Below are 55,278 nucleotides of genomic sequence, written 5' to 3'. Positions count from 1 at the left end.
AGCTGCTGCGCCAGGAACAGAACTCGCTCGAGAGCTACGGCAAGCTGCTTGGAGAAACCGCTCAGCGGATCAACTCCAAGAGCAGTTTTTCCAACGACCTGCTGACCAGCGCGCTGGCGCTCTTGAGCGAGGCGACGGGCAGCACCATGGCGCATGGCGAAAAGACCGTCGGCGGCGTCGTCCAGCGCTCACAGGAAATGGACCAGGTCCGCCGCGAACTCGACGAATACAAGCGTATCGCCAACACCGATTCGCTGACCCGGATCGCCAACCGCCGGGCTTTCGACGAGCGCCTTGCGGCGACCTACGACAATACTGCCCTGCTGCCGGTCACCGCACTGGTGCTGGCCGATATCGACAACTTCAAGAAGATCAACGACAGCTACGGCCATCCGGTCGGCGACAAGATCCTCGCGACGGTTGCTTCCGTGATCCGCTCGAACGTCCGCAAGGATGTCTTCGTCGCCCGCTCCGGCGGCGAGGAATTCGCGATCATCGTCGAAGGCAACACGCCGGAAGAGGTGGTGATCATCTGCGAGCGGGTACGGCGCGCGCTGGAAACCCGCATCTTCCGCAATTCGCGCTCCGGCATCGACTACGGCCCGGTCACCATTTCGCTCGGCTTTGCGATGGCCTCGCAGGCGAGCGATCCTGGAGAACTCTACGCCAATGCCGATACGGCCCTCTACAACGCCAAGAACTCCGGCCGCAACCGCTCGGTCATCTTTGATGACAGCATGAAGAAGGACTATGTCGGCAAGAGCTGGCTGATCTACAGGAAGTAGATTTCCCTCAGTCGCAGGCCGAGACGCCTGCGGCGCCGGCGATGGCCAGCAGTTCCGGGCGGTATTCGAAATGCATGGTGTCGTAGTGATACCAGCGACCGCCCCAGATAAAGCCATGGCGCTCGAACGCCGCGACGATCTTCATCGGAAAGCGGTTTTTGTAGTTCGGCACGTTGCCGGGCTTGCCTCCCGACCAAAGCCAGTAATCGGCGTATTTCGTGTTGAGATCGATCGCCGCGCCAAAACTGTGGACGGAGAGATTGGCCTGTCCCGCAACCTTGCGCCAGTTGAAGACGCCGGCCGACGGCGTCAGGTAGGCTTTCAAGCCCGGGTCGGCGGCAAGCTCATCCCGGACGGCGGCAAGCGCCTTGTCGACCCCGTTACGGGTGGTGACGCGCAACGTCTCGCCGAACCATGCGACCGGCACGAGGCTCGACTGCACGGCATTGGCGCTCGCGCCATAAAGGCGCTTCATCAATTCGTCGCTGCGGATGCGGCCCGGATCGGAATCGACCGGCGGGCGGTATTCGCACGAGCCGGGCCGATATGCCTGAGACAGGCTGTCCTCGACGTCGCCCTCGGCCAGCATTTGCGCATGGTTGCGCCTGATCCCGTCGTCGATCGGAACCGGCGCCCCCTCCTTCATGATCAGCCTGCCGTCGCGGCTGGCCACGATCATGTCGGGATAGGCCTTCACCAGGGCCGCGATCTTCTCCTCCAGGCGCAATTCGCGCGCCTCGCCCGGGCCGCAGACGAGAACCGACAGCATCACGGCTGCGGCTCGGAGGAACGGGCTGTCAGTAGACCAGGACATTGACGTAATCGCCCCGGGGCCCTCGAAAGATCTGCACGTTGATCATGACATTCCCGCGAACGACGGCGTTGCGGGCAGCCCGATCGATGGTGCCTCGGCTGATCATGCGCTCGACGAGTTCCCGATTGCCGGCATCGTCGAAGAAGCTGTCGCTCTGGTCGCCGCGCTGCGAGACGCCGAAGCGATGAAAATTTGCGCGATCCTGGCGGACAATCTGCCAGGGCTCCTGCAGGCGCACATTGTTGGAATTGTACAGGTCGTCCTCGCCGATGAAGGCCGTATATTCCTCGATCAACTGGTCGGCCCGCGCCGCTTGAGCGCCGAACATCGTCGCAGCCAGGATCACCGCCGCAAAGCCGGTTCCAAACTTCATAAAATCCCCCGTGCCCGTCCCCTATGGCGGGTCGATTCGATTGTCGCCTTGGGCGCTGGAAATGTCCATGAGGACGGCGACTGGGCATGTCTTCTTCACGAAGAAAACGCCGGTGCGGCGTCTACCACATGGTCTTGGCGGCGCGCTCCGGCCATTCCCGGTCGTAGGTCTCCTTGTCGAAGTCGGCCTTGGCCGCCTTCAGCAGCGTTCCGGGCGTCGGCAGGTTCTTCGGATCGACGAAATGCTCCGGGTTCCAGAGTTCGGCGCGTATCAGGGCGCGGGCGCACTGGAAATAGACCTCGTTCACGGTGATCACCGTGACGCTGCGCGGATTCCGGCCGTCCATCTCGAAGCTTTCGAGCAGCGCGGGCTCCACCGAGATCACGGCGCGGCCGTTGATGCGCATCGTCGTGTTCGAGCCGGGTATCAGAAACATCAAAGCCACGCGCGGGTCGCGCACGATATTGATCAGCGAATCGATACGGTTGTTGCCGCGCCAGTCGGGCAGAAGCAGCGTCGAATCGTCCTGGATACGCACCGCCCCGCCAAGATCGCCGCGCGGCGAGCAGTCGAGCCCTTCCGGTCCCACGGTCGCGAATGCGAGGAAAGGCGAGGCCTCGATCATCTGCCGGTATTCCGCGGTCAGCGTCGTCGTCACCTTGGCGAGCGAGGCTTCCGAGACGCCGTCATAGATCGCCTTCAGTTCCTCGACGGATGTGATGATGGTCATGGCTCGCCCCTCTGGTATCGGCGGGCCTTAGCCCGCGCGGGCGACACTATGATGACGTCCCCTGTGGATCAAGCAGCGGCGTCGTTGCCGGGCTTTGCGACGATGGAGGTTTCGCGCAGCGGCCGGCCATCGCTCGTCAGGAAGGCGGCAATGGTCTCGATCACGCCGCGGTCGCTGACGATGCGGCGATGCCCGAGCCCGTTCGCCCATTCGAGCCGTGCCGTGGCAAGCCCCTCGAAACGGCGGGCGTGGTCGGCGGCGACCTCCTTGTCTTCCTGCGCATGGACAACGAGCAGGGGCGTTCCGAGCCGCGCGGCGCTCGCCACCGTGTCGAAGTCGTCGAGCGAGGCGCCGGCCACCTTCTCCGCCCGCCGGATCAGCAGCGCCTTGACGCGCAGCGGCAGGCCGACCATCCGCGAAAAATCGTCGAACAGCCAATGGATATGGCTCGGCGCGCCGATAACCACCAATTTCGAGGGAGAGATCGAGCCGACTTGCCTCATCACCCCGCCGGCGGCGAGCATCATGCTCGCACCGCCGAACGAATGACCGACCGCCGCATCGAAATGACCGAACCGGTTCTCCGCCGCAACGATCGCTTCTACCGCCTGGCGCATGTTGAGGCTGCGGCCGCTGGAAAGCCCATGGCCGGGAAAATCGAGCACCACGACCTCGGCGCCGGTTTCGGCCAAGCCCGCCGGCAGCGCGGCGATATAGGCGGCACTGGAGCCCCAGCCGTGCACGACCAGGTAACGGGGCCGGCCGGGCTTGCCGTCGCCGTTGAAGCGATAGGCCATCACCGTCGAGCGTCCGACGGTGAGCGGGATCTTCTGGGCGGCCGAGAGCCGCTCCCGCCCCTCATTCTCCATCGCCCTCGCCTTGCCGCCCTTGGGACAGCGCGAGGGCGTCAGGCAGAAGAGCCGAAAGGCGAGCCCGGCTGCTGTACTGGGGAAAGGCCGCCCCATGGCGGCAAATCCGAAACGGATGACCTTGAGTGCAAAGGATGGCATAGTGAGAAAACCCAATAATGTTCAATGCTGAACAATAAAGTACAATGATGAACAAAAATCAATCCCTCCCTTGGGATCATCCGCGTTTTCGCAGTTGGATTGCCGTCGCCCGCGCCTGCCAGTTGATGCAAACCGTGCTGACCCGCGAGCTCACCGAACTCGACATCAAGCCGCCGCATCTCGACATCCTGATCAATCTCTACCGTTTCGAGGGGATCTCCCAGCAGGAGCTTGCCCACAAACTGCTGGTGGGGCGTTCCAACATGAGCATGGCGCTGCCGCTGATGGAAAAGCGCGGGCTGATCGAGCGGCGCGGCGATACGAAGGACAAGCGCGTGCTGCGCCTCTACCTGACCCGGGAAGGCCGCTCGGTGACGGAAAAGGCGATGGCGATCCAGACGGCGCTGATCGAGCGGACGCTCTCCTCCGAGCCGCTGGATCAATGCATGGCGATGGCGGAGTCCATGGAGCGGCTGATCGTCACCCTGCAGTCGGAGATCCGGGAGGACAGCCGCGAGCCGGCCTGACCACCGCTTGACGCCTACCGCGTTCTCTGCGGTGGATCGCGGGAGAGGCCCTTCTCAGTGAGATCGCGCTCATAGTCGGCAAACAGCTCGGCTCCGCGCTCGCCGAGTTCGCGTAGGTAAGGCCAGGTGAAGATGCCGCTGTCGTGGCCGTCGTCGAAGCGGATTCGCACCGCGTAGTTGCCGGCCGGCGTGATCGCCGCAATGCCGACATTGCGCTTGCCGGGCACGGTGACCTTCTGGCCGGGACCATGCCCCTGCACTTCCGCCGAAGGTGACAGCACGCGCATCGTTTCGGCCGGCAATGGAAACGCCGCGCCGTCGCTGAAGGTAACGTTCAGCGTGTGGCGGTCCTTGGAGACCCTAAGTTCCGTCGGCCAGATGTCGCTCATGCTTTTCAGGCTCCCGATTGTCATATGCCTGGCGGAGGATTATGAGCTACGGCGTTTCGCCGCAAGCGGTTTTGCTTCCGTCGCTGTACTATCTGGATCGATGTCATACACTTGACGCGACGGCTCGAAACCCCCACTTTCCGGGTAAGGGAGATTATCACGTGAACAGTTTCGCAGGACCGGTCGGAGGAGCAGCGCCGATCATCGCCGACCAGGCGCCGATGATCGATCCGTTCGGCCGTGCGGTCACCTATCTACGTGTCTCGGTCACCGACCGCTGCGATTTCCGCTGCACCTATTGCATGGCGGAAAACATGACCTTCCTGCCGAAAAAGGACCTGCTGACGCTGGAAGAGCTCAACCGGCTCTGTTCCGCCTTCATTTCCAAGGGCGTTCGCAAGATCCGCCTGACCGGCGGCGAGCCGCTGGTGCGCAAGAACATCATGTTTCTGGTGCGCGAGCTCGGCCAGCACGTCAAGGCCGGCGCTCTCGACGAACTGACGCTGACGACCAACGGGTCGCAGCTCGCAAAATATGCCGACGAGCTCTATGACAGCGGCGTCCGCCGCATCAATGTCTCGCTCGACACGCTGAACCCCGAAAAATTCAAGGCGATCACCCGCTGGGGGGATTACCACAAGGTGATGGAAGGCATCGACGCCGCCCAGAAGGCCGGGCTGAAGATCAAGCTGAATGCCGTGGCGCTGAAGGAATTCAACGAGTTCGAGATCGCCGACATGCTGCGTTTCGCGCATGGCCGCGGCATGGACATGACGGTGATCGAGACCATGCCGATGGGTGAGATCGATGAGGACCGTACCGACCAGTATCTGCCGCTCTCCAAGCTGCGCGCCGATCTCGAAGAGCAGTTCACGCTGACCGAGATCCCCTACAAGACCGGCGGCCCCGCCCGCTATGTGGAAGTGAAGGAAACCGGCGGCCGCTTGGGCTTCATCACACCGATGACCCATAATTTCTGCGAGAGCTGCAACCGGGTGCGTCTCACCTGCACCGGGACGCTCTACATGTGCCTCGGCCAGAACGACGCGGCCGACCTGCGCACGGCGCTACGCGCCTCCGAAAACGACGGCTACCTGTCGGCCGCTATCGACGAAGCGATCACCCGCAAACCCAAGGGCCACGATTTCATCATCGATCGCACCCACAAACGCCCCGCCGTCGCCCGCCACATGAGCGTCACCGGCGGGTGATATCCGCGCCGGCGACCGCTGCTGCCGCCTGGATTATCGCGAAATATCGACATGATGCACTCCGTGCGGCAAGGGCACCCGCCCGATCCGTCGCAGCGACGGTGCATCGCCCCTGATCACCTTGAAGACTTCAAGCCCCGCCCCGGTCTCGGGGCCTGCGCCCTCGAAAACGGTTGCGAGAAAGTGATCACCCGTCAGGTCGAAGGTTCCGCCTTCGGGTAAAACGCCCTCGAACGTGTAGTCGCCAACCTTGCGCAGCCTGCCCGCGCCCGGATCGAACGTCAGAAGCGATACGGCCGCCTCGCGGCCATGACGCGCAGACCCGGGCGGAAAGGATGTGCCGCGCATGTTGATCGTCGCGACAAGCCGGCCATCCGGGCTCACCGCCATTCCTTCGGCCGAAACGCCGGTATCGACCGTCATCAACCGCTCGTGCCGGGCTTCGGACGCCTCGGGATCCGCCAGCCGAACCACGGTCATGGTGGAGGACGCATTGGGGATACGGCCATCGAGGCTGGTCGCCGTGAAATCGCGCCCCCAGTTCGATGTCAGATAGTGGCGGCCATCCGGCGTGAAGCGGCCGACAAAGGGATCCCTGCCCACCTCCACGCTGTTGCCCCAGGCCTGCAAGGCAGGCTCCTGATCGCTATCGGAAAATTCGAAGAACGCGACACGGTTCTGCGTGTTGATATTGGCCGCCAGGAACCGCCCGGACGGATGCCACTGAACATTGGTCGCCGTCACGCCGCCTCGCGGAGCGTTCAGCGATCCGGAAATGCCGAGTTCAGCCAGGTCGAAGCGGGCGACTTCGCCGAATCGGCCATCGGCAAATTCGACGATCTGAAGCAGGGCCGCATCGGCGGTATTGGAAACGACCGCCACCCGCTGCCCGTCCGGGCTGACGGCTAATGCCTCCGGATTGATGCCGATCTCCACCGTATCGGCAAGCGTCGGCATCGATGGGTCGGAGAGATCGACGGCAAACAGTCGTCTGCCGGGCGGCAGGTCCCTGACCGTTCCGCCGCCATCCGGCCGCTCGCCCAATCGTTCGGTCACGAATGCCGTGCGCCCGTCCGGCGTCAGTTCCAGGATTTCGGGCGCAGCCGTCACCGAGTTCGAGATGGGAAGCGAGCCGCTCGTCACGCGGCCATTGGCGATCGAAAGAATGGTGAGCACGTCCCTGTGCCCGGCCTCCTTCGGAGCCAATACGAAATCGGCATAGGTGCGCGCCAGATAGTCGCCGTCGGAGATGACGGCGACGCGGCCGGCCGATATCGCGCCGAGGATATCCGCCGATTGTGCGGCAGCAGTACCGTGCGCCACGGTCGCCAACGAAAGGGCCGTGCCCGCGAGAAAAGCCAATGCCTTCATGATCCATTCTCCTTCCGAGAAGCGGCGTCATCTGCCGCCTATTGCCTGAAGGGAGGATAGGGTCCACTCTGATAGAGTTCCAATCGGAATTCCATCATCTGTGATAGGCAAAATACATCAGGAATGTCGATGGATATACGCTCCATGGCCTGCTTCGTGGCGGTCGCCGAAGAATTGCATTTCCGCCGGGCGGCCGAGAGGATGCACCTCACCCAACCCTCGCTCAGCCAGCGCATCCGCGCCCTCGAACTGGAGATCGGCACGGACCTCTTCGCGCGCGATCGCCGCAGCGTCGCACTGACGCCGGCTGGCCAGGCGTTCCTCGAACCCGCCCGGCGGGCGATCGAAAATGCCGAAGTCGCCCGGCAGCAGGCGTTACGGGCGTTTCGCGGCGAAGTCGGTCGGCTGCGGCTGGGTTTCACGGTCATCGCCTTCTACGGCATTCTGCCGGAAGCGGTGCAGGCGTTCCGGAAGCGTTATCCGCAGGTCGAGATAGAGCTTGTCGAGCTCAATTCCCCGTCGCTCGAAACCGCACTGATGACGGGAACGATCGATCTGGCGGTCCTGCATCCACCGCTCGCCAATCCTGAACTGGCGACCCATGATCTGCCGGCCGAGCCTCTCGTCCTGGCATTGCCGGAAAGCCATCCGCTCGCGATGAAAACCGAGATCCGGCTCTCCGAGCTCGCCGACGAACCCTTCCTCCTCGCACCCCGCTCCATCGGACCGAGCATCTACGACAGGGTCATCGCTCTCTTCCGGGACCAGGGCATCAGCCCGCGCATCGTGCAGGAGGTTACGCCCATGACCACACTTGCAGGCCTGGTGGCGGCGGGGGTCGGAATGGGGTTCGTCACGGGCGGCCTGTCCCGCCTGCCGCGTCCCGGCGTCGTTTTCCGGCCAGTCACGCCGACGCCGCCATCGTTGCCGATGGCGGCGTCCTGGTTGAAACCGCAGCTTTCCGCAATCGGGCAGCGCTTCCTCGAAACGGTCTCGGCGCTTGCCTGACTGTCCAGGCCTCAGGCAGCGTCGCTGCGACGGAAGCCCGAGCGGCGTTCGTTGGCGCCGGCATGGAAGTTGATGTTCGGATCGCGCGTCTTGAAGCGCTCGATCTTCTCGGACAGCGTCTCCACACGTTGGCGCAGACCGTGGATCTCGGCGTTGTTTTCCTCGACCATGGCCGCGTTGCGCTGGGTGATCAGCTCGACCTCCTGCACCGCCTTGGTGACTTCGTTGATGCCGGTCGACTGCTCGCCGGTGGCCGCCGAAATCTGGGACACCAGTTTGCGAACGTCGGTGATGTGCGTGATGATCTCGGTGAGTGCCGTACCCGTCTCCTCGACGAGATGTACGCCGTTGCTGACCTGGGTCGAGCTTGCCGAAATAAGGCCCTTGATCTCGCGGGCAGCACCGGCGCAGCGCTGCGCCAGTTCGCGGACTTCCTGGGCGACGACCGCAAAGCCGCGGCCTGCCTCGCCGGCACGGGCCGCCTCGACGCCGGCATTCAGCGCCAGCAGATTGGTCTGGAAGGCGATCTCGTCGATAACACCGATGATGGTCGCGATCTTTTCGGAAGAACGGCTGATCTCACCCATGGCGTCGACGGCGCGGGATACGACCTCGCCGGAGCGGACCGCGAAATCTTCCGTCTCGTTGACCGAGACGGACGTCTGCTTGGCGCTTTCAGCCGTCGAGCGGACGATCTCGCTCAGATGGCGCAGGGCGCGCGAACTCTGTTCGAGCGCTGCCGCCTGCTGTTCCGTGCGGCGGGCAAGATCGTCCGCCGAAGCGGCGAGATTGCCGGTGCCGCCGTCGATTTCTTCCGCGGTCGAGCGCACGTCGGCGAGCGTGGCCCGGAGCGCCTCGACAGCCTGGTTGTAGGTGCGCGCCATCTCGATGAAGTCTTCCGGCAGGTTCTCGTCCATGCTGCGCTCAAGGTCGCCCTCGGCAAGTTTGCCGAGCATGTCGTTGAGCGCGGTCAGCGCCTGGCGTTGTTCGCCGGCAATGCGGGCACGCTCTGAGGCGCGGCGCTCGGACTCGGCGGTCGAGAGCTCGCGGGCTGCGGCGGCGTCCTGCTCGAGACGGACATTTTCGACCGCGGCATCGCGGAAGACGGTGACCGAGCGAACCATGTCGCCGATTTCGTCGCCACGTTCGCGGCCTTCGATCTTGACCTCGAGATCGCCGTCAGCGAGCCGCTTCATCACTTCGGTGACGCGGCGCAGCGGGCCGCGCAGCGTTTCCACCAGCATCAGGCCGCCGGCAATGGCAAGCAGCGTGCCGACCACCATGGCGATCAGCGACAGCTGGGCGGACCGTTCGCTGTCTTCCTTGCCGACCTCCTGGGCCTGGGCCACGAAATTCTTGAGGCCAGCCATGCCGCCCGTCAGAGTTTCGCCGGCGGCGGCGCGCGCCTTTTTCCAGTCTGCGGCGATGGACAGAAGCTTGGCGGTATCCTCCTCGATCGATTTCAGGCGGGGCTGAAGCGTCGTCGAGAACTCGCGCATTGCCGGATTTCTGGCAAGTTCGGAAACTTCCGCACTGGCAGCCTTCAGCTTTGCCATGACGTCGAGGACGACCTTGCGCGCCTCCTCCGTCTGGTTGGCGCGCAGCCGCTCGACGTAGAGCTGCATGGCGTCGATCAGGCGCAGCGATTCGGCACTACGGTCGAGAAGCGTGCGCAGGCTGGCGACCTCGCCCTCGATGCTGGCGAAACGGCTGGCCGCGTTGCCGGCCTTGCTGGTGACTTCCGCCTCCATTTTCGCCTGCAATTTTTCCATGCCGGCAACGGTGTCACGGACCGCCTTCGCCTTTTCCGGAACCTCCTGATTGCCCTTGATGGTGGCGGCAAGCGCGCTGATCGCGTCATTGATCGGCTTCAGCTGTTTGATGCCGTTCGGGGTAAGGAAGGCCTGAACCTCCTGGAACGTCTTGTCCAGAATGCCGAGATACATGTCGGCGGTGCTGATCGCGCCGTCGTCCGTGCCGGTCTCCTTGACGGAATTGCGAAGCTCGCCGATCTGTTCGGCGATCGCCTTGTAGGCATAGGCTTCCAGAACCATGCCCTTGGCGAACTTTTCCTTGCCCTCGAACTGCTTGCGGACGTTGGCAACCTGATCCGAGACCCCTGTCGCGACGGTGCGGACATTGTCGATGCTGTCGTCGAGCGCTGCGGCGTTTTCGTCTCGCCTCTGCTTTATCTTCCAGAGTACGTCCGTATCGGCGCGCATCTTGGGCGCAAGCCCGGTCACCACGGCGATGCGCTCGCGGTCCCCGGCCGTCACGAGCAGCCCGCCGAGCACGTTGACGCCGCTCTCCTGCTTGTCGATAGCAGCCTTCAAGGCCGCAAGCGATGCATTGTCGGGCTTGCTGTTGAATTCCTGGAGGACCGCCTGGAGATTTTCAAAGTCGCCGATGTTTTCGATCGTCGCACGCGTCACGGTCATATGGCCGTTCAGCATGCTGGCCGTGTAGTAGCCGGCAAGACCGACGCCGGCGATCAAGAGCACCAGCGGGATGACGAAAAGTAGGACCTTGGTGACGATCCTGCGGCTCTGAAGAAGACGATCGATGAAAGACATTTTTCCCCCAACTGCAAACCAGATGCGACTTTCGCGTCTGCGGCATCGCGAAACGGCAACGGCACGATCCCAGCCTCATGCGGGAATGAATGGGTTCACAATGGTCAAATTCGGTTGAACAACGGTTAATTCGGGACCCTTACATTTCGTTTTATTACACTGTATCGGATATCGGAATTTCCCGCCGCTACCCAAAAGAGTACCGCCCGGGAGGCAATCGGGCTGGCGACGCGTAAGCCGTTGCTTTAAGAGACCGATACCGGAGGAATCTCACAGATGGCATGGTCTGAAAATTCGCGGGGCGCACTGTTCATGTCGCTCGCCATGGCGGCTTTCACCTGCAACGATGCGCTGGTCAAGTCGGTCACCCCGGAGCTCAGCATCCCCCAGATCATGGCCGTGCGCGGCGTCATGGCGACACTGCTGATCTACTGTGTCGCACGCTACATGGGCGTGACCCTGTCGGCCAAGGCGGTCATGCATCCGCTGGTGCTGCTGCGCACTTTCTTCGAGCTCGGCGCCACCCTGACCTTCCTCTCCGCGCTTGCCCACATCGAATTTGCCGCCATTTCGTCGATCATGCAGGCCTTGCCACTTGCCGTGACGTTGGGAGCGGCCCTTTTCCTGAGCGAGCCCGTCGGCTGGCGGCGCTGGACGGCGATCGGCATCGGCTTCCTCGGCGTGCTCATCATCATCCGCCCGGGCCCGGAAGGTTTCACGCCGGCAGCCCTGCTCGCCGTCGTCGCCTGCTGTTTTACGGCATGCCGCGACCTCACCACCAAGCGCATCCAGGCGGACATCCCTTCGTTGACGGTGACGCTCTTCACGTCCCTCGCCAACACGGTTCTCGGGGCAATCCTGATCGTCCCGATGGGCGGATGGCAGCCAGTCAGCACCTATGCGCTGGGACATCTGGCAATTGCTTCCGTGCTGGTCTTCGCAGGTTACCAGGCGGTCATCCAGTCGATGCGGACGGGCGAGATCTCCTTCATCGCGCCCTTCCGCTATACCGGCCTGCTCTGGGCTCTGGTCATTGGCATTTTCGCCTTCGGCGAACGTCCGGACGCCTATATGCTCGTGGGCGCGGCAGTCGTTATCGGTTCCGGCCTTTATACTTTCTATCGCGAGCGCAAGCGGCAGGGCATTGCCACCGGCAAGGTAGCCGCCGTCCCGCCGGCCTGAGGAAGAGCCGGATTGAAAGGGCCGAAAGGCAGGCGTGAAAGGACGAGACGACGTGCAGCAAAGCCGATTTCTGGATAGACGAACCCCGCCCCATATCCTGACGCTCGTCGTCTGCGCCGGACTTGGCGCCCTCTCGCTCAATGTCTTCCTGCCGTCGCTTTCCGCCATGGCCATCCATTTCGGCACCGACTATGCCGTCATGCAGCTTGCCGTCTCCGGTTATATCGCCGGCACCGCCTTGCTGCAGCTGGTACTCGGTCCGCTTTCCGACCTTTTTGGCCGCCGCCGCGTGATGATCGGCAGCATCCTGATCATGCTGGTCGGCACGGTGATCTGCCTGATGGCCGCAAACGTCACCGTCTTCATGATCGGAAGGCTGCTGCAGACCGCGGTGGTCGCCGGTTTCGTCCTGCCGCGCGCGATCATCCGCGATACGGTGCCGATGGAGAGCGCTGCCTCGATGATCGCCTATGTGACTATGGGCATGTCGCTGGTGCCGATGATCAGTCCGACGATCGGCGGCGTGCTCAACGACATGTTCGGCTGGGAGGCGAATTTCGCCTTGATGCTCGGCCTCGGCCTGTTGACCCTGACGCTCGTCTTTACCGACCTGGGCGAGACGAATCACGCGCCGGCCGCCAGCTTCACCGCCCAATTCCTCAGCTGGCCGGACCTTTTCCGCTCGCGGCGCTTCTGGGGCTATACGTTTACTTCGACCTTTTCGTCGGGCGTGTTCTTCTCGTTCCTCGGCGGAGCGCCCTTCGTCGGCACGGCGATCTATCATCTGTCGCCGACCATGCTCGGCGTGCAGTTCTTCCTGATCGCGGCCGGCTACATGATCGGCAACTTCATTTCGGGCCGCTATACCCGCCAATTCGGCACGATGACCATGATGATCTCAGGCAGCCTGGTCAGCCTTGTCGGGGTTCTCATCACCGCCGGGTTCCTCGTCGCGGAAGCGCCCTGGCCGTTCGCCTTCTTCGCGCCCCTGGCGCTGACCGGCGTCGGCAACGGCCTCACCCTGCCGAGTTCGAATGCCGGCATCGTCAGCGTGCGGCCGCACCTCGCCGGCTCCGCTTCCGGCCTCGGCGGCGCGATCACCGTCGGCGGCGGCGCCGCGCTGTCGACCCTTGCCGCGGCGTTACTCAAGGAAGAGAGTGGCGCCATGCCGCTTCTCGTCGTCATGGGCGTCACGACCATCCTGGCGCTCGTCGCAACCGCCTATGTCCGGCAGATCGACCGCCGCGAGGGCGCCATCCCGACAAAGGATGAGGACTAATGACGCCCGCCGCTCCTCCCATCCGGCCTCCGGGCCTGGTCCTTGCCGGTGGCAAATCGAGCCGCATGGGCACCGACAAGGCTTTTCTCACCATCGGCGGCGACACGATCCTCGGCCATGTGGTGCGGCGGCTCCTGCCCCAGGTCTCGGAAATCACCCTCAACGCGCCGATAGGTTTCCCCAATCCGCTCGGTTTGCGCCTGCTGCCGGACCTGGTTCCCGGCCAGATCGGCCCGCTTGCCGGCGTGCTCGCCGGCCTCCAAGACATCCAGGCGCGCGGCGTTCAAGCAACGCATCTCCTCACCGTCCCCTCCGACAGCCCCTTCGTACCCGCCGATCTCGCGCGCCGGCTGGGGGCTGAGGCGGGCGATCCAAACGCGATCGTCATCGCCTCCTCGGACGGCCGCGATCATCCGGTCTTCGGGCTCTGGCCGGTTTCCATCACCAGTGATCTGGAGACCTGGCTTTCCGATCCCGACAACCGGCGGATCAAGGCGCTCCTCGACCGTCACCATACGGTGACTGTCGAATTCCCGGTGATCGAGACGCCGCAGGGGGCGCTCGATCCCTTCTTCAACATCAACACGCCCGAGGATCTTCAAGAGGCGCTTGGTTTCGCCGAGGAGCTTTCATGACCCCTCCCCGCGTCTTCGGCATTTCCGGCTGGAAAAATTCCGGCAAGACGGGCCTGGCAGTGCGGCTGGTGGCGGAATTCACCCGCCGCGGCTATGCAATCTCGACGATCAAGCACGCGCACCACGATTTCGACATAGACAAGGTGGGGGCCGATTCCTTCCGCCACCGGCAGGCCGGTGCCCACGAAGTGGCGATCGTTTCCGGCACCCGCTTTGCGATCATGCACGAGTTGCGCGGTGCGCCGGAGCCGAGCTTCGAGGAAATACTCTCCCGCCTCGCCCCCTGCGACCTGGTGCTGATCGAGGGCTACAAACGCGAGCCCGTCCCGAAGATCGAAGCCCGCCGCCTCAAGGCGAGCAACCGCGAACCGCTGGCGCCGAGCGATCCCCACATCGTCGCGATTGCCGCCGACCACCCGGTCCCGGATGCCACCATCCCCGTCTTCGACCTCGACGATACGAACGCGATCGCCGATTTCATCGCACAGGTGACGGGGCTTCCCCACAAATAAAAAAGCCGCCGGATCGCTTCGGCGGCTTTGGTTCGAGGTGCCTGAACCTTACTGGTTCGAAGCGACCGGTTTGACCAGCGGGGTGATGCGGCGCACGGTCACGCGGCGGTTTTCCTGTTCGGGTCCGTCGGTGCGGACCTTGAGGTAACGTTCGCCGTAGCCCTGCGTCGCCAAGTTTTCCGGCGGGATGCCGAATGCGTCCGTCAGCACCCGGGCAACGCTTTCAGCGCGTTCGTCGGAGAGGACGAGGTTGCTGTCGTCGGCACCGACGGCATCCGTATGACCTTCGATCAGGAAGGTTTCGGAAGGATCCCGCTTCAGGACCTTGCTGATCGCGTCGGCGACCTTGCGCAGCGAGCTCGCCTGGTTCATCGGGATTTCGGCACTACCGGTCGCAAACGTGATCGTATCCAGGTCGATACGCGGCACCTTATCGCGGATGCGGGCGGAGTAACGCACTTCGTCCATCGAATAGACCCGCTCGACCCGCTCGACCGGCGGCTGTTCCAGGAACTCGTAATAATCCCGGTCCGGCTCGGTCGAGGTGTCGATGATGTAGTTGTCGAGCGGCACGCTCAGCCGCATCGGCGGCAGGTCGTCGCCCGGATCGCGCCAGACGTAGTCGCGACCACGGCGGTTATCCATCAGCTCCGGCGAATAATAGAGAACGTATTCCTCGCCGCCCCTGACGATACGCGAGCGCTGGACGATCTCGCCATAGCTGTTACGGACGGTGACAATCCGCGTGCCGTCGTCGCGCACGATAACTTCGCGCACCCGGCCGTCGCGGAGCTGCTCGTATTGCGGCGCCCGATCGCGATCGTTGTAGAAACGACGGCTGTCGTCATGGCGAACCACGGTCTGGTTGTCGATCGAGATGATCACGCGGCCGCCATCCCGGTCGCGACCGCCGTTACGGTCACGGCTGCCGCCGAGGCCCGCTGCATCGCGGAAATCCCAGCCGCGGGGCCGTTCGAACTGCGGGCGCTGGTCGAGGCGCTGGCCGCGCTCTTCGGACAGCTGACGAAATTCCTGCAGCTGCTCGCGGGTGGCACGCGTGCTGCCCTGAGCCTCTGCATCGGTTTTCGGCGGTGCAAGCTGCTGCTGGTCGGCCTGCTGCGGAGCTTGACGGCGCGGACGCTCTCCATCCCGCGGCGGACGTGCAGAGGGCGCCTCCTTGGCGCTGTCGAGCACGGCTGCCCCGTTCTGAACGGGCAGTACGACCTGCTCGCCGCTCTTGGCCGCAGCCGGATCCTTTGCAAGCTCCTTGGCGCGTTCGACCTGCTGAGGCGTGGTCGCCGTCTGGGGCGCGGTCGGCTGGGTGCCCGGCTGGGCTCCGGTCGCCTGCTGACCTTGCAGCTGGCCCGGCACCTGCTGGCCCTGAGGCACCACTGGCTGTCCTTCGGTGGTCTGACGGCGAGGCGTTTCGCCGGCAGGCGGCTGACCCGGCGCGGCCTGGCCATTTGCCGGCGGCTGCTGGTTGCGCCTGTCCTGCGCGGTTCCGGTGCCCGGAGCCTGTCCAGGGACCTGAGCCGGCGCCTGACCGGTGGCGTTGCCGCTGGCCGGCTTTTCAGGCGCTGCTCCCGGAGCCGTGGCGCGATCGGTAGCCGGCGGCTGTGTCGGCTTTGGTGTTTCGGCCTGCTTTTCAGCGGGAGCTGCCTTGGGCTGCTGGGCAGTGCCGCTGGCCGGCTTTTCAGGTGTCGCTTCCGGCGTCGCAGCGCGATTGGTGGCAGGCGGCTGCGGCTTGGGGGTTTCGGCCTGCTTCTCGGTCGGGGCTGCCTTCGGCTGCTGGGCGTCGCGGCGCACGGGAGCCTCAGGTGCTGCTTCCGGGGTTGCGGCGCGATTGGTCGCCGGCCGTTCCGGCTTCGGCGTTTCGGCCTGCTTTTCTGCAGGAGCGGCCTTTGGCTGCTGGGCTTCCCTTGCGGCCGGCGGCTCGGTGCGGGGTGTCGCCTGCTCGCGCTGGCGGCGCGGCTGGGCGTCGTTTCCGCCTTGACCCTGCCCGGTCTCCTGCTGCTGACGGCGCGGACGCTCCTGCGCGGGCGCCTCGGCTGCCGGACGCTCGGCCTGCGGAGCCTGGCGGGGTGCTGCTTCGCGTGGGGCAGCCTCACGCGGGGCGGCTTCCGGCTCGGCCTTGCGCTGGCGCTGCGGCTGTTCCTGCTGCTGGGCCTGGGGCGGGGCCTGCGGCCGTTCGGCCGGGGCCTGCTGCTGCTCCTTCTGCTGCGGCTTGCGGCGCGGACGCCCCTCGCCTTCCTGCCCTTCCGGAGGGACGATGATCTGCTGCTGGACTTCGACGACGCCCGGCATCTGGGCGGCCTCAACGGCGGGTCTCGTCTCCATAGCGGGTTTCAAGGGGACAGCACCGGCCGGCTGAAGCATCAGCGGCAGCGACACGAAAGGTGCTGCGACACTGGCGAACAGTCTGAATTTTTTCGACATGGACATTTCCTCTTCTAGGGTGTCATCCCTTTCATGCGCGTCCTTTATTGCCTTTTTCGGCGGACTTACGCGGCGGCTCAACTGTATTGCACCAAAATGGTTCCGTTGCAGCCTGTTGCGGATGGCCTGAACCTCGCATGAATGTGTTGTTCATCAGCTGGTGGCAACTAGACGTGCACGTAAAATGCCGTTGCAATTTTTCCCGAGCAGGTATCTAAAAATCCACTCGGAGCCCGCCTGCATGCGTGCCCCGTCTCCCTGCGGCCGAAAAAGACCAACACCGCAGGTTGCCAACAGAGAGGATCAAAATGAACATCTCCACCCGATTCCTTGCTGCCGCCTCGATCGCCGCCCTGTCGCTTTTCGCTGGTTCGGCGATGGCTCAGGAGAAACTCGTGATCGGCACCGAAGGCGCCTACCCGCCCTTCAACAACCTGGAAGCCAACGGTCAGCTCACCGGTTTCGACGTCGATATCGCCAAGGCGCTCTGCGACGAGATGAAGGTCACCTGCACCTTCGTCACCAATGACTGGGACGGCATCATTCCGGCGCTGCAGTCGAAGAAATTCGATGCGATCATTGCTTCCATGTCGATCACCCCCGAGCGGAAGGAGCAGGTCACCTTCTCGAAGAAATACTACAACACGCCGCCGGCCATCGCCGTCCCGAAGGACTCGCCGATCAAGGAAGCGACCGCCGCCGGCCTCAAGGGCAAGACGATGGGCGCGCAGGGCTCCACCACCCATTCGAACTATGCCGAAAAGCATATGCCGGACTCGGAGCTGAAACTTTATCCGACCGCCGACGAATACAAGCTCGACATCACCAACGGCCGCATCGATGCCGTCATCGACGATGTCGTCGTGCTGTCGGAATGGGTCAAGTCGGATGCCGGCAAATGCTGCAAGATCCTCGGTACCCTGCCGATCGACGTCGAGATCAACGGCGAAGGTGCGGGCATTGCGGTCCGCAAGGGCGAAACGGCGCTTGCCGACAAGTTCTCGGCCGCCATCGTCGCGATCCGCGCCAACGGCAAGTACAAGGCCGTCAACGACAAGTATTTCGATTTCGACGCCTACGGCAAGTAATCGACCGGAGAACCCGGTTACCGCGCGGCGGGAGGCTTGCCCTCCGCCGTTTTTCTTTTTAATGGCGTAACACAAGACAAAAGCGGCACACAAAAAGGCCGCAGGGGAAAACGACCTTATGAGCGGATTCTTTTCCGCCCTCTTTTCGGCGCTGGATCCGCTTTGCGGGCCTGTCGGGCTTTTTTCACTCTTCGGTTCCGGTAGCATCGTTGCCTGCGGCGAGGCCGGCTGGGGCGACGAGATCGCCTTCGGCGTCAAGGTGACGATCACGCTCGCCCTCGCCACCCTGCCCGTCGGGCTGGTCATCGGCTTCCTGATCGCGCTGGCCGCACAGTCCGAGGACAAGCTGCTGAGGCTTGCCGCCGGCATCTACACGACGATCTTCCGCGGCCTGCCGGAACTGCTGACCCTGTTCATCGTCTATTACGGCCTGCAGATCCTCATCCAGGCTGTGCTCGCCTCCTTTGGATATGCCGGGCGCGTCGAGATCAACGCCTTCATTGCCGGCATGGCGGCGCTCGCCGTCGTCTTCTCCTCCTATTCCTCCGAGGTCATGCTGTCGGCCTTCAGGGCGATCCCGCGTGGCCAGTACGAGGCAGGCGATGCGCTCGGTCTCCACCGTTCGCGCACCATGCTTCTCGTCATCCTGCCGCAGCTCATCCGCATCGCACTGCCAGGCCTTACCAATCTCTGGCTGATCCTGCTCAAGGACACGTCCTATGTGTCGGTGATCGGGCTTGCCGATATTCTGCGCCAGACCGGCATTGCGGCGCGGGTCAGCAAGGAAGCCTTCTTCTTCTACGGCATCGCCTGCCTGCTCTATCTGATCCTCGCGATGATCTCGTCCGTCGGCCTCGGCTTCGTCGAGCGCTGGGCAAAACGTTCGGAGGGGCATCGATGAGCTACGTCAGGGAACTGATCCCGCCCCGCGCGCCTCCGGCCCTGATCGACAAACCGCTGGCGCCGGCGCGCATTGCCGGCATCGTCGTGCTGGTGGTGTGGGCGGCCCTTGCGATCGCGCTTGCCTTCATGATGATCAATGGCTGGAACGAGGACAAATTCCTGCGCTACGGCCCGCGCTACCTCCACGGCCTCTGGACCACCATCTCGCTGGTCGGTCTCGCCGTCGTCCTCGGTGCGGTCCTGTCGGCGCCGATCGCCTTTGCGCGGATGTCGAGTAACAAGGCGCTGAACGCCATCGCCTACGCCTATGTCTACGTGTTTCGAAGCACGCCGCTGCTCGCCCAGCTTTTCCTGATCTATTACGGGCTCGGCAGTTTCCGCCCGCAGCTCGAATCCGTCGGCCTCTGGTGGTTCTTTCGCGAGGCCTGGTATTGCGGTCTTTTTTCGCTGACGCTCAACACCGCCGCCTATCAGGCGGAGATCCTGCGCGGCGCGATCGAAAGCGTGCCGCGCGGCCAGCACGAGGGTGCGGCCGCACTCGGCCTTTCGAAACGCAACGCCTTCCGCAAGGTCATCCTGCCCCAGGCGCTGATCGTCGCACTGCGCCCCTACGGCAACGAGATCGTGCTTCTGATCAAGGGATCGGCCGTCGTCGCGATCGTCACCGTCTACGACCTGATGGGCGAGACGCGCTATGCCTTCTCCCGCACGTTCGACTACCAGAGCTATCTGTGGGCGGCGATCTTCTATCTCGCCATCGTCGAAGCGCTGCGGCACCTCTGGGCCTTCATCGAGGCGCGCCTGACGCGCCATCTGAAGCGTTAGCAGCACTCGGAAATCATAGCTGCTAACATACTGAAAATTATCACAAATGTGCTCTTAAGGCGCAATTGTAAAGCTTCGGTTAAACATGGCATGTTCTCCTATCGAATGACGCAACGACGTCGGTTCGAAACAACAAACGGGAACTGCTTGCATGTCTGATATGGAAATGATGCTGAAAGGCTACGGGCTGACGACCGCCCAGATCTTCTACCACCTGCCGGACCATCCGGCCCTGCTGCAAAGCTATGTCTGGCAGAACTACGACCTCGCCCCGGACTTCCCGGAGATGAACGGGTTTCTCAAATTCTGGCAGGAGAAGCTCGACGGGCCGCTGCATTCCGTCCGCTATGTCCATCGCAAGCTGATCTCGGCCAGCGAGTGGCGGGCCGTAAAGGGCGAGATCATCCTGCACTAGGAAACAGCGGCCTCGCGTTTCAGACGTGGACTTCGCCATGGGCGAATTCGCCGTCGTCCGGCTCGCGATGCAGGGCTGAGAAAATCACGGCGGCATAAAGGACCGCGACGAGCGCAATCACGCTCCATCCCGGCAACGGACCGAGCGCAGCGTTGTTGACCGCCTCCGACCATGAAAAGACGACATCCGCCTGCGTATCGTTGGGCAGGAGCTTTGGGGTCGAGATCTTCAGAAGCCACGCCATCAGCAGGATGGCATACATCCAGACGTAGTTGCGCCTCACCCGGCGAAACAGCGCCTCGCGATAACTGATCAGGAAACAGGGATTGCGCAGACTCGTGGCGATCGCCTGCGCCCAGTCGGGCTTGAGGTCCGCCTGCGGATAAAGCGCCTGCGCGAAATAATGGCGTTCCAGCTTGCGGACCCTTGCGCGGTAGACGTCGAAGAAGCGGTAGCGCCGCGCTTCGATCAGGAGAAGCAGCGAGATCAGCAGCATCGCAAACAGAACCACGCCGTGATGCGACGTCGGCGTCGACAGCGAGACCGACAGCAGCGCCGCCACCACCGTGATCGACCAGTTCGAGGTGCGGTCGATGCGGTCGCGCCAGCTGGTCATCCGCCCGAGTTCACCGCGGTAATAGTGGATGATCACATTGGCCTTTTCGGCGGAGGTCATCGGCAGCGACGGCGCGCGCCGCTCGACATTCTGCTCCAGCACGCTCTTGCCCTCATCGGCTGGCATGACCTTCTCCCGGAGTGGTTCTCAAAAAAGCCGTTCTGCTTTGACTTTTCAACGAATGAGCACCCGCCGCGTTCCCCTTGATGGACAAATGCCGGCCAGCGGCTTAAAGCCGCTTGCAAAAAGAAGGACGCTAGCCATGAAGAAGATCGACGAGGAAGCCCTGGCAGAGGCCTATAACCGCGCGCTGGCGCTGGAAAAGGCGGGCGATATCGACGCCGCCGTCAAGGCCTACGAGCAGGTGCTCGAACTCGATCCCGAGGACCACGGCGGTGCCGCGGTGCGCATCGCAGCCATGGGCCGCGGCGAGACGCCTCCCAAGGCGCCGGACGCCTATGTGGAAACCCTGTTCGACCAGCACGCCGAAAGCTTCGAGGACATTCTCGTCGAGCAGCTTGGCTATGCCGTGCCGGTGATCGTGCGCCAGCGCCTGCAGGAGCTGAAGCTCGGGCCGTTCAAGCGGATGCTCGATCTCGGCTGCGGCACGGGGCTGACCGGCGGCACGCTGCGCGACATGGTCGACGACATCACCGGCATCGACATTTCCGAGAACATGGTTGAAATCGCACACGAAAAGGATCTCTACGAGACGCTTTACGTGGCCGAAGTCGAGGATTTCCTCGAAGACAACGACGACGAGCCCTTTGACTTAGTAACCGCCACCGACGTGCTGCCCTATCTCGGCGCGCTGGAACCGCTGTTCTTCGGCGCGGCAGAAAACATGGCTCCCGGCGGCCTGTTCGTCTTCTCCTCCGAGACCCTGCCCGACGAGAGCTTTGCCGGCCGGCCCTACATCGTCGGCCCGCACCAACGTTTCGCCCATTCGGAAACCTATGTCCGAGAACGCCTCGCCGCCACCGGCTTCGAGCTTCTCGAAATCTCCGACATCAACGTGCGGATGCAGGACGGCAATCCGACGCCGGGCCATCTGGTGATCGCGCGGCTGATTGTAAAGTCGTGATCGCAGGTTGAGAGCGCAATGGCAATTCTCGGCGCCGTCACAGGTCGTGACAGGCGCCGACAGCGACCAAGTGAAATCATCCTAGTGTTCGCGAGCCATCTTCTCATCGTCCCTCTTCATCGATAGTTTGCCTCCGCAACGGAGGGATTCGGATGACGCCGCAGCGCTATCTTCTTGCCCAGGCCTATAACAACGCTTGGGCCAACCACCGGCTGCTGAAAGCCTGCGGAGAGCTTTCGCGCGAAGAGCTGGATGCGCCGCGGGTCAGCTTCTTCCCATCGATCATCCATACGCTCAACCATATCCTGACCGTCGACTGGCTCTATATCAGCGCGCTCGAAGGCGATTGCCTCGGTCCCGCCGCCTTCGACCCGGAGATTCCCTGTCCGCTCTTCGCCGATCTCGATCGCGAACAACGTGCCGCCGATCGCCGCCTCATCGATCACTGTCGAAGCTTGGATGAGAAAACGATCGCCGAGGACATCCACATTCCCCGGCGCACCTTCGTGCAGGTCGAACCTGCCGATCGGCTGCTGATGCATCTCTTCCAGCACCAGATCCATCATCGCGGCCAGGTTCACGCCATGCTGTCGGGAACCAGCGTTCAACCGCCGCAGCTCGACGAGTTCTTCTGCATGGGCGAAGACCAATTGAGACAACAGGATTTTGCCGAATTGGGCTTCACCGAAGCCATGATCTGGAGTTGACCATGCTGTATTTCGTTATCAAGGCCCTGCACATTCTTTCCGACTTCCTGCTGATCGGCGGCATGCTGATCAACGCTTTCGTCATCGGCATGGTGCCGCCGACCATCCGCACCGGCGTCATCTCGGCGCTCAGGAAATACGACCGCACCGTCACCACGGCCGCACTCGGCGGCGCCTGGCTTTTCGGCCTGTGGCTCGCCTTCGGCTACGGCTTCTATACTTCCGGCTGGTTCGGCTTCAAATTCCTGATCGTCCTCATGCTGTCGGCGCTGCACGGCATGCAGGGCGCCTGGATGCGCCGCATGGAGGCCGATCCGCATCTCGATCCTCCGGCCTTCGTGCGCGCCGGTCTGCCGATCGTCCTCGGCTCGGTCGTCGTCATTGTCGCGCTCGCGGTCATCAAGCCGTTCTGAGCCAATCCTTGGCAATTTTCAGTGTCCGGCCAACGGAACCGCCGATCGAAATCTGCGCTTTTCACCGAACTGCGCTTTTCCGAAGGTCCGCTTTGCTCTAATCCTCTGGCGACAAAATTCTGGAGGTTCAGCATGGCGAAAGTGGCATTCATCGGTCTCGGAGTGATGGGTTATCCCATGGCCGGGCATCTCAAGGTCAAGGGCGGCCATGACGTCACCGTCTATAACCGCACGGCTGCCAAGGCCGAGGACTGGGCGAAGAAGTTCGGCGGCAAGGCCGCCGCCACGCCTGCCGAAGCGGCCAGGGATGCCGATTTCGTGTTCGTCTGCGTCGGCAACGACGACGATCTCCGCTCGGTGACAATCACCGAGACCGGCGTTCTCGCCGGCATGAAAGCGGGCGCCATCCTGATCGACAATACGACCGCCAGCGCCGAAGTCGCCCGCGAGCTCGATGCCGCGGCCCGAGAAAAGGGCGTCGGCTTCATCGACGCACCGGTCTCCGGCGGCCAGGCGGGTGCCGAAAACGGCGTGCTCACCGTCATGTGCGGCGGTGACGAGGCGGTGTTCGAAAAGGCCAGGCCGGTGATCGACGCCTATGCCCGAATGGTCGGCCTCATGGGTCCGGCGGGCGCCGGCCAGCTCACCAAGATGATGAACCAGATCTGCATCGCCGGCCTCGTCCAGGGGCTGGCCGAATCGATCCATTTCGGCAATCAGGCCGGCCTCGACATCGAAAAGGTCATCGAGGTGATTTCCAAGGGTGCTGCCGGCTCCTGGCAGATGGAGAACCGCTACAAGACCATGAATGCCGGCAAATACGATTTCGGCTTTGCGGTCGACTGGATGCGCAAGGATCTCGATATCGTGCTGACCGAAGCCCGCCGCAACGGCGCCAAGCTGCCGGTCACGGCCCTCGTCGACCAATTCTACGGCGACGTGCAGGCGATGGGCGGCAAGCGCTGGGATACGTCCTCGCTGCTCGCACGGCTCGAAAAGAAATAGGCCGGCCATGATCGGCCCCTCCTCCGACGTCGCCGGGATCATCGCGCATCTCGAAACGCTGCGGTCGGAGGAGAACATCCTGGGGATGGCCCGTTTCGGCATTGTCACCGACAAGGCCATCGGCATTTCGAATCCCGACATGCAGAAGATCGCGCGGACGATCAAGCGCGACCACGGCCGGGCGCTGGACCTCTGGCGCACCAGCATCCGCGAAGCCCGCATGCTGGCGATCTATACCGCCGACCCCGCCGCGCTGACCCCGGCTGAGGCGCGCGGATGGGCGGAGGACTTTGCCTCCTGGGAAATCGTCGATACCGCAGCCGACCTTTTGACCGAGACGCCGTTCTGGCAGCAACTCGTTGCGGATTTCGCGGAGGACGACCGGGAGTTCGTCCGCCGCACCGCGTTCGCGATGATCGCCGGCGCCGCCGTGCACCGCAAACAGGAGCCGGACGATACCTTCGTCGCCTATCTGCCGCTGATCGAGGCGCATTGCGCCGATCCGCGCAATTTCGTCAGGAAGGCGGTGAACTGGGCACTCCGCAATATCGGCAAGCGCAACCGAACCTGCCACGCCCCCGCGCTGGCACTCGCCGAAAAGCTCGCCGCCTCGCCGGACAAGACCGCCCGCTGGATCGGCAAGGATGCCGCGAAGGAATTGTCGGGCGAGAAGCTTCTGGCGCGACTGAAGGCTTAGCCGGCTTTACCCATCCGGTATTGCCGCGGCGTCGCACCCGCAAAGGTCCGAAACACCTTGATGAAGGAACTCGTGCTTTCGAACCCGCAGGCGAGGCCGATTTCCGTGATCGGCTCCCGGCCGGCGAGCAGCATCTCCTTTGCCCTCACCATCCGTGCCCGATGCCGGAAATCGCGAAAACTCATGCCGAGCTCCGCATCGAATTTTCGTGCCAACGTCCGTTCCGAAAAACGGGCAGCCTCCGCAAGGGAACCAAAATCAAGATCCCGGTCGAGATGTTCCAGCATCCGCTCGACGGCGACCGCCATGCCCGGCGACTGCGGTTTCGGCAACCACGTCTCGTCCTCCTCCGCGGCCAGATCCCCCGCGACGGATGCGAGCGCCTTGAAAAAGGCATTCGCGGTTTCGTCGCGTGAGGGGCGCCCGGCATCCCAACGCGTGACATGCAGGATCATCTGCCGCGCCAGATCGGAAAGGCCGAAGACCCGGCAGACCGGCAGCGGCGCATCGAATTCGCTATCGCCGAACAGGACAGAGGACGCCGTGGCCAGCCCCTTGCTGCGCACCGCGATTACCGTTCCCCTTGCGATCAGCGCCGCCCTTTGCGGTGGCAGCATCCAGCGGCGGTCGCCGATATCGAGAATGAAGGTGCCGGTCGAGGCGTAAAGCAGGTAATCGGCATCGAAGGCCCGTTCGATTTCGAACGGCTCGTCGAACACCCGATGATAGGCATGAGAAATCGTCGCCATCGCTGCCGGACTTGCCCTATGCCGCCTGCTGTCCCTGCATCTGCTTTAGCAGTTCGGCGGTGTCGAGCAATGCGGAATGATGGACGATCTTGCCGTCCTTCAGGACGAAGCTCCGGTAGGCGCGCACGCGGATGGGATTGCCGGAGGGTTCCACGCCCTTGAAAGCCGCCTGGTGCGTGCCGCGCAATGTCAGCTCGCACATGACGCCATCGTCCTCGGCGGCCATCCGCTCGATCGTCCAGACAGCATCCGGCATGATCCGCTTCTGCACCGCCACCATGGCGCAATGCCCTTCCGAACTGGCCGGCGAATAGGCGGCCTCTTGATAATCGGCCGCGAAAAAATTCCCGAAGCGCCCGATCAGGCCACGGTTCCAGATCTCTTCGATATATCCGCGGATGATCGCCTTATTGGCCTTGGCCTGGTCTTGCATGTCGAGCTCCGTCTGTTTCGATGAAGCCCAGATAATACAAAACGGGCCGTATCAACTCGGCCCGCCCTGCCAGAAAATGATCCCGATCCGCCAATCAGCCGATCACTCCTCGCCTGATTTCTGGTTGTCCAGCGTCATGTAGTCGAGCGGCAGTTCGGTCGTGTACTTGATCTGCTCCATCGCAAAGACCGACGAAACGTCGCGGATTTCGATCTTGGCGATCAGGCGCTTGTAGAAGGCGTCATAGGCGCCGATGTCCGGCACGACGACGCGCAGCAGGTAATCGACGTCGCCGCTCATGCGGTAGAATTCGACCACTTCCGGGAAATCGACGACGACTTCCGAGAACCGCTTCAGCCATTCGATCGAGTGGCTGGCAGTGCGGATCGAGACGAACACCGTGACCTTGGTATTGACCTTGACCGGATCGAGTAGCGCCACGCGGCGACGGATGACGCCATCCTCTTCCATCTTCTGGATGCGGCGCCAGCAAGGCGTGGTCGACAGGCCGACCTTCTTCGCGAGGTCCGCGACGGCGAGAGTGGAATCTTCCTGTAGAATGCGCAGTATCTTACGGTCGAGGCGGTCCATCAGAGTCCTTTCGAAATGATTTTTCGTTATACACCGAATTCGCGGCAGTTAACCGAAATTTGTTTCTCGTATCAAGCTATCCACATGCTGTCGCAGCACCGGCAGCAGATCCGCCTCGAACCACGGATTCTTTTTGAGCCAGCCGGTATTGCGCCAGCTCGGATGCGGCAGCGGCAGGATCCTCGGCCCCTGGTTGGCGAACACATAGTCTCGCCAGTTCTCTACCGTTTCCGTCATGCCCTTGCGTCGCCGGTTCCCCAGATGCCAGCCTTGAGCATAGCCGCCGACGGCTAGAACCAGTTCGATCTGCGGCATGGCGGCGATTACCCTGGCGCGCCAGAACGGCGCGCATTCGAGCCGCGGCGGCAGGTCGCTGCCCTTGGCATCATAGCCAGGAAAACAGAAGCCCATCGGCACGATCGCAAACTTCTGCGAATCGTAAAACTCTTCACGGGTCACCGCCATCCAGTCGCGCAGGCGGTTGCCGGAAGCGTCGTTGAACGGCAGCCCGCTCTCGTGCACCCGAAGCCCAGGCGCCTGGCCGGCGATCAGCACCCTCGCGGTCTTCGACAGCACGGCGACCGGCCGCGGCTCATGCGGCAGCCGATTGCCCTCGCCTTTCGCGGGCGCGTCGCGACAGATGCGACAGGCAGCGATTGCGCCGGTCAGACCGCCGATATCCTCCTCGCCGTCGGCGATGTCATCCCTGTTCATTGCCAGCCTGTCACCCGTTTCATCCAATCCCAAAATGCCTCCAACAGGCTGAAATCGTCCATCATGCCGCGGCTGGCGCGCCAGTTGCGCGGGCTTTCGAACGGGCCGGCCCACAGCCCCAGCCGTTCGCGCCGCGCTGCCACCTGTTCCCGTGCATAACGCCCGGAGGCGACCGCGAGGCCTTGCCGCACCAGCGTGCCGTTGACGCTCGTGGCGCCCGAACGGCAGCGCACCAGGAGCCGGCGATATTTGTCGCGCTCGCGACCGAGGCACTCCGTCTCACCGCCTGCGACGAGCCGTATCAGCAGCCGTCTCGCCTCTTCCCCGCAGGGCCATTGCCGGCCGCGGCCGTCTTCGCAGGTCTGGTCGAGCTCCGGCGCATCCATGCCCTGCAGCCGCAGGCGCTCGCCGCCCACCGCCAGCGTGTCGCCGTCGATCACATGGAACGGGCCGTGCACGGTGCTGTCGGCTGCCTCGTCCAGCTTGGCGGCGATCAGCACCAGAAGGATGAAGAAGGCCGCGAGAACCGCGCCATCGCGAAAAACCCTGAACGTTCGAGCCACAATCCAGCCTTATTGGAAAACGGAAGCTTCAGGAAAATGGCAAACAAAACCTTTCCCGGCAGTACTCTCTTAAGGATTTGGCCATACTCTCTCAACACCCGGGGTATCAGTTCAGTGGCCATGAGTAGCGGCGTCAGCACATCGACCGACAAGAACATCGTTGATCGCTCGCGCGGCCACCGTAACAAGGCTGTGTCGAAAGCCGTTCGCGCCACCCGGGAACGCCTGCAATCCAGCTCGCAGGGCAATCAGGTCTTCGACCGCGACATGATCGCCATGCACGTCAATGCCGTGCTGCAGAGCGCATCGGTCATGCCGATCTTCATCGTCGTGGTGACGGCGATCGGCATCTACCTCAATCCGAACGCCAATCTCTTTGCCTGGGCGCTGCTGATGTTCAGCGTCCATGCGATCAACGTGCTGCTCGCCCGCCGTGCGAGCCGCGCGGACATCGCCTCGACCGAGGTCCAGAAATGGCGCCGCAGGCTGCTCGCAGCACAGGTGATCGTCGGCGCCGGCTGGGCACTGTTTGCGCTTCAGAACTGCAATGCCTGTTCCGGCGACAGCTATTATTTCTACAAGGGCGCCGTCCTCCTCTTTGCGATCTCGATCACCGCGATGAGCAGTTTCATGCTGCGGCTCGGCGTGCTATTCGGTTTCCTGCCGATGATCCTGGCGCTGCTCGCCACCGCCATCCTGTCGCGCAATGTGCTCGATATCGGCATGACGGCGATTTGCGCCACCGCGGTCGTCTTCTTCCACTATATCGCCGACCGGCTCTATCGCTCCAACCTGACGCTGATGTCCTATCAGTCCGAAAAGGACGACCTGATCGCAGAGCTGGAAGTGGCCAAATCCATGTCGGACGAGGCCCGCCGCCGGGCCGAGGAAGCGAACCTCGCCAAGTCCCGGTTCCTCGCCTCCATGTCGCACGAGCTGCGCACGCCCCTCAACGCCATCCTCGGCTTCTCCGAAGTCATGAGCTCGGAGGTCCTGGGGCCGCTCGCCAATCCGACCTACAAGGAATATGCCGGCGACATCCACCGTTCCGGCCAGCATCTCCTCAACCTGATCAACGAGATCCTCGATCTGTCGCGCATCGAGGCTGGCCGTTACGACCTTGCCGAAGAATCACTGTCGCTGCTGGAAATCGCCGAGGATTGCATCGGCATGGTGCAGCTGCGCGCGAGCGCCAAGAACATCTCGATCAGCCAGCAGTTCGAACCCCATCTGCCGCAGGTCTGGGTGGATGAAAAATCGATGCGCCAGGTTCTCCTGAACCTGCTTTCGAACGCCGTCAAATTCACGCCCCAGGGTGGCGAGGTTACCGTCAAGGTCGGCTGGACCGCAGGCGGCGGCCAGTATGTGGCGATCAAGGACAACGGACCCGGCATTCCGGAAGAGGAAATCCCGGTCGTGCTGTCGGCCTTCGGCCAGGGCTCGATTGCCATCAAGAGCGCCGAACAGGGCACAGGCCTCGGCCTGCCGATCGTCCAGGCGATCCTTGCCAAGCACGACGGCCAGTTCATCCTGCGCTCCAAGCTGCGCGAAGGCACCGAAGCGATCGCCATCCTGCCCGCGACGCGCGTCCTGCAGAGCGTGCCGGCCGTCGCCGACGCACAGACGGTTGCCCGCCGCCGCAAGAGCTTCGCCTGAGGCGAGCAGGCTCTTTTGCACCGTCTGGTTTCAGTGCATAATGCGACCATGACCAAACTTCTCGACCGCGCCATTGAAGCAGCTAAGGAGCTCCCTGCCGAAATGCAGGATGAGATCGCCGCGATTCTTCTGAGCTTCATGGGCGAAGATGACGGAGAGGCCTATCAGCTTACGCCGGAGGAAGAGGCCGACCTGGAAGAGGCTGACCGGGAGATTGAGCGCGGAGAGATCGCGACGGAAGAGGAAGTCCGCGCGATGTGGGCCAAATACCGCCTGTGAAGCTTCGTTATACGACCAGAGCGCTCCGCGAAGTCGACGAGGCGATCTCCTATATCGGCAACCATTCTCCACAAGGTGCAGACAACGTCGCGGCGCGTATCCGCGAAGCATTGACGTTCTTGAGCGAGCAGCCGTTCGCGGGCAGCGTCACCTCGCGAAAAAACACCCGCCGCTTTTTTCTCAAACCCTATCCTTACACGGTCTATTACCGGGTTGGTGCTGATGAAATCATCATTCAGCGCTTCCGCCACACATCTCGCAAAAGTTAGTAATGGCTAATCGTCACCGCGCTAAACACGTAGAGCGTGGCCCGCCGTTGCCGACCGTCGCCCGCCGCCGCAAGAGCCTCGCCTGAAGCGAGCGGCCTCTTTTGCACCGGCTGGTTTCGGTGCATTATGCGGCCATGACCGAACTCCTCGACCGCGCCATCGAAGCAGCCAAGGAACTCCCTGCCGAAATGCAGGATGAGATCGCCCGTATCATGCTTAGGCTCGTGGGCAAAGACGAGCCGGTGCATCAGCTCACTCCCGAGGAGGAAGCCAGTTTCGCCAAATCACTGGACCAGGCCGCTCGGCGTGAATTTGCGCCAACCGAGCGAGTTCAGGCCATCTGGTCGAAATACGCGCAGTGACGATCCGCTTCACCCCTGAAGCCGCCGTCGAACTTGAGGATGTCCTCAGCTATCTAGCCGCTCATTCACCGGAAGGCGCCTGCAATGTGGGCGCGCGGATTCAGCAGGTTTTGAGCAATCTCTCGGAGTATCCGCTGACCGGTATGCGCACCAGCCTTGAACCGATGCGGCGGGTGGCAGTGACGCCTTACCCATATCTCATATTTTATCTGCCCGGCGATGATGAGATCATTGTGGTCGGCATACGCCACGCGGCACGCGATCCATCCTCGATGCCGGATCAACTGTAACGGGCGGTTATCCCCACAAGCTCCCGGCCACCACATAAACCACGAAAAACCCGTTGGCGCAGAGCAGGCAGAACACCGCGAACGAGCCGAGATCCTTGGCGTGGCGGCCGACGGTGGAGATTTCCGGGGAGATGCGGTCGACCAGTTCCTCGATCGCGGTGTTCAGCGATTCGACCGCAAACAGCACCAGCATCAGGATGGCCAGGACGAAATAGTCGAGAGCGCCGGCGCCGACGATCGCAAACACCACGATGGCCGCCGCGCTGGCGACCACCTCGTGGCGAAAGGCTTCCTCCTGCCACAGGCGCACCAGCCCCTGCATCGAATAACGGAAGGCCGCGATCACCCGGCGGATGCCGGTCGCCCTTTCGATATTGCTGTCGAGCGGTGTCTTTTCCATCAGGGCTCAGTGGCTCTTGTTGCTGACGCCGGCCTGCTCGAATGTCGCCATGCCGGAATGGCAGGCGGCGGCGGCTTTGACGATGCCGGCCGCAAGTGCCGCGCCGGTGCCCTCGCCGAGCCGCATACCGAGCGCCAGGAGCGGCGTCTTGCCAAGCCTTTCGATCGCACGCAGATGTCCCGGTTCGCCGGAGACGTGGCCGATCAGGCAATGGTCGAGTGCCGCCGGATTAGCAGCCTTGAGGATCGATGCCGCTGCCGTCACCACGTAACCGTCGAGCAGGACCGGGATCTTCTCGACGCGCGCGGCCAGGATGGCGCCGGCGATGGCAGCGATCTCGCGGCCGCCGAGGCGGCGCAGGATTTCCAGCGGATCGCTCAGGTGGTCCTTGTGGAATTCGACGGCAGCTTTCACCGCCGCGATCTTGCGTTCCATGAATTCGCCATGCGAACCGGTGCCGGGACCGACCCAGTCCTCCGCCTCGCCGCCATAAAGCGCGAGGTTGATGGCGGCAGCGATCGTCGTATTGCCGATGCCCATTTCGCCGATGCAGAGAAGGTCGGTGCCGCCAGCGATCGCCTCCATGCCGAAGGCCATGGTCGCGGCGCAGTCGCGCTCGGACAGGGCTGCCTCGCTGGTGATGTCGCCGGTCGGGTAGTCGAGCGCCAGATCGAAGATTTTCAGGCCGAGGTCATGGGTGACGCAGATCTGGTTGATCGCCGCGCCGCCAGCTGCGAAATTCTCGACCATCTGCTGAGTGACGGATGACGGGAACGGTGTCACGCCGTGGCGGGTAACGCCGTGATTGCCGGCAAAGATCGCCACAAGCGGCCGATTGACGGCCGGTGCTCGGCCCGTCCAGGCGGCAAGCCAGAAGGCGATTTCCTCAAGCCGGCCGAGTGCGCCCGGCGGCTTGGTGAGCTGCGCGTCGCGCTCGCGCGCGGCAACCAGCGCCCGCGGGTCCGGCCCGGGGAGGTTCTGCAGCAGGACACGGAAATCATCGAAAGGCAGGCCGCTCACGCTCATGAAAGTCTCTCTTGTATCTCGGTCTCGCATATCGGCGGGAAAACTTGTCTTTTCCCGCAAATCGCGCTTGTGTGCGCAAACTCATAGTCGGGTCGAGACGGAGGAACAACTGCCAAACGCAACGGAATTCATCGCGGATCTCGCCCGATCGGTCGGGTTCCTCAGCCGTGTGCCGGTCCCGGATCGGTTCTTCCGCGGCCATGACGGCACGATTTCGCGGGCCGTGCGGGCCTTTCCCGTCGCCGGGCTGATCGTCGCGGCCCTGCCCGCGCTCGTTCTCCTCCTCCTGCAGTCCGGCGATCCGCTGCTCGTCAGCCTGCTTTCGCTTGCCGCGCTGACGGTTCTGACCGGCGCGCTCCACGAGGACGGTCTTGCGGATGCGGCGGATGGTCTCGGCGGCGGGCGCGACAAGGACCACGCGCTTCTGATCATGAAGGACAGCCGCATCGGCGCTTATGGCGTCGTGGCGCTGGTGCTGTCTTTTGCCCTGCGAGCCTCGGCGCTTGCCGCACTGTTCCGCTTGGATGCGGTCACGGCGGCGCTCGCCGTGCTTGCCGTTGCCGCCGTCAGCCGCGCGGTGATGGTCGCCCATTGGCGCGCGTTGCCGTCGGCGCGGGAAAACGGCGTCGCTGCCGGTGCCGGCTTTCCGGAGGATGGCGCCCGCAATATCGCGCTGTTTACCGGTGCCGCCATCGCGCTCGTCCTTCTCGTCCCGGTTCTCGGCCTGCCGAAGGCTCTACTGTCGCTGATCGTTGCGGCACTCGCGGGGTTCGGCTTCACCCGTTTCGTGCGCCGCAAACTCGGCGGCCATACGGGCGATACGATCGGCGCTACTCAACAATTGAGCGAGATCGCCATGCTCGCCACTCTTGCTCTTGCCGCCTGAAACCCCGATATACTGACGCATGATTTCGCCCTGTACCCTTGTCTGCTCGATCGACCTCAAGACCGGCTATTGCTTCGGCTGCGGACGGACCCGCGACGAGATCGCCGCCTGGATGGACTATACGGATATCGAGCGCCGTGCGCTGATGGAAGCCTTGCCCGCACGGCTCGAAACCGTGGAGCGAAAGCCAAGGCGGGAGACGCGCCGGCAGCTTTTGGCGCAGCGGAAAACCAAGGAACGCGATACGGCATGAACGCGCTGACCGGCATCCTCATCGTCCTCGGCATCGGCCTGGCGTTCCTGATCCTCAACCACGATGCCGGGCAGACCTTCGGCATCGACAACAGCGATTTCGGCCAGATCCTCTACCTCCTGCCGATCGCCGGCCTGCTCGCCGCGGGGATTCTCGCCGGCCGGCGCGGCAATGCCGGCGAGGTGCTGCGCAACATCGCCCTCTGGCTGCTGATCATCCTCGCGCTGGTCACCGCCTATCTCTACCGCGCCGACGCCCGCAATATTGCCGCCCGGGTGACCGCGAGCCTGCTGCCCGGAACGGCCGTGATTTCGACGACGAGCGAAGGTCTCAACGAAGTCATCATTCACAAGACCCGGGGCAGCCATTTCCAGACCAATGTCAGGGTCCAGGGCAAGGTCCTGCCGATGCTGGTCGATACCGGCGCCAGCACCGTCGTGCTTTCCTACGACGATGCCCGCGCCATCGGCCTCAATCCGCAGAGCCTCGATTTTTCAGTGAGCGTGATGACCGCCAACGGCCGGGCCATGGCAGCGCCCGTCCGCCTCAACGAGATCTCCATCGGCCCGATCGTGCGCAAAAACGTCCGGGCGATGGTGGCGGAAGACGGACGGCTCGGCGAAAGCCTGCTCGGCATGAGCTTCCTCTCCACCCTCGGCTCCCTGCAGATGCAGACCGACGAGCTCAGGCTCCGGGACTGACGTCAGCCGAAATCCCGGATGCCCCCGCCCTCGCCGCCATTCTTCCGGAAGTGACTCGGCGGCGTGCCGATGATGCGTTTGAAGGCGCGGCTGAAGGAGGCCTCGGCATCGTAGCCGAGCCGTTCCGCGACCGTCGCAACGCGTTCGCCGTCGCGCAGCCATTGCCGCGCCTGGTGCATGCGCACCCGCGCCACGTAGCGTGCCGGCGTTTCGCCGACCACGCGCAGAAACCGTTCGGCGAAACCCGACCGGGAAGCGCCCATCAGCCGGGCAAGCGAGGCTATGTTCCAGTCGCGGTCGGGCTGAAGATGAATGGCGGCCAGCACCCGGCCGACCTCGGGATTGCGCACCGCGGCAATCCAGCCGGTCGTGTCGCCGCAGCCATGTTCGACCCAGGTGCGGATCAGCGTCGCGGTCAGCACGTCGGCGAGCCGTGCGAGAATGCCGCCGGCGCCGACGCGGTCCATGTCCACCTCGCGCGCCATGGCGTCGAGAAGATGCGGGATCGACGGCTCATTCCTGGCGAGATCGCTGGTCAGCATTGTCTCGGGCATCAGTTGCAGCAGCGGATGCAGCTTGTCGATGTTGAAGCGCATCGAGGCGGTCAGCGCCACGGTGCCGCCGCAGGCATCGGCGCATTGCACGTCGAACACTCCCTGGCAGACTTCCTTGCGCCCGAACCGGTCGAAGGGCAGCGGCGTCAGGCCCGGGAGGCTTGCGATCACATGTGCATCGCCGCGCGGCAGCAGGGCCGCATCGCCAGGCCGCAGTTGCAGCCATTCTCCCGACGGCGTCTGCAGCCATGCGTTGCCGGACGAAATGAAATGGAACCGTGCCGCCTCCTGCGCCGGGAAGGAGGTCGCCCAGGGTTCGGCGAGCCGGCAGCGCCCGTATTCGACGCCGTCGAGCCTTAACCCGCGCAACATCTCGGTGAGCGGATCGGAGACGTCTAATGGCGTTTCTTTGGACGAACGGTCAAGCATATCGGATTTTCTAGCATGGAAAGTACAGGCTGTCACGCCTAAGTCTGGTCCATCCTCCCGGTGCGGTCTTCCGTGCCACCTCCCAAGACAGGACATGACCATGACTGACAGCACTTTCGAAGAGGACGATGTCGTGCGCGATACATCGTCCCCGAACACATCGGCCAAGGCCCGGTGGGACGCGGTCATCGCACTCACCCTCGGCGTCTTCGGCCTCGTGACGGCAGAGTTCCTGCCGGCGAGCCTGCTCACGCCCATCTCCGCAGATCTCGGCATCAGTCCCGGCGTCGCCGGCCAGACGGTGACGGTGACCGCCGTCGTCGCAGCATTCGCCGGCCCCGCTGTCGTGATCGGCACCCGCAGCTTCAACCGGCGCTGGACGCTGTTCGGGCTGACCGCCCTTCTCATCCTCTCCTGCGCACTGGCGGCCCTTGCCAACGGCCTGACCGTACTGCTCGTGTCGCGCGTCCTGCTCGGCGTCGGGCTCGGCGGCTTCTGGGCCATGGCCGGGGCGCTTGCCATGCGGCTCGTGCCGATGAACCACCTGCCGCGCGCCATGGCGATGATCTTCACCGGCGTTTCGGTGGCCACCGTCATGGCGGCACCGCTCGGCGCCTATATCGGCTCCACCCTCGGCTGGCGGGCGGCCTTCGTGCTCGCCGGCGCGGTCGGCGTGCTGGCGCTGCTGGCGCAGGCCGTTACCGTCCCTTCGCTGCCGCCTGCCGGCCATGCCGGGCTCGGCACGCTGGCAGAGGTCCTCAAGCGGCCGAAGATCCGGGTCGGGCTCATCGCGACGCTGCTCATCGTCGCCGGCCATTTCGCGGGCTTCACCTATATCCGCCCCTATCTGGAGGACGTTCCGCGGCTTGACGTTGAGATGGTCTCGCTCGTCCTGCTCGCCTATGGCATCGGCGGTTTCTTCGGCAATATCGCCGGGGGCATGATCACCGAACGCAGTTCCACGCTTGGGGTCGTCTTCGCCTCCGGCCTGATTGCCGTGTCCGCCGTGTTCCTCGTTACCCTCGGGGCCTCGACGGCGGCAGCAGCGGTTGCCATCACGCTCTGGGGTTTTGCCTTCGGCGCCCTGCCGGTCAGCATACAGAGCTACATCACCCGGGCCGCACCCGACGAAGCGGAAAGCGCCGGCGCCCTGCTGCTGACGACCTTCCAGATCGCCATATCCAGCGGTGCCGTGCTCGGCGGCCTGCTGATCGACGCGCAGGGACCGCTCGGCGTCATGACCTTCCTCGGCATCGCATCCATCCTCGGTGCATCGGTGATGGTCATGCGCGGAGGACGCCAGGTCCAGCTCAGCCAGGGCTGAGCCCGCTTCAAACCGTTATCGGCTGCGGTCAGTTGCGCAGCCGATAACCCGTCTTGAAGATCCAGCCGAGGATCGACAGGCAGATCACCAGGAACAGGCCGATCATGCCGAGGCTGATCATCGGATTGACGTCGGCGATCTCGTAGAAACTCCAGCGGAAGCCCGAGACGAGATAGAGGACCGGATTGAAATGGCTGACCGTCTGCCAGAAGGGCGGCAGCATGTTGATCGAATAGAAGCTGCCGCCGAGGAATGTCAGCGGCGGCACGACCAGCATCGGGATGATGTTGAGCTGTTCGAAATTCTTCGCCCATATGCCGATGATGAAGCCGAACATGCTGAAGGTGATCGCCGTCAGCACCAGGAAAAGCACCATCATGAACGGATGTGCGATCCGGATTTCGACGAAGAAGGAGGCGGTGGCGAGGATGATCGCGCCGATGATCAGCCCCTTGGTCGCGGCCGCACCGACATAACCGATGATGATCTCGGTCATCGCCACGGGTGCGGAGAGAATCTCGTAGATCGTGCCGGTGAATTTCGGGAAATAGATGCCGATCGACCCGTTGCTGATGCATTGCGTCAAAAGCGTCAGCATGATCAGGCCGGGCGTGATGAACGACCCGTAAGAGACCCCCTCGACCGTCTGGATGCGCGAACCGATCGCGGTGCCGAAGACGATGAAATAGAGCGAGGTGGTGATGACCGGCGAGATGACGCTCTGCAGCAGGGTGCGCTGCAATCGAGCCATCTCGAAGACATAGATCGACTTGATCGCTTCGAAATTCATGCGTCTTCTCCGACTTTCTGTCCCACCAGCGCCACGAAAATGTCCTCGAGCGAGCTCTGCCGCGTGGAAAGATCCCGGAAATGGATGTCTTGCGCGGCAAGCGTCGACAGCAGCGAGGCGATCGTGCCCTGCCCTTCCTCGCCCTGGTATTCGTGGACCAGTGCCGTTCCGTCTTCCGAAAGCGTCAGGTTGTAGGCGCTCAGGCTTTCAGGCAGCGCCTTCAGAGGCTCCGACAGTTCGAGCCGGAGTTGCTTGCGGCCGAGCTTCTTCATCAGCGCCGCTTTTTCTTCGATCAGCAGCAGCTTGCCGCCGTTGATGACGCCCACCCGGTCGGCGATTTCTTCCGCCTCCTCGATATAGTGGGTGGTCAAGATGATGGTGACGCCGCTTGCGCGCAGCTTCTCGACAAGCTGCCACATCTCCCGGCGCAGGTTGACGTCGACGCCAGCGGTCGGCTCGTCGAGGAAAAGGATTTTCGGCTCATGGGCGAGCGCCTTGGCGATCATCACCCGCCGCTTCATGCCACCCGAAAGCTCGCGCAGCATGCTGTCCTTCTTGCTCCACAGCGACAGTTCCTTGAGGATGCTTTCGACCAGCGCCGGATTCGGCTTTTTGCCATAAACGCCGCGGGAAAAGTTCACCGTGTTCCAGACCGTCTCGAACATGTCTGTCGTCAGTTCCTGCGGCACCAGCCCGATCTGCGAACGCGTCTGGCGGAAGTCCCTGATGACGTCGTGGCCGCCGACCAGCACCTTGCCGGTCGAAGGATTGACGAGACCGCAGATGATCGAGATCAGCGTCGTCTTGCCGGCGCCGTTCGGGCCGAGAAGCGCGAGGATCTCGCCTTCCTCGATCTCCAGGTCGACGCCCTTAAGCGCCTGGAACCCGTTCTCGTAGGTCTTGGTGAGTTTATCTATGGAAACAACGGAGGCCATGCGGGACGGTCTTCTCAAGGAATCGATTTGCGGGATGCGCCGCGAATATAGGCACGCAAACCTCCGAAACCATCCCTTGGGGAAGAATATTGCTGACGGTTTCAGAGGATAATCGACATGAAGAACTGCGCCGAGATGACGATCAGGAAGATGCCGAAGCCGATTTCGAGCTGCCGCTTCGACATCACATGCGCAAGCCTCACACCGATCGGCGCCATGTAGAGCGTCACCGGGATCAGCAGCGCCACGGCCAGCCAGTTGATATAACCGGTCGAGAACGGCGGCAGGCCGGGCTTCCCCCAGCCGCTCCAGACGTAACCGGCGAGCCCCGGCAGCGAAATCAGCACGCCGACGCCCGAGGAGGTCGCCACTCCCTGATGGATCGAACGGCCGTAGAGGGTCATGAACGTGTTGTTGAGGATGCCGCCGCCGATGCCCATCAGGCCGGACAGTATGCCGATGCCGGTGCCGACCAGGAATTTGACGGGATTGCCCGGCAGGTCGTCGCCAAGCTTCCAGCTGGCGCGATTGAAGATCATCCGGAAGGCGAGCACCAGCGCGATGACCGCGAAGATCAGCTGCAGTTCCGCGCTGGTCGCCTTGGCGGCGATAACGGTTGCAACCAGCGTGCCGAGGGGCACCGCGACGATCCAGCCCTTGAGCAGATCGGTATCGACCGCGCCGCGCTGCCGGTGCGCCATATAGGAGCGGATCGAGGTGGGCACGATGATCGCCAGCGACGTGCCGAGCGCCAGCTGCATGCGCACGTCTTCCGGAACGCCGAGCAGCCCGAAAACATGAAAGAAGATCGGCACCAGGATCGCACCGCCGCCGATTCCGAACATGCCGGCGAGAATTCCAGCGACCGCGCCGCCGGCCAGAAGCGCCAGGATGAAGGGAAAAAGCGCTGCGATCGACAAATTCGGTCTCCGGTCCGACATCGGGTCGGAAGAAGGAGACACATCCACTGCCGCTGTCATTTTCCCGTGACGTTCTTACAGCATTGTCCCCACCAGGCAAGCAACGGTCCCGCCTTTTACGCCGCACGTAACCTCTCGCGCGACCGTCATGACCAGAGCGTTTCAGTCCTTTTCATTTCCGCTTGCCGCATGTGTACTGTTTTCAAGTATAAGTTCTTGCGTAACCGGAAGCACGGCTCCTCCCCGCGAGCCCCACCTCCACCCTCGCCGGCTCCCTGAGCCGGCTTTCTTTTTTGAAGGGTGGTTCAAGCCGACCCGGTTCAGGTGCTTGAGTGAGACCCGGCGCGCTATGGGCTTGGTCAGCGCGCCGGGTCCCGTTGCCGCAGTAGGGGTAAGGCCGCGGGGGGCGGACTGCGGCGTCGTCACTCTTGCGTCGCCGCCGCTTATGGTTCCAGTTTCGTTGCCGGATATGGTTTATGGACGATTAATGTCCACAGGTTAACCGCAGCCCCCTGTCTCGGGTGTATCGGGCCGGGGCAGTTCAGGCGCGGCGTTTGCCGGGAAGCGCATGCCGCCACGCCGTTTCCAGCGCGTCGCGGAGATCCGGCTCTTCGAATTCCGAGAGAATCGCCGTCGTCCATCCCTGACGGCCCCAGGCGTTCTGGACCGGCGAAAAGGCGTTCGGCAGCACCTCGCATTTGATCTGCTGCTCGTCCGGCGTGAACTTGAAATTCGCGGTCAGGCCATCGGCCGCCAGCGTCACGTAGATGCGCCTGACCTTGAACGCCGCCCTGTCGAAATGCGGCGCTTCGGAGGTTCCTTCCAGGGAACGGGCCAGATTGCGGAGCATGTCGGCATTGGCCATCGTCGAACCTCAGTTGCAGTAGCGCTTGCCGCTCCTGCGGGAGCGCAGGTCGAAGTGAAAATGGTTCCAGTGTTCCGCATTGCTGCCGGGACCGAGCACGGTGTTGAAATATTTGCAGCTGTCGTTGCGCACCGCCTTCAGGAGACCACCTTCGCGCATCGAGAACAGGCCCTTCTTGCGTACGTCGATCTCGTGGCCGTCCTTCAGCACGATCTGGCCGATGTCGATGGCGTTGCCCTTGGCATGCTCGGACATCGGGTTGTTGCGCTGGTTGCTGTTGTTCATCCGGCGGCAGGAATAACCGCCCATCGGCACGATCTTCTGGATGCCGGTGAGATAGCGGTAACGGGCGGAAGGGGCGAGCTCGTTCCTGACCCATTTGGCAAAGGCGAGCGTCGTCTGGCAGTTCAGCGTGACCGCCGGCTTGACGTCGATATTGCCGGACAGGCCGGAGAGCTTTACCGGATAAGGCACCCTGCAGCTCGGGCCTGCGTCGATGGGCGGCCGGTCGTCGAATTCGACGCCGAGGCGCTTCAGTTCCGCGCGGCAGCTCACCTCCGACCGCGGCATCACATCGCGCTGCCAGGGCATGTCGCGCTGGCTCATCGGGCCGCTGTCGTTCATCGGATTGTTGGGCCGCAGCATCGCCACTTGCTGGTTGCCGGCAGGCGCCCTGCTTGGCGGGATGACGCGCGACCCATCGCTCCACGTCATCTCGTTGTTCGTCAGGTCGCCCTGCAGGCCGGCGCCCTGGCGTTTCGGCGGCACGAGCACGCGGTCGTCGTTCATTGGTTGCGAGATCGGCTGGCGGCGTGGCTGCAGCGCACGCGGATTGTCGGTGCCGATGCCGTCGACGACGGGCTGGTCGCCGACACCTTCGGCGATATCGGAATCCTCCTCCTCGGCAAGTCCCGTCACGTCGCTCTCGTCGGGACCGAAACCGAGTTCGGCGTCGATGTTGACGCCCCCTTCCGGAATGGTCATCGGTCCGGCATTGCGGGTCGTGTTGCGGCCTCCAACGGATGCCTGCTGCTGCATCGCCTCGTCGCTGTCGATCATCGGCAGGCGGCCCTGGCGGGCGCCGGATGGCTGCTGCGCCATGGGTGCGTTCAAGGGCGCATTCTGGGGCGCGGACTGCACCTGGGCCGGTGCCCGCAGGTAATGGCTGCCGTCATTGGCGCTGGAACCCGGATAGGCCGAATTGGGATAACCGGTGCCGGCGAGGTTTGGCGTGTTCGCGTAATCGACGCCGCTTGCCTGCGAAACCGGGGCCGGGCTCGTCGGATAGGCCTGCTGGGAAACCCGCTCGCCCGGGATGTCGCGCATCGGCTGGATCGCCCCGACCCGGCCATTGTCGATCGGCGCGGGCGGAACGAGATCCCCGGCGGAACAGGCAGCCAGCATTGTCAGGATGATCAGCGAGCCGATCACCCGCCGAGAAAGGGGAGCATACGCCATACCAGTTGCCACTCTTCCGGTGCCGAAATGACACACACAGGGAGTTTAGGCAAAGTCGGTAAATGAACCTTTGAGAAATCAAGGCCCTTTCGTGACCTTTCGATGCAATTTGCGATCGTTTCAGGACGCTCGCCTTCCCGTGGCCGCCATTCTGGCGACCCATTTCGCGCCATCGAAATTCCCGGCATTGACCTTGCCCACCAAAGTCGCCCGTACCGGCCGGATGCCGGCGAAATGCAGGATGCCCACTTTCAGCGCCTTCAGGCTATGGCAGCCGTAGACGACCCTGTAGTACCAGGCGGGCATGCCCATGGTGATCACCACCCGCGCCGACTTGCCGCTGAGAAGGCCGCTGTCGAACGGTCCCCGCGAGGTATCGTAGGCAAAGCCCGGCCGCGCCACCTGTTCCAGGAACGCCTTGACCAGCGCCGGCATGCAGCCGAGCCAGAGCGGATAGACGAAGACAAGGTGATCCGCCCGCCTGATCTTCACCTGCGCGTCGAGAATCGGCGGGCTGAGCGTCCCGTGTTGCTGTTCCTTCTGCGAGGTCAGGAACGGCACGCCGATGCGGGCGAGTTCGATGCGTTCGACCGTATGCCCTCCGGCCTCGGCTCCCCTGGCATAGGCGTCGGCCAGCGCATGACAGAGATGCGGCTCCGAGGCGTCCGGGTGTCCCTGGATGATCACGATCCTCGTCATCATATTCTCCGTTGAAGGTGCCCCAGCGTTAGGGACAACGGAGGCCCGCGTATTTGACCCAGGTCAATGCGGCCGGCATCAAAAGGCCGCCGGGCTTGTCGCGCCGGCGGCCTTTGTTTCTCAGCAGTGATCAGTGCGGATCAGGCGGCGCGGGCGCGAGACACGTGACCGGAACTCGCCCCACGGCCGCCGTCAGCGAGCCTGAAGGCCGCAAGAAGGCCCTGCAGGTGCAGGCTCTGTTCGGCAAGCGTCTGGCTCGCCGCGGTGGTTTCCTCGACCATCGCCGCGTTCTGCTGCGTCATCTGGTCCATGTGGTTGACGGAGGAATTGATCTCCTGAAGCCCAGTCGCCTGTTCGCGGGCAGCCGTCGCAATCGTATCCACATGGGCGTTGACCCGCTCGACCAGGGTGGCGATCTCGACCAGCGCATCGCCGGTGGAGCGCACCAGCGCCACGCCGCCTTCCACCTCGCGGGCGGAATTGCTGATCAGCGTCTTGATCTCCTTGGCGGCATTGGCGGAGCGCTGCGCTAGTTCGCGCACTTCCTGCGCCACGACCGCAAAACCGCGTCCCGCCTCGCCTGCCCGCGCCGCCTCGACGCCGGCATTCAGCGCAAGCAGGTTGGTCTGGAAGGCGATCTCGTCGATCACCGAGATGATCTGGTTGATGCGGTTGGAGCTCTCCTCGATCCGGCCCATGGCATCGATCGCATTGCGGACGATCTCGCCCGAACGGCCGGCGCTGTCCTTGGTCTCGCTGACCATGGTGCGGGCCTCGACCGCCCGTTCCGACGCGGTGCGGACGGTTGCGGTGATCTCGTCGAGCGCTGCTGCGGTCTCTTCGAGCGCCGCCGCCTGCTGTTCGGTGCGCTTGGACAGATGGCCCGTCGCTCCGGAAATGTCCGAGGCGCTGTCGCGTACGACAAGGCTCGTCTCGGAAATCGCCGCGATCGCCTGATGCAGCGAACTGACCGCCGCATTGAAGTCGTGGCGGAGCTTCGCATAGTCCTCGCCGATGTCGGAGAGGGCCACGGAAAGATCGCCTCCGGCCAGCGCCTCGAGCGCCCGGCCGAGCTCGCTGATCGCGCGTCCCTGGCGGTCGGCGGCGGCCGTCATCGTGCGCTCGTTGTCGGAGCGTTCGCTGGCGATCATGCGGGCCTGTTCGGCCTCACGCGCCTGCAACTGGGCACGTTCGTCGACCGAATCGCGCAGCACGGAGAGTGCCCGGGCCATGTCGCCAATCTCGTTCTTCTGTTCGGTGCAAGGCACGGTGACACGCGCCTCGCCCGATGCGATCGACTGCAGAGCCTGCTTGATCTTGCCGATCGGGCCGGTCACCGTCTTGACCACGAAGGTGGCGCCGGCGATCAGCACCAGCGCGCCGATGCCGAACATCGAGGCGAAGTTGATCGCGTCGCGCCGGAACATGGCGTGCAGGTCGTCCACATAGACCCCGGTGCCGACGATCCAGCCCCAGGGGGCGAAACCGGCGACGTGCGAATATTTCTCGACCGGCTGCTCGGCGCCGGGCTTCGGCCAGTAGTAATCGACGAAGCCCTTGCCGGTCGAGTTTGCCTTGACGGCGTTGACGAACTCGACGAACAGGAACTTGCCGTTCGGATCCTTGTCGTTCGACAGGTCCTTGCCGTTTAGCTCAGCCTTGATCGGATGCATGATCATCCGCGGATGCATGTCGTTGATCCAGAAATAGCCGCTGCCTTCGCCGTAACGCATCACCGAGATGACGGCCTTGGCCTCGCTCTGGGCCTGCTCGCGGGTCATGGCACCCGAAGCCTCGAGAGCCTGGTATTTCTTGAGTACCGTCAGCGCCACATCGTTCATCTGGGCAAGCCCCGCCTTCCGTTCCCGTTCCGACGAGGCGTAGCTCTGGAACAGGCTGAAGGTCATGGCGCCGCCAAGAATGACGAGCGACAGGAGCACGAGACTATAAAGGCGCCAGGAAATGGCGAGACGTTGCATGGGACCCCCCTTATGTGCAATTCGCCTTAAATTCTAACGGTCGTTGGTTACCAGGTGGTGAAGCCCTCGCAAATCGCGGCGCACGCGCATTAGTTCAGCCTAAATTATTGATGTTGAAGCGCTTTTTATCGGAGTTTCCTTCCTCCTCGCGTCCGGTTAGTCTCGCGGCGGGAGGAGTCGCCCTGCAAACCGCTTCGAAAGAGAGATGACGATGACCGAAAAAGCCAAGCCGACCGGCGAACTGACGCTCCGCACCCTGGCAATGCCGGCGGATGCCAACGCGGCCGGCGATATTTTCGGCGGCTGGGTGATGGCGCAGATGGACTTGGCGAGCGGCATCCGCGCCGCCGAGCGCGCCCGCGGCCGCGTGGTCACCGCGGCGGTCAAGGAAATGGCGTTCGAACTCCCGGTCAAGATCGGCGACACGCTGAACATCTACACGGAAATCACCCGCGTCGGCCGCTCGTCGATCACCCTTATGGTGGAAGCCTGGGCGCAGCGGGCGCGCCACCGGATGATCGAGAAAGTCACCGCAGGGACCTTCATCATGGTCGCTCTCGACGAGGAGGGCCGCCCGGTTCCGGTGCCGGCCGAGGAATAAAGCGAGGAACAGCGATGGACGCCGCCGTAACCGCCGCCGAAACCTTCTCGCATATCCGCGTGGTCATGGGCATGGTGGTGAGCCTTAGCCTGGCGCGGCTGTTGAACGGCCTCGCCGGCATCGTCCAGCATCCGCGCGCAGCCCGCATCTACCCCGTCCATCTCGGTTGGGTGGCGTTCCTGTTCCTGTTCCTGGTGCATTTCTGGTGGTGGGAATACCGGCTGCACGCCCTGCCGGTCATCGGTTTTGCGGCCTATCTCTTCCTGATCGCCTTTTGCGCGCTGTTCTTCTTCCTCTGCGCCCTGCTCTTTCCGACTTCGATGCAGGATTACGACAGCTACGAACATTATTTCCTGTCGCGGCGGACCTGGTTCTTCGGTTTCCTGGCGGCAATGCTCGTCACCGACATCATCGATACGGCGCTGAAGGGATGGGATTATTTCCTGTCGCTCGGCTACGAATACCCTGTCCGCACCGCGGTCTATATCGTGCTCGGCATCATCGCCGCGATCACCACCGACCGGCGCTACCACGCGGCATTCGTCATCTTCGCGCTCGCCTACCAGTTCTATTGGATCTTTCGGGTCTACGACATCCTGACATAGCGCAACCCCGCCCGCCTACCCCCTCAGATAGGCCGAGGACGTATCAAAACTCAGGCCGGGAAAGACCTTGGCGGTGAGAGTGTCCGGCTCGATGCCGAACTGCCGGTAGAGCATGGCGGCGGCGACCTCGCGCACGTCGCCGGTCGGCATCAGGTCGCGGCGGTCGAGCAGCTTGTCTTCGGAAAGGCCCGGCCATTTGCCCAAAACCTTGCCGCCCGGGATCGCTCCGCCGGCGAGCACCGCAAGCCCGCCGGTTCCGTGGTCGGTGCCTTTGGTGCCGTTTTCGCGTGCCGTGCGGCCGAATTCGGTCATCGCCAGCACGACGGTCTTCTTCCAGGCGTCTTCGCCGAGCGCTGCCTTCAGCGTCAGGATCGCGGTCGAGAGATCGCCGACCGCTTTTTTGAACTGCCCCTGCTGGCCCACATGGGTGTCCCAACCGTTGATCGAGAAGCTGGCGATCCGGTAGTCCTCTCGCAGCATGCCGCCGGCAAGCCGCGCGACGTCGGCAATACCCGCCCCACGCTTGCTGTCGGCGTAAAGGGAGTCCGCCGATATGTCGGTCTTCTTCGCTTCCTCCATGGCTTTCGCAAACGCCGGATCGCCGGCATAGAGGCGGTCTAGAAAGGCGATCTCGTCTTCGGCAAGCGCGAAGTTACTCTGGGACGACCAGGAGTCCGCCTCGTTCGGACCGCTGAGGATCAGTTCCATCGAGGTATTGATGTCGATCGCCTTGCGGGCGTTCGAACGCGGGATGACCGCGAGCGTGCGGTTCAGCCAGCCGGTGCGCTCGCCCTTGCCGTTGCCGCCAGTCTCCAGCATGTCCTGGCCATCGAAATGGCTGCGCTGGTCCCGATAGGGCGTCGAGACCGCGTGCACGAAGGAGAGCTCGCCCGCTTGCCACAACGGCATCAGCGCGGAGGCCGCCGGATTGAGTCCGAAGAAACCGTCGAGATCGATGAGGCCGGTATCGGGCCTCAAGCCCAGCTTCGGCCTCAGCGCCGCATAGGCCGGATCGCCGTATGGCTGGACGAAATCGAGCCCGTCCATGGCGCCGCGCAGGATGATCGTCACGAACCGATTGTCGCCCGGCATCGCAGCAAAACTCACCGGTGTTATGATGGAGGCCCCCGCCGCGCAGCAGGCGCCGGCCAGAAAACCGCGACGAGACAAAGGAAAGCCGTGTTGAAAGCTCATTTCCTATCTCCTGTTGAATTCAGGGGACGCCAGCACCATCGTGATGCCGTGAACCTTGTTGGGCGCTTGCGCAATGATCCTGCTGGTCTCCGGATGGGCGGCATCGGCAAGTGCGGCCTGAAGGAAGACGGAAGGTTCCATCTTCTGCCCGAAGATGCGCGCGACCATTCGCGACCATGAAATCCGCTCGCTCAGCTGGCTCGGGGTCAGCCACACGCCGGCTTCGTCCGCAAAACCTGCGGGGCTCGGCGGCTGCCAGATCGGCTGGCCCATGCGCTGCAGGGCGCCGAGCGTCAGGGCATTGGCGCGCCCCGCCTTCTTCTTGGTGTCTTCCCTCGCCGCCATGCCGGTCAGGTCCATGGCTTTCTGGACCGGGTTCTCGTCTTCGTCGCCGTCGTCCATGTCGCGCAGCAGATTGCCGAAATTCCTCTCCGGCAGATCGAGCGCGCGGAAACCGGAGACCACGAATTCGAACGGTTGCTTGATCTTCCGGCCGGGATCCGACCAGGCACGCGGATGGGCGAGCATGGCGCGATAAACCTCGGTCAGATTGCCGCGGCTCTTGGTCCAGGCGGCGACCATCGCCGCGACCATGTCCGCGGGCGCATCGTCGGCGACGAAATGGCGGACGAGCTTGCCGCAGATATGCTGCGCGGTCTTCGGGTTGGCGGCCAGGTCTTCGAGCATCAGCACGTGGTCCTGACCGTCGCCCTCGTCGTCCCGATAGGTCCGGCCGAGCAGGTCAACGGGTCCCGCCTCTGCGAACCGAGGCTGATAGACGACCTGCATGGCGCGATTGTCGACGGAAAGTCCCGTCAGGATCAGCGCTGCGGCCCGCACGTCCTCCTGGGTATAGCCGCTGCCGGCGCCCAGGGTGTGGAGTTCGAGCAGCTCGCGGCCGAGGTTTTCATTGAGCCCGCGGCCGTTCTTGCGGGCGGCAACGGAGTCAGGCCCGACGCTCTGGTCCTGGTCGAGATAGATCAGCATGGCCGGATGCAGGATGGCGGCGGACAGCAGCCTGCTGAAGGAGCCGCCGAGATTGGGGCGGATCGCCTGCGCTTCGTAGAGCGGCACGATCATCCGCATCGGCAGCGACTTCATTACGCTGGTCGAGAAATGGTCGACCCAGAAACTCGCAAGGCGCTCATAGAAACCGAGCGGCGAATGGATCGCCTGGGCAAGCCGCGCCATCGCATCCTGCCGGTAGATGCGCCGCGCCTCGCTCTGGGTCGCCTTGCGGACGTCTTCGTTCGGATTGCCGGCCTTGCGAGCTTTCGCCTCGGCGGCGAGGAGCGAAACGACACGGGTTGCCGTGTCTAGCCGGCCAGCGATACCCTCGCGCGGAAAACGGGGCTTTCCGGAAGCCCCTTCTTCGATCTGTCCCAGCAGCGCCTCGACATCACGGGGCGGCTCTTCGCCGGGACGAAGACCATAACCGTACCGGATGGCGGCCAGGGTCGGGGTGGGAAGAGCCATTGAATCACTCCTCGTTGGACCCCCTTAGAGTCCCGAAAAAATGTGGTGGAAACCAACAGGAATTGCGGCCATTTCGTGACATGGACAATTTGTAATTCATGACAGCGACGGAAGTTCCAGCGACGCGCGAAAAATCGGATTTATTGCAGGATCGACCCGAGCTTTGGGACGACTCGGAGGCATTCGCTCAATATTGAGGCGCAGACAGCGGACGGTTACCCATTCATTTAGGATGAATCGGTCGGCTTGAGGAAGATCTCCGGAAAGCAAGACTTTCTTATCGCCGCCATTGGATACTGCCGGCATCGGAACTCCAGCACAAGCAGATCGATGGAAGCCGAACTCAGAACAGGTCAAATCGATCCGGCCCTCGCACTGGACGTGAAGCGAGCACAGGCTTCGACCATGCTCGAACGCCTGACCTCGACGCTTGCCACCAATGCCGCGATATCCGCTTCGGCGCTTTTCGTCACCACGATCGACCGTGGCCTGACCCTTTCGGCCGGCCTCTGGTTCACGGCGGTGATCGCAAGCCTGGTCCTGCGTGTCGCACTGGCCTCGATCCTGACGCGTTGGGAAACCGTGGAACATGCTCCGCAGCAGGCGCTGGATGTGCTGACTTTCGGGGCACTCGTCAGCGGCCTCGCCTGGGCGGCTCTTCCGCTGACCGTGCCCGACTTCAATGCGCTCGGCGGAGATAGCGGCCTCTATCTGATCATGTGCGGCATGGCGACCGGCGCGGTCCTGATGGGCGTCGGACACAATCCGGTTTCCCTCGCCTTCGCGATACCGCCCAACATCTCGGTGATGGCCTCGCTTGCCGTGAGCGGCGGCGCTGGCGGCTGGCTCCTCACCATCGATGTCGTGGCGCTGACGATGGTACTGATCCGCAGCAGCCACACCAGCGAGGCGACCTTCGTCGGCAACGTGCTCGGCAAACTGAAGGCGACGGCGCTTGCCGATTCCCTCTCCAGTGCCAATTCGAACATCCTGCGCGCCAACTACCGGCTGGAAGTGCTGGCCAATTGCGATCCGCTGACCGGGCTTGCCAACCGTGCCGCCTTCAACACCGCCCTCGATACCGGGATTTCCGCCGCCCGCGCCGCGGAGGAGCAACTGGCCCTCCTCATCCTCGATCTCGACCGCTTCAAGACGGTCAACGATACGCTCGGTCACAGCGCCGGCGATGCCCTGCTCGTCGAGGTCAGCGACCGGTTGCGCTCGGCGGTCGACGGCAGGGGCACCATCGCCCGGCTCGGCGGCGACGAGTTCGCGATCATTCTCGGCGGCTCCGATGCGGGGAAACTCGCGCGCGACCTGGCGGCAGGCATCCTCGATCGCAGCCGGCAGCCGGTCATGCTCGAGGGCCAGCCGACCGTGGTCGGCACCTCGATCGGACTTGCGTTTTTTCCGCTGCATGCGGATACCGCCGAAGACCTGTTCATCAGCGCCGACATGGCGCTCTACCGCGCCAAGGACGGCGGACGGCGCCAGTGGCGCGAATTCGAGCCCGCCTTCCGCTCCCAGGCCGACCGCCAGAACCAGATCGAACACGAACTCGCCGACGCGCTGGATGCCGGCGACGTTGAAGCCTGGTTCCAGCCGCAGGTCGACCTCGCCTCCCAGGAGATCACCGGTTTCGAGGCGCTGGTGCGCTGGCATCACCCCTATCTCGGGCCGATCGCGCCGCCGGAAATCGTCGCCGCAGCCCAGGCCGCCAATCTTGCCGACCGGCTGACCGCGACCATCGCCGAAGCCGCCTGCGGCCTGCTCACCCGCCTGCCCGCGCTCGGCCTGCCGCGCGCGACCGTCGCCATCAACGTCTCGCCGCGCGAATTCGACCTCTACTCGGTCACCGACGTGCTCGACCGCATCACCACCGCCCATCGCATCGATCCGGCGCTGTTCGAGATCGAGATCACCGAGGAGGCGATCCTCGATACGCTGGTTGCCGGCGAGCAGCTGAAGCGCATCGAACGCTCCGGCTACAAGCTCGCGGTCGACGATTTCGGCGCCGGCCATTCCTCGCTCGCCTATCTCGTGGCGCTCAAGGTCGACCGGCTGAAACTCGACCGTCGCTTCATCACCAACGTCCATCTCAGCCGCCAGAACCAGGAAATCGTCGGCGCCATGGTCGGCCTCGGCCGGGCATTGTCGATGGAAGTGGTGGTCGAAGGCGTCGAGAGCGAGGAGGAAGCCAAGGCGCTGAAAGCGCTCGGCTGCGAATTCGCCCAGGGCTATTTCTTCGGCCGCCCGATGCCGGCCGAACGCATTCCCGGCTGGATCGAATGCCGCCGCGCCGTCACCCAGCGCCAGGTGGCATAAACCGTCTTGCCCCCAAAAATCCGTTTCCCTTTTGTACTCGTTTTGTGACCTGCCCCTCTTCACTTTCGCGACGAGTCTCTCCATATTCGCGGCATGGCCAGATCACCGAGAAAATCGCCCGCCTCGAACCCGAAAAATCACAACGGTTTCGAGGAGGCCCCGCAATCGTCGTTCGAGGGCGCGCCTCTGCAAGGCAGCGTATCCGACTGGGTGAAGCAGCTCGAGGCCGAGGCGGAAGCGTCCGGCGTCGAGACGCAGCGCGAGATCGCCTCCAAGGCCGGCAAGCATCGCAAGAGAATAGAGATCGCGGCGCGTGAGGAAGCCATCAAGGCCGCCAAATCGGCCCCGACGACGGCCAAGAACACCACGGCCTCGAAGACCGCCCGCGGCGTGTCGATCGGCGCCTCGTCGGATCCGAAGACGCGCGCCCGCGCCGGGCTCAATCCGGTCGCCGGCATGGATACGTCGCTGGAGGATGCCGAGAACCTCGCCTCCGGCGCGGTCACCGCCACCGTCGAGGCGCTGTCGGCGCTGATCGAGAGCGGCAATCCGCTGTTCAAGGACGGCAAGCTGTGGACGCCGCACCGCCCCGCCCGGCCGGAAAAGTCCGAGGGCGGCGTGACCATCCGCATGTCCTCCGACTACGAGCCCGCCGGCGACCAGCCGACCGCCATCCGCGACCTGGTGGCGGGCATCAACGACAACGAGCGTTCCCAGGTCCTGCTCGGCGTCACCGGCTCGGGCAAAACCTTCACCATGGCCAAGGTGATCGAGGCGACCCAGCGCCCGGCGGTGATCCTCGCGCCCAACAAGACGCTGGCAGCCCAGCTCTATTCCGAGTTCAAGAACTTCTTCCCGGACAACGCGGTCGAATATTTCGTCTCCTACTACGACTATTACCAGCCGGAAGCCTATGTGCCGCGCTCCGACACGTTCATCGAGAAGGAATCCTCGATCAACGAACAGATCGACCGGATGCGCCACTCCGCCACCCGCTCGCTGCTGGAGCGCGACGACTGCATCATCGTCGCCTCGGTCTCCTGCATCTATGGTATCGGCTCGGTCGAGACCTATACGGCGATGACCTTCCAGATGTCGGTCGGCGACCGATTGGATCAACGTCAATTGTTGGCCGACCTGGTCGCCCAGCAATACAAGCGCCAGGACATCAATTTCGTGCGCGGCTCCTTTCGCGTGCGCGGCGACACGATCGAAATCTTCCCGGCCCACCTGGAAGATGCCGCTTGGCGGATCTCGATGTTCGGCGACGAGATCGATGCGATCACCGAGTTCGATCCGCTGACCGGCCACAAGGTCGGCGACCTGAAATCTGTGAAGATCTACGCCAACTCGCATTACGTCACCCCGCGCCCCACCCTCAACGGAGCGATCAAGGCGATCAAGGAGGAGCTGAAGCACCGGCTCGCCGAGCTCGAAAAGGGCGGCCGCCTGCTCGAAGCGCAGCGGCTGGAACAGCGCACCCGCTACGATATCGAGATGCTGGAAGCGACCGGCTCCTGCGCCGGCATCGAGAACTATTCGCGTTACCTGACCGGCCGCAATCCCGGCGAGCCGCCGCCGACCCTGTTCGAATACATCCCCGACAACGCCCTGCTGTTCATCGACGAAAGCCATGTCTCGGTCAGCCAGATCGGCGGCATGTACCGGGGCGACTTCCGCCGGAAGGCGACGCTGGCCGAATACGGTTTCCGCCTGCCGTCCTGCATGGACAACCGGCCGCTGCGCTTCGAGGAATGGGATGCGATGCGCCCGCTCACCGTCGCCGTATCGGCCACCCCCGGCAATTGGGAGATGGAACAGTCCGGCGGCGTGTTCGCCGAACAGGTGATCCGCCCCACGGGCCTGATCGACCCGCCGGTGGAAGTGCGTTCCGCCCGCTCCCAGGTCGACGACGTGCTCGGCGAAATCCGCGAGACCGCCGCCAAGGGTTATCGCACGCTGTGCACCGTGCTCACCAAGCGCATGGCGGAGGACCTCACCGAATACCTGCACGAACAGGGCGTGCGCGTCCGCTACATGCATTCGGACATCGACACGCTGGAGCGTATCGAGATCATCCGCGATCTTCGCCTCGGCGCCTTCGACGTGCTGGTCGGCATCAACCTTTTGCGCGAGGGCCTCGACATTCCCGAATGCGCCTTCGTCGCCATTCTCGACGCCGACAAGGAAGGCTTTTTGCGCTCGGAGACGTCGCTTATCCAGACCATTGGACGTGCCGCGCGTAACGTCGATGGCAAGGTCATCCTCTATGCCGACAAGATCACCGGCTCGATGCAGCGCGCCATGGACGAAACCGCCCGCCGCCGCGAAAAGCAGATGGAATACAACACCGCCAACGGCATCACGCCGGAATCGGTGAAGGCCAGGATCTCCGACATCCTCGACTCGGTCTACGAGCGCGACCACGTCCGCGCCGATATTTCCGGCGTCTCCGGCAAGGGTTTTGCGGATGGCGGCCACCTGGTCGGCAACAATCTGCAGGCCCATCTCAACGCGCTCGAAAAATCGATGCGCGACGCCGCCGCCGACCTCGACTTCGAAAAGGCCGCCCGCCTGCGCGACGAAATCAAACGCCTCAAGGCCGCCGAACTCGCCGTCATGGACGACCCGATCGCCCGCGACGAGGCCCGCGCCGTCGAAGGCGGCAGTGGCAAGGGCGGCAACGGCAAGGGTGGAAACGGCAAAGGCGGAGCAAAACCCCGCCGCGAGTCCCCTTCTACCCAGGGGGGAGAAGGTGCCCGAAGGGCGGATGAGGGGGAAGCCACACCCTCGACCTCCCTCTTCGCCAAACCCAACCTCGACGACATGGGCCGCGACATCGCCGAACCCGCCAAGCCATCGCTGTTCCGCAAGAACGACCTCGACGAGATGACCGTCGGTCGCACCGAAAAACCGGTCACCGGCAAGCTTCCGCCGAAACCGTCATCCTCAACCTCGCCGCCGTCATCCTCGGGTCCGACCCGAGGATCCACCGACGACCCCCGCCCCCTCGTGCGCGGCAAGGTCGGTGCGGGAAGTTATGAGGATGCGGGCGAGCAGAAGCGGAAGAGCCGGACCAAGGGAAAGACGGGGCGGCCTGGGCGGTAGGGGCTCCAGTCCTTCGTCCTAGACAGCCAACATTTGGTCTAGACTTTCTCTTGGAGGCCTAAAGATTTTACAGACCTAAGAAATTGGCCAAAGCTGTTCGGCGCTTCAGAAAGCTCGTTCAGCCTTCTATACCTTATTTCCCTAGCAAGCATTTGATATGGCCGGATTTCCTTAGAGATCCCCTCGCCCTTTTTCCTTAAAATCTCGCGATTGAGACGTTCAAAACAATTTTTAGTCTTATCTATATTAAAAAAATAAAGGAGTAACCAGCTCTCAAGAGAGTGAACGGAAATGGCAAACAAAAACCTCTCGGAATTTTGCTCGAACAGTTCAGCTCCGATCGCATTTCTAATGATTGCGGCACCATCGTGCAGAAGTTCGTCATATGGCCGGTCGATACCATCTTTTGTCAGAGGTAAGCCATAGTTTACATGATCCCCGCAATCAGTGTCTATCTGCACCACTACGAAGTCATTAGCCGATAGCGCATCCTTTGCCTTAGCTCGACAACACTCAAGAACAAGCTCCCAACCTGCATGTGGCGCATGAACAACCCTTGATTGATCAGTGACATCCCGAAGGGGTTGAAGAAAATTTACGTCAACATCTTCATCCAAGTTGTTGACGTATAATTGTTCGATAATACGTTCGATAATGATCTGGTCTGTCTGACCTTCTGCGATGAGAGCGAACGACGGCATTAAAATCCTTTCGGAAGCGCACCGATAGCACCACTCAAGAACATCTCTGAGAGTTTGCTTGGCAAGGCTCCGGAATTTTTTTTCTTGAACCGCCGCACCTTGGTATGCCCCTCAGAACTTCTTGACACGATGAAAAGCCTTTGGGAATCATCATCAAGATTCATCCCATCCAAAATCGCTGGATTATGAGTTGTCAAAATAGCCTGCTTCTCATTTTCTGCAGACAGCATAGCCAAACGCACCATTAATTCTCTGCAAAGCTTCGGATTGAGGGAGGCGTCAATATTATCGATGGCGAAAAATTTGGGAGTGAGACTGCTAGAGAACAGCGCAAAATAAAACGCAACAAACAAAAACCCTTCGTTTGCACTTCGTTGGTCGAAGTTGCCGGTTTTTGCCCCGATAAAAGTATCCATAATATTGATTTCGCGACGAGAGTTATCTCGCGGAATTTTAAAATCTTCAAACCAGCTAAAAAGCTTGAGAGATTCTTTCACAGCAGAAATAGCTCTTTTATCCCGTGAACGCGACATCACCGTTAGAAGCTTAAGAAGCCCCTCACCATTTATACCAAGAGGCTCAATTTGGCCTTCTCTTTCGAACATTCTTAATGCTGTATTCTCCGGCGAGAAAATGATGAAATCGGAAATAGCCGCGGAACCAAACATTAGCTTGGGTGGTTCAATCTTAAGCTCAACCTCGAATGACTTTTTTAGTCTCTTGCCAGCATCTTCAACCTCGCCATCGGCATCCACCAACGATTGAATCGCTGCTAAAAATTCCTTTCTCTGCTTTTCATCGACACCATCCAAATATTTAACAAAGAAATCAGTTAGCGACTTTATCCCGATATCGCCTACCGACTCGTGTCGAGTATGACTCGTCCAGCTAGAATAAGGCTTATTATCGTTCGTTAACGTGTACCGCACTCGGTTGCCGTCATCACTGGATACGGTGATGGAGATCGGCTCTTTGGAGCTCTGATCCGAGAATGCAGACCTCATGAAGTCGGCAGCTGTGACCCTGATGCCCCGCGATGCCAAGAATTCATTGTCTAACTTCCTAGCTTCAGCAGCTCCGGCAAGCGCTAAAGCTTCGAGGATATTACTCTTCCCAGCTCCGTTCTCTCCGATGAAAACGTTGATTGCTCCTAGGCTGAGCTTCAAATCAGTGATGGATTTGTAATTAAGAATTTCTACCCGTTCGATCACAAGGCTATCCGTCCTAACAGCGATTGGTCTTCTCTACCATCAAGAGGAAAGTAGCCACAAGAGTGGATGGATCTGCCCAGGGTGTGGTTTTCGCCTCAATCCAAACATTGTATCAGAGTGCGACGTCGTTTCCCCACGCCCCCACGTCCCCGCTACAAATAGCCTGGCTAAGAAACAGGACGGTGGGCGAGCACGCCGGGAGTTCCGGAGCAACCCAAGACATGGGTATCCCGAAACGGCGCAGCCGGTCGTGTAGCCAAAAGCCTCGACCCATCACCATTCGACATGCGTACCAAAGAGAACGATAGAGCGGCAACTCCGCACCACCCACCCCCCTATCCTTC

Annotated in this window: 58 protein-coding genes (1 of these 58 only partly in view); 30 read left to right on the top strand and 28 right to left on the bottom strand. The window is 62.9% G+C overall.

Annotated elements, in window-relative coordinates; translation table 11 throughout:
• Positions 1–785, top strand: the 3' portion of a protein-coding gene (locus C5J22_RS25545; RefSeq protein ID WP_105440521.1) for a GGDEF domain-containing protein. 286 nt of this gene lie to the left of the window's left edge; the window shows 785 of its 1,071 coding nt (coding positions 287–1,071); its start codon lies off the left edge, out of view; its stop codon occupies positions 783–785.
• Positions 786–792: 7 nt separating this feature from the next.
• On the opposite strand, the gene C5J22_RS25540 is transcribed toward C5J22_RS25545, so the two are convergent.
• The 4 genes from C5J22_RS25540 to C5J22_RS25525 form a co-directional block, all read right to left on the bottom strand.
• A complete protein-coding gene (locus tag C5J22_RS25540; RefSeq protein WP_105440520.1) occupies positions 793–1,599 on the bottom strand; it encodes a M15 family metallopeptidase in 807 nt (268 codons plus the stop codon).
• The gene (locus C5J22_RS25535) at positions 1,583–1,972 is read right to left on the bottom strand and encodes a hypothetical protein (protein ID WP_046637630.1); all 390 of its coding nucleotides are present in this window, start codon (positions 1,970–1,972) and stop codon (positions 1,583–1,585) included. Before C5J22_RS25535 ends, C5J22_RS25540 begins: the two co-directional genes overlap by 17 nt.
• A gap of 121 nt (positions 1,973–2,093) precedes the next feature.
• Positions 2,094–2,702 carry a pyridoxamine 5'-phosphate oxidase family protein gene (locus C5J22_RS25530; protein WP_105440519.1) on the bottom strand — a complete coding sequence of 203 codons (609 nt, stop codon included), beginning with the start codon at positions 2,700–2,702 and terminating at the stop codon, positions 2,094–2,096.
• 68 nt (positions 2,703–2,770) lie between these two features.
• The gene (locus C5J22_RS25525) at positions 2,771–3,712 is read right to left on the bottom strand and encodes an alpha/beta fold hydrolase (RefSeq protein ID WP_105440518.1); all 942 of its coding nucleotides are present in this window, start codon (positions 3,710–3,712) and stop codon (positions 2,771–2,773) included.
• 47 nt (positions 3,713–3,759) lie between these two features.
• Between C5J22_RS25525 and C5J22_RS25520 the strand changes: the two genes are divergently transcribed.
• Positions 3,760–4,239: a MarR family winged helix-turn-helix transcriptional regulator gene (locus tag C5J22_RS25520; protein ID WP_105440585.1), complete on the top strand. Its 480-nt coding sequence runs from the start codon at positions 3,760–3,762 to the stop codon at positions 4,237–4,239.
• A 14-nt stretch (positions 4,240–4,253) separates the two neighbouring features.
• Here C5J22_RS25520 and C5J22_RS25515 read toward each other — a convergent pair whose 3' ends face one another.
• On the bottom strand, positions 4,254–4,628 hold the full coding sequence (locus C5J22_RS25515) for a gamma-butyrobetaine hydroxylase-like domain-containing protein (protein ID WP_046637634.1): 375 nt from the start codon (positions 4,626–4,628) through the stop codon (positions 4,254–4,256).
• 221 nt (positions 4,629–4,849) lie between these two features.
• Between C5J22_RS25515 and moaA the strand changes: the two genes are divergently transcribed.
• Complete coding sequence (moaA, locus tag C5J22_RS25510; protein ID WP_371412671.1) at positions 4,850–5,839, top strand: GTP 3',8-cyclase MoaA; 990 nt, start codon at positions 4,850–4,852, stop codon at positions 5,837–5,839.
• A gap of 33 nt (positions 5,840–5,872) precedes the next feature.
• Here the strand turns inward: moaA and C5J22_RS25505 are convergent, their stop codons facing one another.
• On the bottom strand, positions 5,873–7,210 hold the full coding sequence (locus tag C5J22_RS25505) for a hypothetical protein (RefSeq protein WP_105440517.1): 1,338 nt from the start codon (positions 7,208–7,210) through the stop codon (positions 5,873–5,875).
• Between the two features lie 129 nt (positions 7,211–7,339).
• On the opposite strand from C5J22_RS25505, the gene C5J22_RS25500 reads away from it, so the two are divergent.
• A complete protein-coding gene (locus tag C5J22_RS25500; protein WP_105440584.1) occupies positions 7,340–8,218 on the top strand; it encodes a LysR family transcriptional regulator in 879 nt (292 codons plus the stop codon).
• Between the two features lie 11 nt (positions 8,219–8,229).
• Here C5J22_RS25500 and C5J22_RS25495 read toward each other — a convergent pair whose 3' ends face one another.
• Positions 8,230–10,791: a methyl-accepting chemotaxis protein gene (locus C5J22_RS25495; protein WP_105440516.1), complete on the bottom strand. Its 2,562-nt coding sequence runs from the start codon at positions 10,789–10,791 to the stop codon at positions 8,230–8,232.
• Positions 10,792–11,067: 276 nt separating this feature from the next.
• Between C5J22_RS25495 and C5J22_RS25490 the strand changes: the two genes are divergently transcribed.
• Genes C5J22_RS25490 through mobB form a run of 4 tightly spaced genes read left to right on the top strand, consistent with a single transcriptional unit; the run spans position 11,068 to position 14,399 of the window.
• Positions 11,068–11,973, top strand: coding sequence for a DMT family transporter (locus tag C5J22_RS25490; protein WP_105440515.1), 906 nt, complete (start codon positions 11,068–11,070; stop codon positions 11,971–11,973).
• 52 nt (positions 11,974–12,025) lie between these two features.
• Positions 12,026–13,252 carry a multidrug effflux MFS transporter gene (locus tag C5J22_RS25485; protein WP_105440583.1) on the top strand — a complete coding sequence of 409 codons (1,227 nt, stop codon included), beginning with the start codon at positions 12,026–12,028 and terminating at the stop codon, positions 13,250–13,252.
• Positions 13,252–13,887, top strand: a complete 636-nt coding sequence (gene mobA / locus C5J22_RS25480; protein WP_105440514.1) for a molybdenum cofactor guanylyltransferase MobA — start codon at positions 13,252–13,254, stop codon at positions 13,885–13,887. The genes C5J22_RS25485 and mobA overlap by 1 nt, the downstream gene beginning before the upstream one ends.
• The gene (gene mobB, locus C5J22_RS25475; RefSeq protein ID WP_105440513.1) at positions 13,884–14,399 is read left to right on the top strand and encodes a molybdopterin-guanine dinucleotide biosynthesis protein B; all 516 of its coding nucleotides are present in this window, start codon (positions 13,884–13,886) and stop codon (positions 14,397–14,399) included. Before mobA ends, mobB begins: the two co-directional genes overlap by 4 nt.
• Before the next feature lie 48 nt (positions 14,400–14,447).
• Here the strand turns inward: mobB and C5J22_RS25470 are convergent, their stop codons facing one another.
• Positions 14,448–16,835: an OmpA family protein gene (locus C5J22_RS25470; protein WP_105440512.1), complete on the bottom strand. Its 2,388-nt coding sequence runs from the start codon at positions 16,833–16,835 to the stop codon at positions 14,448–14,450.
• 308 nt (positions 16,836–17,143) lie between these two features.
• Here C5J22_RS25470 and C5J22_RS25465 point away from each other — a divergent pair, with 308 nt between their 5' ends.
• The 4 genes from C5J22_RS25465 (at position 17,144) to C5J22_RS25450 (ending at position 20,066) form a co-directional block, all read left to right on the top strand.
• On the top strand, positions 17,144–17,923 hold the full coding sequence (locus tag C5J22_RS25465) for an ABC transporter substrate-binding protein (protein WP_105401311.1): 780 nt from the start codon (positions 17,144–17,146) through the stop codon (positions 17,921–17,923).
• A 118-nt stretch (positions 17,924–18,041) separates the two neighbouring features.
• Positions 18,042–18,824, top strand: coding sequence for an ABC transporter permease (locus C5J22_RS25460; RefSeq protein ID WP_046637643.1), 783 nt, complete (start codon positions 18,042–18,044; stop codon positions 18,822–18,824).
• The gene (locus C5J22_RS25455; protein ID WP_105440511.1) at positions 18,821–19,651 is read left to right on the top strand and encodes an ABC transporter permease; all 831 of its coding nucleotides are present in this window, start codon (positions 18,821–18,823) and stop codon (positions 19,649–19,651) included. Before C5J22_RS25460 ends, C5J22_RS25455 begins: the two co-directional genes overlap by 4 nt.
• A 151-nt stretch (positions 19,652–19,802) precedes the next feature.
• The gene (locus tag C5J22_RS25450; protein ID WP_105440510.1) at positions 19,803–20,066 is read left to right on the top strand and encodes an usg protein; all 264 of its coding nucleotides are present in this window, start codon (positions 19,803–19,805) and stop codon (positions 20,064–20,066) included.
• Between the two features lie 19 nt (positions 20,067–20,085).
• Here the strand turns inward: C5J22_RS25450 and C5J22_RS25445 are convergent, their stop codons facing one another.
• Positions 20,086–20,808: a DUF2270 domain-containing protein gene (locus C5J22_RS25445; protein WP_105440509.1), complete on the bottom strand. Its 723-nt coding sequence runs from the start codon at positions 20,806–20,808 to the stop codon at positions 20,086–20,088.
• Positions 20,809–20,944: 136 nt separating this feature from the next.
• Here C5J22_RS25445 and C5J22_RS25440 point away from each other — a divergent pair, with 136 nt between their 5' ends.
• The 5 genes from C5J22_RS25440 (at position 20,945) to C5J22_RS25420 (ending at position 24,588) form a co-directional block, all read left to right on the top strand.
• Positions 20,945–21,766, top strand: a complete 822-nt coding sequence (locus C5J22_RS25440) for a class I SAM-dependent methyltransferase (protein ID WP_037082404.1) — start codon at positions 20,945–20,947, stop codon at positions 21,764–21,766.
• Between the two features lie 152 nt (positions 21,767–21,918).
• Positions 21,919–22,473, top strand: a complete 555-nt coding sequence (locus tag C5J22_RS25435; protein ID WP_105440508.1) for a DinB family protein — start codon at positions 21,919–21,921, stop codon at positions 22,471–22,473.
• Positions 22,474–22,475: 2 nt separating this feature from the next.
• Positions 22,476–22,886 carry a CopD family protein gene (locus C5J22_RS25430; protein WP_046630484.1) on the top strand — a complete coding sequence of 137 codons (411 nt, stop codon included), beginning with the start codon at positions 22,476–22,478 and terminating at the stop codon, positions 22,884–22,886.
• Positions 22,887–22,991: 105 nt separating this feature from the next.
• A complete protein-coding gene (locus tag C5J22_RS25425; protein ID WP_256386168.1) occupies positions 22,992–23,891 on the top strand; it encodes an NAD(P)-dependent oxidoreductase in 900 nt (299 codons plus the stop codon).
• Between the two features lie 7 nt (positions 23,892–23,898).
• Complete coding sequence (locus C5J22_RS25420; RefSeq protein WP_105440506.1) at positions 23,899–24,588, top strand: DNA alkylation repair protein; 690 nt, start codon at positions 23,899–23,901, stop codon at positions 24,586–24,588.
• Here C5J22_RS25420 and C5J22_RS25415 read toward each other — a convergent pair.
• The 5 genes from C5J22_RS25415 to C5J22_RS25395 all read right to left on the bottom strand — a co-directional run bounded on the left by C5J22_RS25415 (position 24,585) and on the right by C5J22_RS25395 (position 27,638).
• On the bottom strand, positions 24,585–25,337 hold the full coding sequence (locus C5J22_RS25415; protein WP_105440505.1) for an AraC family transcriptional regulator: 753 nt from the start codon (positions 25,335–25,337) through the stop codon (positions 24,585–24,587). The genes C5J22_RS25420 and C5J22_RS25415 overlap by 4 nt on opposite strands.
• Positions 25,338–25,353: 16 nt before the next feature.
• Complete coding sequence (locus C5J22_RS25410; protein ID WP_105440504.1) at positions 25,354–25,770, bottom strand: ester cyclase; 417 nt, start codon at positions 25,768–25,770, stop codon at positions 25,354–25,356.
• Positions 25,771–25,872: 102 nt separating this feature from the next.
• Entirely contained in the window at positions 25,873–26,361 is a 489-nt protein-coding gene (locus C5J22_RS25405) for an Lrp/AsnC family transcriptional regulator (protein WP_046637655.1), read from the bottom strand.
• Positions 26,362–26,409: 48 nt separating this feature from the next.
• Positions 26,410–27,075 (bottom strand): uracil-DNA glycosylase family protein, encoded by a 666-nt coding sequence (locus C5J22_RS25400; protein ID WP_105440503.1) that lies wholly within the window; start codon positions 27,073–27,075, stop codon positions 26,410–26,412.
• Positions 27,072–27,638, bottom strand: coding sequence for a thermonuclease family protein (locus tag C5J22_RS25395; protein ID WP_105440502.1), 567 nt, complete (start codon positions 27,636–27,638; stop codon positions 27,072–27,074). The genes C5J22_RS25400 and C5J22_RS25395 overlap by 4 nt, the downstream gene beginning before the upstream one ends.
• A gap of 120 nt (positions 27,639–27,758) precedes the next feature.
• Here C5J22_RS25395 and C5J22_RS25390 point away from each other — a divergent pair, with 120 nt between their 5' ends.
• The 5 genes from C5J22_RS25390 (at position 27,759) to C5J22_RS25370 (ending at position 30,494) form a co-directional block, all read left to right on the top strand.
• The gene (locus C5J22_RS25390; protein WP_105440501.1) at positions 27,759–29,294 is read left to right on the top strand and encodes a HAMP domain-containing sensor histidine kinase; all 1,536 of its coding nucleotides are present in this window, start codon (positions 27,759–27,761) and stop codon (positions 29,292–29,294) included.
• A gap of 48 nt (positions 29,295–29,342) precedes the next feature.
• Entirely contained in the window at positions 29,343–29,573 is a 231-nt protein-coding gene (locus C5J22_RS25385; protein WP_105440500.1) for a hypothetical protein, read from the top strand.
• On the top strand, positions 29,570–29,842 hold the full coding sequence (locus C5J22_RS25380) for a type II toxin-antitoxin system RelE/ParE family toxin (RefSeq protein ID WP_172746780.1): 273 nt from the start codon (positions 29,570–29,572) through the stop codon (positions 29,840–29,842). Before C5J22_RS25385 ends, C5J22_RS25380 begins: the two co-directional genes overlap by 4 nt.
• 134 nt (positions 29,843–29,976) lie before the next feature.
• Positions 29,977–30,204 carry a hypothetical protein gene (locus C5J22_RS25375; protein WP_105440582.1) on the top strand — a complete coding sequence of 76 codons (228 nt, stop codon included), beginning with the start codon at positions 29,977–29,979 and terminating at the stop codon, positions 30,202–30,204.
• Positions 30,201–30,494 carry a type II toxin-antitoxin system RelE/ParE family toxin gene (locus C5J22_RS25370; protein ID WP_172746779.1) on the top strand — a complete coding sequence of 98 codons (294 nt, stop codon included), beginning with the start codon at positions 30,201–30,203 and terminating at the stop codon, positions 30,492–30,494. Before C5J22_RS25375 ends, C5J22_RS25370 begins: the two co-directional genes overlap by 4 nt.
• 7 nt (positions 30,495–30,501) lie before the next feature.
• On the opposite strand, the gene C5J22_RS25365 is transcribed toward C5J22_RS25370, so the two are convergent.
• Entirely contained in the window at positions 30,502–30,894 is a 393-nt protein-coding gene (locus C5J22_RS25365) for a diacylglycerol kinase (protein ID WP_105440497.1), read from the bottom strand.
• Positions 30,895–30,900: 6 nt separating this feature from the next.
• Complete coding sequence (gene cobT / locus C5J22_RS25360) at positions 30,901–31,920, bottom strand: nicotinate-nucleotide--dimethylbenzimidazole phosphoribosyltransferase (RefSeq protein ID WP_046669555.1); 1,020 nt, start codon at positions 31,918–31,920, stop codon at positions 30,901–30,903.
• Positions 31,921–32,029: 109 nt separating this feature from the next.
• On the opposite strand from cobT, the gene C5J22_RS25355 reads away from it, so the two are divergent.
• The 3 genes from C5J22_RS25355 to C5J22_RS25345 are packed head-to-tail and all read left to right on the top strand — an operon-like array spanning position 32,030 to position 33,760.
• Entirely contained in the window at positions 32,030–32,806 is a 777-nt protein-coding gene (locus C5J22_RS25355; RefSeq protein ID WP_105440581.1) for an adenosylcobinamide-GDP ribazoletransferase, read from the top strand.
• A gap of 19 nt (positions 32,807–32,825) precedes the next feature.
• Complete coding sequence (locus C5J22_RS25350; protein ID WP_105401294.1) at positions 32,826–33,059, top strand: DUF1289 domain-containing protein; 234 nt, start codon at positions 32,826–32,828, stop codon at positions 33,057–33,059.
• Complete coding sequence (locus C5J22_RS25345) at positions 33,056–33,760, top strand: TIGR02281 family clan AA aspartic protease (RefSeq protein WP_105440496.1); 705 nt, start codon at positions 33,056–33,058, stop codon at positions 33,758–33,760. Before C5J22_RS25350 ends, C5J22_RS25345 begins: the two co-directional genes overlap by 4 nt.
• A 2-nt stretch (positions 33,761–33,762) precedes the next feature.
• On the opposite strand, the gene C5J22_RS25340 is transcribed toward C5J22_RS25345, so the two are convergent.
• Positions 33,763–34,743 (bottom strand): AraC family transcriptional regulator, encoded by a 981-nt coding sequence (locus tag C5J22_RS25340; protein WP_105440495.1) that lies wholly within the window; start codon positions 34,741–34,743, stop codon positions 33,763–33,765.
• Positions 34,744–34,843: 100 nt separating this feature from the next.
• On the opposite strand from C5J22_RS25340, the gene C5J22_RS25335 reads away from it, so the two are divergent.
• A complete protein-coding gene (locus C5J22_RS25335) occupies positions 34,844–36,067 on the top strand; it encodes an MFS transporter (protein ID WP_245440539.1) in 1,224 nt (407 codons plus the stop codon).
• Between the two features lie 28 nt (positions 36,068–36,095).
• Here C5J22_RS25335 and C5J22_RS25330 read toward each other — a convergent pair whose 3' ends face one another.
• The 7 genes from C5J22_RS25330 to C5J22_RS25300 all read right to left on the bottom strand — a co-directional run bounded on the left by C5J22_RS25330 (position 36,096) and on the right by C5J22_RS25300 (position 43,713).
• A complete protein-coding gene (locus C5J22_RS25330) occupies positions 36,096–36,857 on the bottom strand; it encodes an ABC transporter permease (protein WP_105416281.1) in 762 nt (253 codons plus the stop codon).
• The gene (locus C5J22_RS25325) at positions 36,854–37,792 is read right to left on the bottom strand and encodes an ABC transporter ATP-binding protein (protein ID WP_105440494.1); all 939 of its coding nucleotides are present in this window, start codon (positions 37,790–37,792) and stop codon (positions 36,854–36,856) included. The genes C5J22_RS25330 and C5J22_RS25325 overlap by 4 nt, the downstream gene beginning before the upstream one ends.
• A gap of 101 nt (positions 37,793–37,893) precedes the next feature.
• Positions 37,894–38,733, bottom strand: a complete 840-nt coding sequence (locus C5J22_RS25320) for a sulfite exporter TauE/SafE family protein (protein ID WP_105440493.1) — start codon at positions 38,731–38,733, stop codon at positions 37,894–37,896.
• Positions 38,734–39,253: 520 nt separating this feature from the next.
• Positions 39,254–39,577 carry an MmcQ/YjbR family DNA-binding protein gene (locus C5J22_RS25315; RefSeq protein WP_105440492.1) on the bottom strand — a complete coding sequence of 108 codons (324 nt, stop codon included), beginning with the start codon at positions 39,575–39,577 and terminating at the stop codon, positions 39,254–39,256.
• A gap of 9 nt (positions 39,578–39,586) precedes the next feature.
• Positions 39,587–41,035: an extensin family protein gene (locus C5J22_RS25310; RefSeq protein WP_105440491.1), complete on the bottom strand. Its 1,449-nt coding sequence runs from the start codon at positions 41,033–41,035 to the stop codon at positions 39,587–39,589.
• A 120-nt stretch (positions 41,036–41,155) separates the two neighbouring features.
• Positions 41,156–41,734, bottom strand: a complete 579-nt coding sequence (locus tag C5J22_RS25305) for an NAD(P)H-dependent oxidoreductase (RefSeq protein WP_105440490.1) — start codon at positions 41,732–41,734, stop codon at positions 41,156–41,158.
• Between the two features lie 140 nt (positions 41,735–41,874).
• Positions 41,875–43,713, bottom strand: coding sequence for a methyl-accepting chemotaxis protein (locus C5J22_RS25300; protein ID WP_105440489.1), 1,839 nt, complete (start codon positions 43,711–43,713; stop codon positions 41,875–41,877).
• A 211-nt stretch (positions 43,714–43,924) separates the two neighbouring features.
• Here C5J22_RS25300 and C5J22_RS25295 point away from each other — a divergent pair, with 211 nt between their 5' ends.
• Together C5J22_RS25295 and C5J22_RS25290 are read left to right on the top strand one after the other, a co-directional pair.
• Complete coding sequence (locus tag C5J22_RS25295) at positions 43,925–44,314, top strand: acyl-CoA thioesterase (RefSeq protein ID WP_046637759.1); 390 nt, start codon at positions 43,925–43,927, stop codon at positions 44,312–44,314.
• A gap of 14 nt (positions 44,315–44,328) precedes the next feature.
• Complete coding sequence (locus tag C5J22_RS25290) at positions 44,329–44,919, top strand: hypothetical protein (protein ID WP_105440488.1); 591 nt, start codon at positions 44,329–44,331, stop codon at positions 44,917–44,919.
• A 15-nt stretch (positions 44,920–44,934) separates the two neighbouring features.
• Here the strand turns inward: C5J22_RS25290 and C5J22_RS25285 are convergent, their stop codons facing one another.
• Positions 44,935–46,113 carry a DUF1501 domain-containing protein gene (locus tag C5J22_RS25285; RefSeq protein ID WP_105440487.1) on the bottom strand — a complete coding sequence of 393 codons (1,179 nt, stop codon included), beginning with the start codon at positions 46,111–46,113 and terminating at the stop codon, positions 44,935–44,937.
• A gap of 3 nt (positions 46,114–46,116) precedes the next feature.
• Positions 46,117–47,589 carry a DUF1800 family protein gene (locus C5J22_RS25280; RefSeq protein WP_105440486.1) on the bottom strand — a complete coding sequence of 491 codons (1,473 nt, stop codon included), beginning with the start codon at positions 47,587–47,589 and terminating at the stop codon, positions 46,117–46,119.
• Between the two features lie 330 nt (positions 47,590–47,919).
• Here C5J22_RS25280 and C5J22_RS25275 point away from each other — a divergent pair, with 330 nt between their 5' ends.
• Together C5J22_RS25275 and uvrB are read left to right on the top strand one after the other, a co-directional pair.
• Positions 47,920–49,914, top strand: coding sequence for a bifunctional diguanylate cyclase/phosphodiesterase (locus C5J22_RS25275; protein WP_105440485.1), 1,995 nt, complete (start codon positions 47,920–47,922; stop codon positions 49,912–49,914).
• 93 nt (positions 49,915–50,007) lie between these two features.
• The gene (uvrB, locus tag C5J22_RS25270) at positions 50,008–53,022 is read left to right on the top strand and encodes an excinuclease ABC subunit UvrB (protein WP_105440484.1); all 3,015 of its coding nucleotides are present in this window, start codon (positions 50,008–50,010) and stop codon (positions 53,020–53,022) included.
• A gap of 38 nt (positions 53,023–53,060) precedes the next feature.
• On the opposite strand, the gene C5J22_RS25265 is transcribed toward uvrB, so the two are convergent.
• The gene (locus C5J22_RS25265) at positions 53,061–53,723 is read right to left on the bottom strand and encodes a hypothetical protein (protein WP_105440483.1); all 663 of its coding nucleotides are present in this window, start codon (positions 53,721–53,723) and stop codon (positions 53,061–53,063) included.
• Positions 53,723–54,934: an AAA family ATPase gene (locus C5J22_RS25260; RefSeq protein WP_105440482.1), complete on the bottom strand. Its 1,212-nt coding sequence runs from the start codon at positions 54,932–54,934 to the stop codon at positions 53,723–53,725. The genes C5J22_RS25265 and C5J22_RS25260 overlap by 1 nt, the downstream gene beginning before the upstream one ends.
• Between the last annotated feature and the right edge of the window lie 344 nt (positions 54,935–55,278).

It is taken from the genome of Neorhizobium sp. T25_13 (assembly GCF_002968675.1).
Lineage (GTDB): Bacteria > Pseudomonadota > Alphaproteobacteria > Rhizobiales > Rhizobiaceae > Neorhizobium > Neorhizobium tomejilense.
This window is presented reverse-complemented; position numbering and strand designations above follow the sequence as displayed.

Coding starts and splice junctions, on each gene's coding strand:
- C5J22_RS25305 (WP_105440490.1), bottom strand. CDS start 41,734: ATGACGAGGATCGTGATCATCCAGGGACACCCGGACGCCTCGGAGCCG.
- C5J22_RS25400 (WP_105440503.1), bottom strand. CDS start 27,075: ATGAACAGGGATGACATCGCCGACGGCGAGGAGGATATCGGCGGTCTG.
- C5J22_RS25450 (WP_105440510.1), top strand. CDS start 19,803: ATGTCTGATATGGAAATGATGCTGAAAGGCTACGGGCTGACGACCGCC.
- C5J22_RS25280 (WP_105440486.1), bottom strand. CDS start 47,589: ATGGCTCTTCCCACCCCGACCCTGGCCGCCATCCGGTACGGTTATGGT.
- C5J22_RS25300 (WP_105440489.1), bottom strand. CDS start 43,713: ATGCAACGTCTCGCCATTTCCTGGCGCCTTTATAGTCTCGTGCTCCTG.
- C5J22_RS25540 (WP_105440520.1), bottom strand. CDS start 1,599: ATGTCCTGGTCTACTGACAGCCCGTTCCTCCGAGCCGCAGCCGTGATG.
- C5J22_RS25505 (WP_105440517.1), bottom strand. CDS start 7,210: ATGAAGGCATTGGCTTTTCTCGCGGGCACGGCCCTTTCGTTGGCGACC.
- C5J22_RS25535 (WP_046637630.1), bottom strand. CDS start 1,972: ATGAAGTTTGGAACCGGCTTTGCGGCGGTGATCCTGGCTGCGACGATG.
- C5J22_RS25405 (WP_046637655.1), bottom strand. CDS start 26,361: ATGGACCGCCTCGACCGTAAGATACTGCGCATTCTACAGGAAGATTCC.
- C5J22_RS25330 (WP_105416281.1), bottom strand. CDS start 36,857: ATGAATTTCGAAGCGATCAAGTCGATCTATGTCTTCGAGATGGCTCGA.
- C5J22_RS25445 (WP_105440509.1), bottom strand. CDS start 20,808: ATGCCAGCCGATGAGGGCAAGAGCGTGCTGGAGCAGAATGTCGAGCGG.
- C5J22_RS25495 (WP_105440516.1), bottom strand. CDS start 10,791: ATGTCTTTCATCGATCGTCTTCTTCAGAGCCGCAGGATCGTCACCAAG.
- mobB (WP_105440513.1), top strand. CDS start 13,884: ATGACCCCTCCCCGCGTCTTCGGCATTTCCGGCTGGAAAAATTCCGGC.
- C5J22_RS25350 (WP_105401294.1), top strand. CDS start 32,826: ATGATTTCGCCCTGTACCCTTGTCTGCTCGATCGACCTCAAGACCGGC.
- C5J22_RS25470 (WP_105440512.1), bottom strand. CDS start 16,835: ATGTCGAAAAAATTCAGACTGTTCGCCAGTGTCGCAGCACCTTTCGTG.
- C5J22_RS25295 (WP_046637759.1), top strand. CDS start 43,925: ATGACCGAAAAAGCCAAGCCGACCGGCGAACTGACGCTCCGCACCCTG.
- C5J22_RS25345 (WP_105440496.1), top strand. CDS start 33,056: ATGAACGCGCTGACCGGCATCCTCATCGTCCTCGGCATCGGCCTGGCG.
- C5J22_RS25340 (WP_105440495.1), bottom strand. CDS start 34,743: ATGCTTGACCGTTCGTCCAAAGAAACGCCATTAGACGTCTCCGATCCG.
- C5J22_RS25420 (WP_105440506.1), top strand. CDS start 23,899: ATGATCGGCCCCTCCTCCGACGTCGCCGGGATCATCGCGCATCTCGAA.
- C5J22_RS25275 (WP_105440485.1), top strand. CDS start 47,920: ATGGAAGCCGAACTCAGAACAGGTCAAATCGATCCGGCCCTCGCACTG.
- C5J22_RS25310 (WP_105440491.1), bottom strand. CDS start 41,035: ATGGCGTATGCTCCCCTTTCTCGGCGGGTGATCGGCTCGCTGATCATC.
- C5J22_RS25325 (WP_105440494.1), bottom strand. CDS start 37,792: ATGGCCTCCGTTGTTTCCATAGATAAACTCACCAAGACCTACGAGAAC.
- C5J22_RS25290 (WP_105440488.1), top strand. CDS start 44,329: ATGGACGCCGCCGTAACCGCCGCCGAAACCTTCTCGCATATCCGCGTG.
- C5J22_RS25285 (WP_105440487.1), bottom strand. CDS start 46,113: ATGAGCTTTCAACACGGCTTTCCTTTGTCTCGTCGCGGTTTTCTGGCC.
- C5J22_RS25315 (WP_105440492.1), bottom strand. CDS start 39,577: ATGGCCAATGCCGACATGCTCCGCAATCTGGCCCGTTCCCTGGAAGGA.
- C5J22_RS25430 (WP_046630484.1), top strand. CDS start 22,476: ATGCTGTATTTCGTTATCAAGGCCCTGCACATTCTTTCCGACTTCCTG.
- C5J22_RS25335 (WP_245440539.1), top strand. CDS start 34,844: ATGACTGACAGCACTTTCGAAGAGGACGATGTCGTGCGCGATACATCG.
- mobA (WP_105440514.1), top strand. CDS start 13,252: ATGACGCCCGCCGCTCCTCCCATCCGGCCTCCGGGCCTGGTCCTTGCC.
- C5J22_RS25435 (WP_105440508.1), top strand. CDS start 21,919: ATGACGCCGCAGCGCTATCTTCTTGCCCAGGCCTATAACAACGCTTGG.
- C5J22_RS25520 (WP_105440585.1), top strand. CDS start 3,760: ATGAACAAAAATCAATCCCTCCCTTGGGATCATCCGCGTTTTCGCAGT.
- C5J22_RS25530 (WP_105440519.1), bottom strand. CDS start 2,702: ATGACCATCATCACATCCGTCGAGGAACTGAAGGCGATCTATGACGGC.
- C5J22_RS25375 (WP_105440582.1), top strand. CDS start 29,977: ATGACCGAACTCCTCGACCGCGCCATCGAAGCAGCCAAGGAACTCCCT.
- C5J22_RS25460 (WP_046637643.1), top strand. CDS start 18,042: ATGAGCGGATTCTTTTCCGCCCTCTTTTCGGCGCTGGATCCGCTTTGC.
- C5J22_RS25515 (WP_046637634.1), bottom strand. CDS start 4,628: ATGAGCGACATCTGGCCGACGGAACTTAGGGTCTCCAAGGACCGCCAC.
- uvrB (WP_105440484.1), top strand. CDS start 50,008: ATGGCCAGATCACCGAGAAAATCGCCCGCCTCGAACCCGAAAAATCAC.
- C5J22_RS25500 (WP_105440584.1), top strand. CDS start 7,340: ATGGATATACGCTCCATGGCCTGCTTCGTGGCGGTCGCCGAAGAATTG.
- C5J22_RS25490 (WP_105440515.1), top strand. CDS start 11,068: ATGGCATGGTCTGAAAATTCGCGGGGCGCACTGTTCATGTCGCTCGCC.
- C5J22_RS25525 (WP_105440518.1), bottom strand. CDS start 3,712: ATGCCATCCTTTGCACTCAAGGTCATCCGTTTCGGATTTGCCGCCATG.
- C5J22_RS25415 (WP_105440505.1), bottom strand. CDS start 25,337: ATGGCGACGATTTCTCATGCCTATCATCGGGTGTTCGACGAGCCGTTC.
- C5J22_RS25410 (WP_105440504.1), bottom strand. CDS start 25,770: ATGCAAGACCAGGCCAAGGCCAATAAGGCGATCATCCGCGGATATATC.
- C5J22_RS25365 (WP_105440497.1), bottom strand. CDS start 30,894: ATGGAAAAGACACCGCTCGACAGCAATATCGAAAGGGCGACCGGCATC.
- C5J22_RS25465 (WP_105401311.1), top strand. CDS start 17,144: ATGAACATCTCCACCCGATTCCTTGCTGCCGCCTCGATCGCCGCCCTG.
- C5J22_RS25265 (WP_105440483.1), bottom strand. CDS start 53,723: ATGCCGTCGTTCGCTCTCATCGCAGAAGGTCAGACAGACCAGATCATT.
- moaA (WP_371412671.1), top strand. CDS start 4,850: ATGATCGATCCGTTCGGCCGTGCGGTCACCTATCTACGTGTCTCGGTC.
- C5J22_RS25455 (WP_105440511.1), top strand. CDS start 18,821: ATGAGCTACGTCAGGGAACTGATCCCGCCCCGCGCGCCTCCGGCCCTG.
- C5J22_RS25320 (WP_105440493.1), bottom strand. CDS start 38,733: ATGTCGGACCGGAGACCGAATTTGTCGATCGCAGCGCTTTTTCCCTTC.
- C5J22_RS25390 (WP_105440501.1), top strand. CDS start 27,759: ATGAGTAGCGGCGTCAGCACATCGACCGACAAGAACATCGTTGATCGC.
- C5J22_RS25385 (WP_105440500.1), top strand. CDS start 29,343: ATGACCAAACTTCTCGACCGCGCCATTGAAGCAGCTAAGGAGCTCCCT.
- C5J22_RS25440 (WP_037082404.1), top strand. CDS start 20,945: ATGAAGAAGATCGACGAGGAAGCCCTGGCAGAGGCCTATAACCGCGCG.
- cobT (WP_046669555.1), bottom strand. CDS start 31,920: ATGAGCGTGAGCGGCCTGCCTTTCGATGATTTCCGTGTCCTGCTGCAG.